General features: G+C 40.7%; 47 protein-coding genes, 4 tRNA genes and 1 rRNA gene (1 of these 52 running past the window's edge). 40 read left to right on the top strand and 12 right to left on the bottom strand.

What is annotated here, in order from left to right; all coding sequences use genetic code 11:
* The 9 genes from DFO73_RS04325 to dnaA form a co-directional block, all read right to left on the bottom strand.
* Window positions 1-65, bottom strand: a 16S ribosomal RNA gene (locus tag DFO73_RS04325); the annotation flags it as partial.
* A 319-nt stretch (window positions 66-384) separates the two neighbouring features.
* Window positions 385-1,470 (bottom strand): HD-GYP domain-containing protein, encoded by a 1,086-nt coding sequence (locus DFO73_RS04330; RefSeq protein ID WP_258309236.1) that lies wholly within the window; start codon window positions 1,468-1,470, stop codon window positions 385-387.
* A 92-nt stretch (window positions 1,471-1,562) separates the two neighbouring features.
* Window positions 1,563-4,085: a DNA gyrase subunit A gene (gene gyrA / locus DFO73_RS04335; protein WP_110063566.1), complete on the bottom strand. Its 2,523-nt coding sequence runs from the start codon at window positions 4,083-4,085 to the stop codon at window positions 1,563-1,565.
* A gap of 284 nt (window positions 4,086-4,369) precedes the next feature.
* Window positions 4,370-6,292: a DNA topoisomerase (ATP-hydrolyzing) subunit B gene (gene gyrB / locus DFO73_RS04340; RefSeq protein WP_110064000.1), complete on the bottom strand. Its 1,923-nt coding sequence runs from the start codon at window positions 6,290-6,292 to the stop codon at window positions 4,370-4,372.
* Window positions 6,293-6,391: 99 nt separating this feature from the next.
* Window positions 6,392-6,640 carry an extracellular matrix regulator RemB gene (gene remB, locus DFO73_RS04345; protein WP_110063567.1) on the bottom strand — a complete coding sequence of 83 codons (249 nt, stop codon included), beginning with the start codon at window positions 6,638-6,640 and terminating at the stop codon, window positions 6,392-6,394.
* 9 nt (window positions 6,641-6,649) lie between these two features.
* Window positions 6,650-7,768 carry a DNA replication/repair protein RecF gene (recF, locus tag DFO73_RS04350; protein WP_110063568.1) on the bottom strand — a complete coding sequence of 373 codons (1,119 nt, stop codon included), beginning with the start codon at window positions 7,766-7,768 and terminating at the stop codon, window positions 6,650-6,652.
* A gap of 39 nt (window positions 7,769-7,807) precedes the next feature.
* The gene (gene yaaA / locus DFO73_RS04355; RefSeq protein ID WP_110063569.1) at window positions 7,808-8,020 is read right to left on the bottom strand and encodes a S4 domain-containing protein YaaA; all 213 of its coding nucleotides are present in this window, start codon (window positions 8,018-8,020) and stop codon (window positions 7,808-7,810) included.
* A 324-nt stretch (window positions 8,021-8,344) separates the two neighbouring features.
* Complete coding sequence (dnaN, locus tag DFO73_RS04360) at window positions 8,345-9,481, bottom strand: DNA polymerase III subunit beta (RefSeq protein ID WP_110063570.1); 1,137 nt, start codon at window positions 9,479-9,481, stop codon at window positions 8,345-8,347.
* A 178-nt stretch (window positions 9,482-9,659) separates the two neighbouring features.
* Complete coding sequence (gene dnaA / locus DFO73_RS04365; RefSeq protein WP_110063571.1) at window positions 9,660-11,006, bottom strand: chromosomal replication initiator protein DnaA; 1,347 nt, start codon at window positions 11,004-11,006, stop codon at window positions 9,660-9,662.
* 686 nt (window positions 11,007-11,692) lie between these two features.
* Here dnaA and rpmH point away from each other — a divergent pair.
* From rpmH to DFO73_RS04420, 11 genes are all read left to right on the top strand, one after another.
* Window positions 11,693-11,827, top strand: coding sequence for a 50S ribosomal protein L34 (gene rpmH, locus DFO73_RS04370; RefSeq protein WP_110063572.1), 135 nt, complete (start codon window positions 11,693-11,695; stop codon window positions 11,825-11,827).
* Between the two features lie 113 nt (window positions 11,828-11,940).
* Complete coding sequence (gene rnpA / locus DFO73_RS04375) at window positions 11,941-12,309, top strand: ribonuclease P protein component (protein ID WP_110063573.1); 369 nt, start codon at window positions 11,941-11,943, stop codon at window positions 12,307-12,309.
* A gap of 137 nt (window positions 12,310-12,446) precedes the next feature.
* Window positions 12,447-13,232 (top strand): YidC family membrane integrase SpoIIIJ, encoded by a 786-nt coding sequence (gene spoIIIJ / locus DFO73_RS04380; protein WP_110063574.1) that lies wholly within the window; start codon window positions 12,447-12,449, stop codon window positions 13,230-13,232.
* Window positions 13,229-13,855 carry an RNA-binding cell elongation regulator Jag/EloR gene (jag, locus tag DFO73_RS04385; RefSeq protein ID WP_110063575.1) on the top strand — a complete coding sequence of 209 codons (627 nt, stop codon included), beginning with the start codon at window positions 13,229-13,231 and terminating at the stop codon, window positions 13,853-13,855. Before spoIIIJ ends, jag begins: the two co-directional genes overlap by 4 nt.
* Window positions 13,856-14,472: 617 nt before the next feature.
* Entirely contained in the window at window positions 14,473-15,858 is a 1,386-nt protein-coding gene (mnmE, locus tag DFO73_RS04390) for a tRNA uridine-5-carboxymethylaminomethyl(34) synthesis GTPase MnmE (protein WP_110063576.1), read from the top strand.
* 207 nt (window positions 15,859-16,065) lie between these two features.
* The gene (gene mnmG / locus DFO73_RS04395; RefSeq protein WP_110063577.1) at window positions 16,066-17,955 is read left to right on the top strand and encodes a tRNA uridine-5-carboxymethylaminomethyl(34) synthesis enzyme MnmG; all 1,890 of its coding nucleotides are present in this window, start codon (window positions 16,066-16,068) and stop codon (window positions 17,953-17,955) included.
* Window positions 17,956-18,167: 212 nt separating this feature from the next.
* The gene (rsmG, locus tag DFO73_RS04400; RefSeq protein ID WP_110063578.1) at window positions 18,168-18,884 is read left to right on the top strand and encodes a 16S rRNA (guanine(527)-N(7))-methyltransferase RsmG; all 717 of its coding nucleotides are present in this window, start codon (window positions 18,168-18,170) and stop codon (window positions 18,882-18,884) included.
* Between the two features lie 141 nt (window positions 18,885-19,025).
* A complete protein-coding gene (noc, locus tag DFO73_RS04405; protein WP_110063579.1) occupies window positions 19,026-19,907 on the top strand; it encodes a nucleoid occlusion protein in 882 nt (293 codons plus the stop codon).
* A 515-nt stretch (window positions 19,908-20,422) separates the two neighbouring features.
* On the top strand, window positions 20,423-21,184 hold the full coding sequence (locus DFO73_RS04410) for a ParA family protein (protein ID WP_110063580.1): 762 nt from the start codon (window positions 20,423-20,425) through the stop codon (window positions 21,182-21,184).
* Window positions 21,177-22,022, top strand: coding sequence for a ParB/RepB/Spo0J family partition protein (locus tag DFO73_RS04415; RefSeq protein WP_110063581.1), 846 nt, complete (start codon window positions 21,177-21,179; stop codon window positions 22,020-22,022). Before DFO73_RS04410 ends, DFO73_RS04415 begins: the two co-directional genes overlap by 8 nt.
* Before the next feature lie 128 nt (window positions 22,023-22,150).
* Window positions 22,151-22,864, top strand: coding sequence for a DUF554 domain-containing protein (locus tag DFO73_RS04420; RefSeq protein WP_110063582.1), 714 nt, complete (start codon window positions 22,151-22,153; stop codon window positions 22,862-22,864).
* A gap of 361 nt (window positions 22,865-23,225) precedes the next feature.
* Here the strand turns inward: DFO73_RS04420 and yyaC are convergent, their stop codons facing one another.
* Window positions 23,226-23,855: a spore protease YyaC gene (gene yyaC / locus DFO73_RS04425; RefSeq protein ID WP_110063583.1), complete on the bottom strand. Its 630-nt coding sequence runs from the start codon at window positions 23,853-23,855 to the stop codon at window positions 23,226-23,228.
* Between the two features lie 362 nt (window positions 23,856-24,217).
* On the opposite strand from yyaC, the gene DFO73_RS04430 reads away from it, so the two are divergent.
* The 29 genes from DFO73_RS04430 to DFO73_RS04570 all read left to right on the top strand — a co-directional run bounded on the left by DFO73_RS04430 (window position 24,218) and on the right by DFO73_RS04570 (window position 53,164).
* On the top strand, window positions 24,218-25,120 hold the full coding sequence (locus DFO73_RS04430) for a mechanosensitive ion channel family protein (protein ID WP_110063584.1): 903 nt from the start codon (window positions 24,218-24,220) through the stop codon (window positions 25,118-25,120).
* Between the two features lie 2 nt (window positions 25,121-25,122).
* Window positions 25,123-25,320 carry a DUF951 domain-containing protein gene (locus DFO73_RS04435; RefSeq protein ID WP_110063585.1) on the top strand — a complete coding sequence of 66 codons (198 nt, stop codon included), beginning with the start codon at window positions 25,123-25,125 and terminating at the stop codon, window positions 25,318-25,320.
* Between the two features lie 33 nt (window positions 25,321-25,353).
* Window positions 25,354-27,357, top strand: coding sequence for a molybdopterin-dependent oxidoreductase (locus DFO73_RS04440; RefSeq protein WP_110063586.1), 2,004 nt, complete (start codon window positions 25,354-25,356; stop codon window positions 27,355-27,357).
* Window positions 27,358-27,602: 245 nt separating this feature from the next.
* Window positions 27,603-28,703 carry a redox-regulated ATPase YchF gene (gene ychF / locus DFO73_RS04445; RefSeq protein ID WP_110063587.1) on the top strand — a complete coding sequence of 367 codons (1,101 nt, stop codon included), beginning with the start codon at window positions 27,603-27,605 and terminating at the stop codon, window positions 28,701-28,703.
* A gap of 618 nt (window positions 28,704-29,321) precedes the next feature.
* Window positions 29,322-29,609 (top strand): 30S ribosomal protein S6, encoded by a 288-nt coding sequence (gene rpsF / locus DFO73_RS04450; protein WP_009332474.1) that lies wholly within the window; start codon window positions 29,322-29,324, stop codon window positions 29,607-29,609.
* Between the two features lie 37 nt (window positions 29,610-29,646).
* Window positions 29,647-30,156: a single-stranded DNA-binding protein gene (gene ssb, locus DFO73_RS04455; RefSeq protein ID WP_110063588.1), complete on the top strand. Its 510-nt coding sequence runs from the start codon at window positions 29,647-29,649 to the stop codon at window positions 30,154-30,156.
* Between the two features lie 59 nt (window positions 30,157-30,215).
* Window positions 30,216-30,455, top strand: coding sequence for a 30S ribosomal protein S18 (rpsR, locus tag DFO73_RS04460; protein WP_110063589.1), 240 nt, complete (start codon window positions 30,216-30,218; stop codon window positions 30,453-30,455).
* 295 nt (window positions 30,456-30,750) lie between these two features.
* Window positions 30,751-31,689 carry a YybS family protein gene (locus tag DFO73_RS04465; protein WP_110063590.1) on the top strand — a complete coding sequence of 313 codons (939 nt, stop codon included), beginning with the start codon at window positions 30,751-30,753 and terminating at the stop codon, window positions 31,687-31,689.
* A 31-nt stretch (window positions 31,690-31,720) separates the two neighbouring features.
* Window positions 31,721-33,694 carry a DHH family phosphoesterase gene (locus tag DFO73_RS04470; RefSeq protein ID WP_110063591.1) on the top strand — a complete coding sequence of 658 codons (1,974 nt, stop codon included), beginning with the start codon at window positions 31,721-31,723 and terminating at the stop codon, window positions 33,692-33,694.
* On the top strand, window positions 33,691-34,140 hold the full coding sequence (gene rplI, locus DFO73_RS04475) for a 50S ribosomal protein L9 (protein WP_110063592.1): 450 nt from the start codon (window positions 33,691-33,693) through the stop codon (window positions 34,138-34,140). The genes DFO73_RS04470 and rplI overlap by 4 nt, the downstream gene beginning before the upstream one ends.
* A 425-nt stretch (window positions 34,141-34,565) precedes the next feature.
* Window positions 34,566-35,930: a replicative DNA helicase gene (gene dnaB / locus DFO73_RS04480; RefSeq protein ID WP_110063593.1), complete on the top strand. Its 1,365-nt coding sequence runs from the start codon at window positions 34,566-34,568 to the stop codon at window positions 35,928-35,930.
* A 217-nt stretch (window positions 35,931-36,147) separates the two neighbouring features.
* A complete protein-coding gene (locus tag DFO73_RS04485; RefSeq protein WP_110063594.1) occupies window positions 36,148-37,440 on the top strand; it encodes an adenylosuccinate synthase in 1,293 nt (430 codons plus the stop codon).
* 551 nt (window positions 37,441-37,991) lie between these two features.
* Window positions 37,992-38,064 (top strand) — tRNA-Lys (locus tag DFO73_RS04490).
* A gap of 17 nt (window positions 38,065-38,081) precedes the next feature.
* Window positions 38,082-38,153, top strand: a tRNA-Glu gene (locus DFO73_RS04495).
* Between the two features lie 62 nt (window positions 38,154-38,215).
* Window positions 38,216-38,292: transfer RNA gene (locus tag DFO73_RS04500), tRNA-Asp, on the top strand.
* Window positions 38,293-38,604: 312 nt separating this feature from the next.
* Window positions 38,605-38,677: transfer RNA gene (locus DFO73_RS04505), tRNA-Phe, on the top strand.
* A 398-nt stretch (window positions 38,678-39,075) separates the two neighbouring features.
* Window positions 39,076-40,551 (top strand): M23 family metallopeptidase, encoded by a 1,476-nt coding sequence (locus tag DFO73_RS04510; RefSeq protein ID WP_110063595.1) that lies wholly within the window; start codon window positions 39,076-39,078, stop codon window positions 40,549-40,551.
* Between the two features lie 239 nt (window positions 40,552-40,790).
* Window positions 40,791-41,501: a response regulator YycF gene (yycF, locus tag DFO73_RS04515; RefSeq protein WP_110063596.1), complete on the top strand. Its 711-nt coding sequence runs from the start codon at window positions 40,791-40,793 to the stop codon at window positions 41,499-41,501.
* Between the two features lie 8 nt (window positions 41,502-41,509).
* Window positions 41,510-43,339, top strand: coding sequence for a cell wall metabolism sensor histidine kinase WalK (walK, locus tag DFO73_RS04520; protein WP_110063597.1), 1,830 nt, complete (start codon window positions 41,510-41,512; stop codon window positions 43,337-43,339).
* Complete coding sequence (locus DFO73_RS04525) at window positions 43,336-44,649, top strand: YycH family regulatory protein (protein WP_110063598.1); 1,314 nt, start codon at window positions 43,336-43,338, stop codon at window positions 44,647-44,649. Before walK ends, DFO73_RS04525 begins: the two co-directional genes overlap by 4 nt.
* On the top strand, window positions 44,636-45,448 hold the full coding sequence (locus tag DFO73_RS04530) for a two-component system regulatory protein YycI (protein WP_110063599.1): 813 nt from the start codon (window positions 44,636-44,638) through the stop codon (window positions 45,446-45,448). Before DFO73_RS04525 ends, DFO73_RS04530 begins: the two co-directional genes overlap by 14 nt.
* A gap of 6 nt (window positions 45,449-45,454) precedes the next feature.
* Window positions 45,455-46,249: an MBL fold metallo-hydrolase gene (locus DFO73_RS04535; protein ID WP_110063600.1), complete on the top strand. Its 795-nt coding sequence runs from the start codon at window positions 45,455-45,457 to the stop codon at window positions 46,247-46,249.
* A gap of 265 nt (window positions 46,250-46,514) precedes the next feature.
* Complete coding sequence (locus tag DFO73_RS04540; protein WP_110063601.1) at window positions 46,515-47,741, top strand: S1C family serine protease; 1,227 nt, start codon at window positions 46,515-46,517, stop codon at window positions 47,739-47,741.
* A gap of 162 nt (window positions 47,742-47,903) precedes the next feature.
* A complete protein-coding gene (locus DFO73_RS04545) occupies window positions 47,904-48,065 on the top strand; it encodes a CxxH/CxxC protein (protein ID WP_110063602.1) in 162 nt (53 codons plus the stop codon).
* 80 nt (window positions 48,066-48,145) lie between these two features.
* Window positions 48,146-48,625 (top strand): 23S rRNA (pseudouridine(1915)-N(3))-methyltransferase RlmH, encoded by a 480-nt coding sequence (gene rlmH / locus DFO73_RS04550; RefSeq protein ID WP_110063603.1) that lies wholly within the window; start codon window positions 48,146-48,148, stop codon window positions 48,623-48,625.
* 472 nt (window positions 48,626-49,097) lie between these two features.
* Entirely contained in the window at window positions 49,098-49,577 is a 480-nt protein-coding gene (locus DFO73_RS04555) for a hypothetical protein (protein WP_110063604.1), read from the top strand.
* A 27-nt stretch (window positions 49,578-49,604) separates the two neighbouring features.
* The gene (locus DFO73_RS04560) at window positions 49,605-51,305 is read left to right on the top strand and encodes a GMC family oxidoreductase N-terminal domain-containing protein (protein ID WP_110063605.1); all 1,701 of its coding nucleotides are present in this window, start codon (window positions 49,605-49,607) and stop codon (window positions 51,303-51,305) included.
* A 65-nt stretch (window positions 51,306-51,370) separates the two neighbouring features.
* Window positions 51,371-51,898, top strand: a complete 528-nt coding sequence (locus tag DFO73_RS04565; RefSeq protein ID WP_110063606.1) for a DUF3231 family protein — start codon at window positions 51,371-51,373, stop codon at window positions 51,896-51,898.
* 621 nt (window positions 51,899-52,519) lie between these two features.
* Window positions 52,520-53,164 (top strand): hypothetical protein, encoded by a 645-nt coding sequence (locus DFO73_RS04570; RefSeq protein ID WP_110063607.1) that lies wholly within the window; start codon window positions 52,520-52,522, stop codon window positions 53,162-53,164.
* 81 nt (window positions 53,165-53,245) lie between these two features.
* Here DFO73_RS04570 and DFO73_RS04575 read toward each other — a convergent pair whose 3' ends face one another.
* Both DFO73_RS04575 and DFO73_RS04580 read right to left on the bottom strand, forming a co-directional pair.
* Window positions 53,246-56,953, bottom strand: coding sequence for a polysaccharide deacetylase family protein (locus tag DFO73_RS04575; protein ID WP_110063608.1), 3,708 nt, complete (start codon window positions 56,951-56,953; stop codon window positions 53,246-53,248).
* Between the two features lie 360 nt (window positions 56,954-57,313).
* Window positions 57,314-57,671 carry the 3' portion of a DUF421 domain-containing protein gene (locus DFO73_RS04580; protein ID WP_110063609.1) on the bottom strand. The gene runs 347 nt beyond the window's last position, so only the last 358 of its 705 coding nucleotides appear in the window; the start codon falls outside the window, past its right edge — the gene reads right to left on this strand; its stop codon occupies window positions 57,314-57,316.

A 57,671-nucleotide genomic window follows, 5' to 3' on the forward strand; every position in this document is an offset into this window, starting at 1 on the left:
TCGACTTGCATGTATTAGGCACGCCGCCAGCGTTCGTCCTGAGCCAGGATCAAACTCTCCATATAAGAGTTGATTAAGCTCATAAGTTGTCTTTTCAAAAAAGACTAAAGAATTAACGTTGACGTTTTTGTTCGTTCAGTTTTCAAAGATCAATCCGTCGCTTAGGCGACTTTATTAATATATCATTTCTAATTATCAATGTCAACAAGTTTTTTTAAGACCTTCTTGATGAAATTGTTCATCTCTTGCTGACTTGAATTAGTATATCAGCCCGGCATATTAATTGCAAGTGTTTTTTTAAAGAAAGTTGTCTAATCAGGATTTAATGATAAGTAAGCGCTTTAAACAAACAAATCTAATAAAAATAGACCGCAAATAAACGGTCTATTTCAAAACTTCATCTATAAATAGCTGACGATTTTTTTCTAAATGAACAATCTCGCCAGTGCCTTCTATCTTAACTAAGGGCCTTGTCGGCGATTTATCTTCTATAAAGAGGATTTCTGCATTCTGTCCATCTGAGAGTTTAACCCGGCTGCCAATGGAAAAAGTCATTATACCGGATCCCAAAGCTTGAATGGATTGGATATCATACTTCCCGAAGCTGTCCTGAATAAGCATTTCAAGCACTTTGAAGGGAGATTGCTTTCGCCGGTAAAGCCTCTGGGAGGTCATAGCATGGAAGGCATCTGCTACGGCAATCACCTTTCCTGTTTGGTTGATTTTACTGCTTTGTTCACCAAATGGATATCCGCTGCCATCAAGCCGTTCATGGTGCTGGAAAATGCCAATCTTCGTACTCTCCCTCAAAAGAGAAATATTTTGGACCATTTTAAAACTAAGGGTGGAATGCCTTTTTATGTCTTCAAATTCTTCAGGGCTTAGTGGGGTATTCTTTTGCAGAATAACCGGATTTATTTTTGCCATGCCTGCATCAGCAAGGCAGCCCCCAAGAGCTAATTGTACAACTTCCCCTTTGTTAAAATTTAATTTTTTCCCTATAAATGCACTTATGATTCCAACTGCCACTGAATGCTGAAACATATAGTCTTCATTAGTCGACAAATGGTGCAAGGAGAAAATTCCGGAAGGATTCCTCTCCATTTTGTCAATGAGCGGTATCATTATGTTTCTGATTTTTGCTATATCTATTGGCAGCCCTGACTGCCAGGCGAGAAATTCTTTTTTATAACTTTGAACACCTATTAAAAAGGTATCTAAAAAAACGGAGTCATTTACTTTTGTTTCCTGAGCATTCTGGACATCCTCTAGCATTTCAGCAGGAATGAAAGGCAACCCATTAACTAATGTTTTTTCAACTACAGCCTCTTCAATTAGGAATACTTTTAAAATATCAATCAGACCTTTAGTTAGGACGGTCTTTTGGCCAATAATGGGGCGATTGGTCATGCTAAAAACATCTTCTGATAAAATACAGCCCTCTTGCAGTTCCTGAATATGTACTCGCACCGTTTCCACACTCCAAATGTAATGAGTCTTTTATACCATTTTACATTATTTGGACAAAAAAAAGGAACACAAATAATGTGTTCCTTAAAAAATTACTCCGCGTCATCCCCATTAACTTCTTCTTCAGAAAGGGTTTCAGCATTTTCAAGAGGCTTCGTTAGTTCTTCCTCATCTTTTTCTTCCTCTTTTTCAACTTTTGCTACAGTAGATACCGCTTCATCAGCATCTTCATTTATGCGAATTAATCTCACACCTTGCGTGTTTCTGCCCATTGTGGAAATATCGCTTACAGCCATGCGGATTAATACACCGCCTGTTGTGATAAGCATAACGTCTTCTTCTCCTGTGACAGCTTTCATAGAAACAAGGCTTCCGTTCTTATCGGTAATGTTGCAAGTCTTGATTCCTTTTCCGCCTCTTCCCTGGACACGGTATTCTTCCGCAGGAGTACGTTTTCCATAGCCATTTTTTGTTACAATCAGGATTTGAGTGTCGTCTTCCAGCACTTCCATTCCAACTACTTCGTCATCCCCGCTTAAACTAATTCCTTTTACCCCGGTAGCTGTTCTGCCCATTGAACGGACGTCATCTTCAGGGAATCGGATCAGCATGCCATGGCTTGTGCCAATTATGATTTCTTTGCTGCCATCAGTTAAACGCACTGAAATCAGTTCATCATCCTCACGCAGATTTAAAGCAATTAAGCCGTTGTTGCGGATATTGGCAAAGGAGGATAGCGGTGAACGCTTGGATATACCTTTTTTAGTGGTAAAGAATAGGAACCAGTCATCGACAAATTCTTCAACCGGAATAATCGCGTTAACCCATTCATCTTTATCAACACCAAGAAGGTTAATAATCGGAATTCCTTTAGCCGTACGGCTGAATTCAGGAATTTCATATCCTTTAGCACGATATACTTTTCCTTTATTCGTGAAGAAAAGAATTGTATCATGCGTAGAGGTTGTGATGAGATGCTCAACAAAGTCATCCTCATTCGTACCCATTCCCTGGATTCCGCGTCCGCCTCGTCTTTGTGCACGGTAGGTGGATACAGGGAGACGCTTGATATAACCTTTGTGAGTTAAAGTAAGGACAATATTCTCACGCGGAATTAAATCTTCATCTTCGATTTGCTCGATGCCGCCAGCAACGATTTCAGTACGGCGTTTATCGTTAAAGCGCTCTTTGATTTCGGTTAATTCTTCACGGATAATTTCCAACACTTTTTCTTCATCAGCCAAAATAGCCTTTAATTCGGCAATTAGCGCTACAAGGCCTGAATATTCGTCTTCAATCTTTTCGCGCTCCAAACCTGTCAGACGCTGCAAGCGCATATCAAGAATAGCCTGAGCCTGTTTCTCAGAAAGATTGAATTGTGTCATTAAGCCTTCGCGTGCAATATCAGTAGTCTGGGAACTGCGGATAAGATTAATAACCTCATCAAGATGGTCGAGCGCAATCCTCAATCCTTCCAAGATATGCGCACGAGCTTCCGCCTTTTTAAGTTCAAACTCAGTTCTGCGGCGAATAACTACCTTTTGGTGGTCCAGATAATATTGAAGGCACTGTTTTAAATTAAGCACCTTGGGCTGGCCATCTACAAGAGCAAGCAAGTTAATTCCAAAACTAGTCTGCAAGGCTGTTTGTTTATAAAGATTGTTCAGCAAAACATTGGCATTTGCATCTTTGCGGACTTCAATGACGATTCGCATTCCGTTTCGATCAGATTCATCACGCAGATCCGTAATGCCGTCAATACGCTTATCGCGGACAAGTTCTGCTATTTTTTCAATCAGTTTAGCTTTATTCACCTGGTAAGGAAGTTCATTAACAATGATAACTTCTTTCCCATTTGACTTTTCCTCAATTTCCACTTTAGCTCTTAATGTAATAGAGCCACGTCCGGTTTCGTAAGCTTTGCGGATTCCGCTTCGGCCCAGAATTAATCCGGCAGTAGGAAAGTCAGGGCCTGGAATAATTTCCATCAGCTCTTGAACCGACAAATCCGGCTCTTCGCTGATTGCAAGAACTCCATCAATGACTTCTCCAAGCTGATGGGGAGGAATATTGGTAGCCATACCCACGGCGATTCCAGATGTTCCGTTTACCAGCAGGTTAGGGAAACGCGAAGGAAGAACGATAGGTTCCTTTTCTGCGCCATCGTAGTTATCCTGATAGTCAATCGTATCTTTATTGATATCCCTTAAAAGCTCCATCGAAATTTTGGACATACGGGCCTCTGTATAACGCATTGCAGCTGCAGCATCTCCATCAACAGAACCAAAGTTGCCGTGACCATCAACAAGCATATAGCGATAGTTGAAATCCTGAGCCATACGCACCATGGTGTCATAAACAGCAGAGTCACCATGCGGATGGTACTTACCAATAACTTCCCCAACAATACGGGCGGATTTTTTATATGGTTTATCGGAATGCATTCCTAAGTCATGCATGGCATAAAGGATTCTTCGGTGTACCGGCTTTAAACCATCCCTCACATCTGGAAGGGCACGGGAGACAATTACGCTCATGGCATAATCCAGGAAAGATGAACGCATTTCCTGGCTAATATTAATTTCTTTTACTTGAGAATTAGGTGTATCGGCCATTTAAAGGAACCTCCTTTAAAGAAACTAGGGATGTTCAGACATCCTTTTGTTACTTATCATTTAGGTGTAGCTAGGTTTAACCTGCAAGAGCAAGCCCGATTGCTGCAGCTCCTGCAATTCTTGCATTTTTTTTAAAAGGTGTATCAGATAAAACCAAAAATAAAAGAATAGACCTATTATGTAAAAGCAGGATAGAGAGCCCCTATCCTGAAAGAAAGTGGAGACACCTAAAAGCGGTGCCCCTGCCATGAAATTTCCTGGTGCCAGAAAGTTTCCTTTTACAATTAAATATCCAGATTCTTTACATACACCGCATTTTCTTCGATAAAATTGCGGCGCGGTTCTACTTTATCACCCATAAGGATTTCAAACGTTTCGTCAGCTTCAATGGCATCTTCAAGGTTTACCTGGAGAAGTGTTCTCGTTTCTGGATTCATTGTCGTTTCCCACAGCTGGCCAGGATTCATTTCTCCAAGACCCTTATAGCGCTGGATTCCAGGCTTTGGCTGGCTCGACAGTTCTCCAAGAGTCTTTTCCAGTTCACGCTCATTATAAGCATATTCAATGCGTTTGCCCTGCTGTATCTTGTAAAGCGGCGGCTGGGCAATGTAAATGTAGCCCGCTTCAATAATTTGTCTCATATAACGGTAAAAGAATGTTAATAATAATGTGCGAATATGTGCTCCATCAACATCTGCATCAGTCATGATTACAATCTTATGATAACGTGCTTTAGAGATATCAAAATCTTCTCCAATGCCCGTTCCAATAGCAGTTATGATGGCACGGACTTCATTATTGGATAGAATTTTATCCAAACGGGCCTTTTCTACGTTCAAAATCTTACCTCTTAGAGGAAGGATCGCCTGGAAATGGCGGTCACGTCCCTGCTTGGCTGAACCACCCGCTGAGTCACCCTCAACCACATATATTTCGCTTATGGATGGGTCCTTAGACGAACAGTCTGCAAGTTTCCCCGGAAGGCTGGAAACTTCAAGGGCGCTCTTCCTTCTCGTAAGCTCCCTCGCTTTTTTGGCAGCCAGTCTTGCTCTCGCAGCCATAAGACCCTTTTCAACAATCTTCCTTGCTACCGTTGGATTCTCCAGCATGAATTTTTCAAGAGCTTCAGAGAAAATAGTGTCCGTCGCAGCACGTACTTCAGAGTTCCCAAGCTTGGTTTTGGTCTGACCTTCGAACTGGGGATCCGGATGTTTAACGGATACGATCGCCGTTAAACCTTCACGAACGTCTTCACCCGAAAGGTTCGCATCGCTTTCTTTAAAGACACCGTTTTTTCTGGCGTAATCATTTATGACTCTTGTTAATGCCGTTTTAAAGCCCGATTCATGCGTACCGCCTTCATACGTATGAATATTATTGGCAAAAGAGTAAATATTGCTTGTGAAGCCATCGTTATACTGAATCGATACTTCAACCGTAATGCCTTCACGTTCTCCCTCAATATAGATAGGCTCATCATGGAGAACTTCTTTCGTTCTATTCAAATGTTCAACGTACGATTTAATTCCGCCCTCGTACATATATTCATTTTTCTTATTTTCCTGACGTTTATCTTCAATCGTGATAGTTAATCCTCTATTCAAGAAAGCCAATTCACGGATGCGGTTCGCCAGAGTTTCATAATCATATTCAAGCGTTTCAGTAAAAATTTCACTGTCAGGCTTAAAGTGGATGGTTGTTCCGGTATGGTCTGCTTCTCCAATTACTTCGAGGTCAGCACTTGGAACTCCCCGTTCAAATTTTTGATAATATTTTTTGCCATCACGATGGACAAACACTTCCAATTCGGTTGAGAGAGCATTTACAACGGAAGCACCAACACCATGCAAGCCTCCGGAAACCTTATATCCTCCGCCTCCGAATTTTCCGCCGGCATGAAGAACGGTCATAATAACCTCAACTGCCGGGCGGCCCATTTTCTCATGTATTCCAACCGGTATACCGCGGCCATTGTCGACTACAGTAATACTATTATCCTTTTCGATAATTACATTGATCTCTGAACAATATCCGGCAAGCGCTTCATCAATACTGTTATCGACTATTTCCCAAACGAGATGGTGAAGTCCTTTGGCACTTGTTGAACCGATATACATTCCCGGACGCTTTCGAACCGCTTCCAGACCTTCCAGAACCTGTATCTGATTCTCATCATAGGATTGTTCCTGCACTGCCTTTTGCTCCATTGCCACATCGGTCACCTACACTTTCCATTTGCATTCCAAATTCGCTAATCTATAAAAAAGCTTGGCTGTACTTTGAGATGCACCAAACTATAATTTTTTTTAAAATTCCTGAACACTTAATTTATGCGATCTTTTTTTTAACGTAACGGAAGCCAGCGGGGAGAAATAGATTTTTTCAGTCGTGACCACCACAGATTTGTAAGATCCCTTTGCGAGGTTAATAACTGAATCATCCTGGCGCTCTAAACATTCTTCTGCATATTCGGAAGACATGGCGCTTTCTTTATCAATTATAGCTACAATATCTCTTGCTCGGACTAGCACATCTTCACCTACATGGATGTACATGCGATCACCTCACTGAATCTTATTGATCCTTCCTGCTTCAACACTGAAGGCTGCTGCCTCTTTCAGTGTCTGGTGGTCTATTCCATCAACACTTGTCGTTGTGACAAACGTTTGTACCTTCCCTTGAATGGTATTCAATAAGTGGGATTGGCGGTAATCATCCAGTTCTGAGAGGACATCATCTAGCAGGAGAATAGGATACTCTCCTATTTCAGAATGGATCAGTTCGATTTCGGCGAGCTTAACGGATAGGGCTGTCGTCCTTTGCTGGCCTTGGGAACCAAATGTTTGCACATCCCGCCCATTTACGTGAAAAATAAGGTCATCCCGGTGGGGGCCAAACATGGTGACCCCTCGGTCGATTTCCCTGTTTTTCACTTTTGTAAATTTTTCTTCGTATACTTTAACCATTTTCGACAAATCTTGTTCTTCTGATACCTCTGCAGAGGGCTTGTACTCAATTTTCAAGGTCTCCAGTCCTCTTGAAATACCTTCATGGATCGGCTGTGCCCAATTTTCAAGCAATCTAAGAAATTCAAAGCGCTTGGAAACAATCTTCGCAGCCATATCTATAAATTGTTCTGTCAAAATTTCAAGCATAGTATGGTCAGTCTGCTTTTTTATCTGCAGCATCTTCAAGTAGTGATTTCGCTGCTGAAGAATTTTTTGATACTGGCTAATATCATGCAAATAGACAGGTGAAACCTGCCCAATCTCCATATCAATAAAACGACGCCTTACTTGAGGGCTCCCTTTCACAAGATGGAGGTCTTCAGGCGCGAACATAACAACATTCATATTGCCGACATACTGGCTTAATTTCTGCTGCTCTATATGATTGCATTTAGCTTTTTTGCCTTTTTTGCTTATCACTAATTGCATTGGCAGGGATCCATGGCTCTTTTGAACCCTTCCTTCTATTTTAGCATAATCTTGATCCCAGCGAATAAGATCTTTGTCATTTGATGTCCTGTGAGACTTCGCCATTGCCAGTACATAGATTGATTCCATGACATTTGTCTTCCCTTGGGCATTTTCTCCCAAAATAACGTTCACTTTATTCTCAAAATTAACTTCCAGCACTTCGTAATTCCGGTAATTTTTTAAAAGCAATTGCTCTATATACATAGACGCTACATCCTTTTAGGGTATCGCTAAAAACGCCAGCTAAATGATCATAAATTCACCGACATCAGGAATTTCCACTTTATCTCCTGTTCTTAGCTTTCTTCCCCGTCTTTGATCCTGTTCCCCATTTACAAAAACTTCGTATTCACTTAAAAACCATTTAGCCATTCCGCCAGTTTGAATCACATCTGCGGCTTTCAGGAATTGGCCCAGTGTAATATATTCCGTATCGATTTGAACTTCCGTCATCATATTCACTCTTTCCCATTGTCAGACTTTATGTGCTATGCGGAGAATTCTTTTTTACCATGCACCAAGCACAACAATTTCTAGAATGTTATCTAATATTCTATTTTACTAAATAAATCGCAGATACACAAAGAAAACCCGCTATAGCCTTTAATATTCATTATTCCCTGGCAGTTTGCCGATATTCGGGCTAGTTTGGCCAGTGTTTCACTTATACGATCCGACAGTTTCATGGAACTTACCTAATACTAACCAATACCTATATAGATCATTTCTTGTATAAAAAAAGTAAGCCGCCGGCAATGGCCGGCAGCTCATTATTAGTCTTTAATACGTTCTTACTGGCAGGATCAATTGAAGGATGGAGTCGTCATTTAACGGTTTTATTATGAAAGGCCTCATAGCGCCAGTAAAGCTTACCGTAATTTCTGTGCCTTCAAGGGCTTTTAGAGCATCCATCATGAACTTTGCACTAAAGGATATCTTTAGTTCTTCGCCTTCAATTGATTTACTTTGTACCTCTTCGACAACCTTTCCGATTTCCGGCGTATTGGATGAAATTTCGATCACTCCGCCTTCAATGGTGGAAAGCTTGACTACATTGTTCCTTCCTTCTTTCGCCAGTAATGAGGCACGGTCAATCGCCTGCAGGAATTCCTTCGTAGTAACAACCACATCTGTCTTGCTGTCCGATGGGATTAGCCTTGATGTATCTGGGTAATTTCCTTCAAGCAGTCTTGAGAAAAACAGCAAATGTTCTGCTTTAAACAATACCTGGTTTTCGGTAATGACAATATCAATCAGATCATTATTATCATCAAGGATCTTGCTCAACTCGCTTAAGCTTTTTCCGGGAATGACAACATTATAATTTTCATTGGCATTTGTTTCGATCTGGGCTTTTCTTAATGCCAGCCTGTGGCTATCTGTTGCAATACAGGTTAAGGTGCCATTTTCCACCTTCCAGTTTACACCTGTCAAGATAGGGCGTGTTTCTGAGGTGGACACTGCGAAAACAGTCTGGCGAATCATGGCCTTTAATAGGTCCGTCGGAATTTTAAAAACATTTTCTTCCTCAATTTGAGGTAAGTGAGGGTACTCCTCAGCATCCAATCCATTTAAATTAAACTCGGACTTGCCTGAACGGATTACAGTCTGAAGGTGGTTTTCGACATGGATTTCAACACTGTCAGTAGGAAGTTTTTTAACAATCTCACTAAAAAATCTTGCTTGCAGCACGATTGAACCTGGCTGTTTGATTTCAACAATCTCATTTCCAGCTTCCTCTTTTGGAATAAAAGATTCGATTGAAATATCGGAATCGCTTCCTGTTAGTGCTACCCCTTCTTCTGAAGCAACGATTTTAATTCCAGTTAAGATTGGAATCGTTGTTCTGCTTGTTACAGCTTTCATGACATCCTGGACGCTTTGAACCAAACGATCCCTTTGGATTACAAATCTCATTTTTTTAAATCCTCCAAGCATATTTTAATGGCCTAATGAATATATATATTTTTTATAAAAAAATAATAGAAGTACTAGTAGGGCCTGTTAACATGTGGATAACTGCATTTTTCGAAAGGAAACACAGCCTATCCACATGTGGACAGACTGTGTGTAAGTTAGGTTCAGTTATGCACAGTTAAACCTTGAGCAATTCATTTATTTCTTTAACCTGTTTCTCAAATTGAGAATCTGACTGAAGCAATTTTGAAATTTTCTCATGGGCATGAATGACGGTTGTATGGTCCCTTCCGCCAAATTCCTCCCCAATTTTAGGCAGGGAAAAATCGGTTAATTCCCGAGATAAGTACATAGCAATTTGCCGCGGAAAAGCAACTGACTTTGTCCTTTTCTTCGCTTTAAAGTCCTCAAGCTTCACATTAAAATGTTCGCCCACTACCCTTTGGATTTCATGAATTGTGATTACCTTTGGCTTGGAGCTTGGAATGATATCCTTTAAAGCCTCTGCTGCAAGATCAGCATTTATATCTTTATTTATTAAAGAGGAATAGGCCACTACACGAATAAGGGCACCCTCTAATTCACGTATATTTGAATCAATCTGATTGGCAATGTACAGCATGACTTCATTTGGAATGTCGAGTCCTTCTGCTTTTGCTTTTTTTCGTAAAATTGCAATACGCGTTTCCAGATCGGGCGGAGTAATATCAGTGATAAGTCCCCATTCAAACCTGGAGCGAAGACGGTCCTCAAGCGTCGGAATTTCTTTGGGCGGCCGGTCACTTGAGATAATGATTTGCTTGCTTTCTTCATGCAATGTATTAAATGTATGGAAAAATTCTTCCTGGGTCTGTTCTTTTCCAGCTAAAAACTGAATATCATCGATAAGAAGAACATCCACATTTCGATATTTATTGCGGAAGTCTCCCGCTTTGTTATCTCGGATTGAGTTAATGAATTCGTTAGTAAACTTCTCGGAAGATAAGTAAACCACTTTAGCAGATGGGTTATGATCTAATACATAATGGCCGATTGCGTGCATGAGGTGAGTTTTTCCCAGTCCAACTCCCCCATAAATAAATAATGGATTATACGCCTTTGCGGGTGCTTCTGCTACTGCAAGTGAAGCTGCATGTGCGAAGCGGTTACCCGACCCAATAACAAAAGTATCAAATGTATATTTGGGATTAAGCATCGTTAATGGCAATTCAGTCTGGTCTTCCTCTGACCTTTTCTTTTTTGGCGGAAGTGGAAGATCCACCTCTTCTTCACTCTGATTTTGCGGAATGATAAATTTTACTCCTAACTCTTCACCAGTAATGTCATAAAGAATTCCGGAGATCAGTTGGGAATAGCGCTCTTCCAGCCAATCACGGGCAAACTCGTTGGGCGCTTTAACCACTAAAGTATCGCCTTGAAGGGAATGGGCTTTTGTTGATTTTAGCCATGTATCAAAGCTCGGTTTGCTGATTTTCTTTTCGATATTGGCAAGAGCGTTATTCCAAAGATCCGCAATGTTTTCCAATAGATATCCCTCCTTTGCCGTTAGTTTCGTGCAACAAAAACTATAGGTTATACAAGTTGTACAACCCTTGAGTTAATAAATATACGAAACTGTTAATGTGGAAAATTATATAATAAGGAAGTAAAGTGGAATTTCGACAGTATCCACTGTCTGTGGACAAACTTTTACAAACCCCTTGGATAACCTGTCCACATGTTATCCACAATCTGTGGATAATGAAGATATGCACTATGATTTATTAAGTGTGAAAACACAATAATGATAACAGATAATCCTAATGGTTGCAATGCTTTTTATACCTTTATCCACAAGTCCCCTATCATGTGCATAATAATTGTCCACAACCTCTGTTTGTGTGAAAAACTTGTCAATATGTGATGTGGATAATGAAAAATCTGTCGAAAAATTATCCACAGACGGATTTTTTTAGTGGTTTTAAGAGAAAAACGTGGAAAAAATGAATTTTAGGATGACATTCAAGCGAAAAGAAGGTAAACTTTCTGAGTGGGTTTATTCCGAACTGCAAAAGAGAAAGAGGACAGGCAGAATGGAAGCCTGGCTAACAAAAAGACTTTTTGCCATAGATGGCAGAGAGATTAACGATGCATAGTTGACAATTTTCTAGTTTCATCTATATAATTAGAAAGACTGTCTTTAACAGCAATTCCTCAGGGAGGTGTCATATAATGAAAAGAACTTATCAACCGAACAAGCGTAAGAAAAGCAAAGTTCACGGTTTCCGCAGCCGCATGAGCACTCCGAACGGACGTAATGTCCTTGCTCGCCGCCGCCGTAAAGGAAGAAAAGTATTATCTGCTTAGGCCACTGAAACGTCAGTGGTCTTTTTTTCCATGTATAGATAAATGTTAGCCTATGGGCTGAAAGCGGAACTCTACTGCCAATGTCCAAATGCTTTTCCAAGTGGGTGATGACGATGAAAAAAGAATTTCGTGTAAAAAAGAATAAAGAATTTCAAGAGGCCTTTAAGAAGGGTAAGTCATTCGCCAACCGTCAATTTGTCGTTTATATGCTGAGAAAAGAGGATCAGGACCATTTTCGCATAGGGCTATCTGTTAGCAAAAAAATTGGCAATGCCGTAATGAGAAACCAGATCAAAAGGTATATCCGACAAGCTTTTTTAGAGCTGGAGGTAGAAATAAAACCACAGTATGATCTGATTGTAATTGCCAGGAAGCCAGTTGCGGATATGGATTTCCATGAAGTGAAAAAAAGCCTTACCCATGTTTTGAAGATTGCAAGGGTTTTGAATAAACCGAGACTTGGAAATACTAAAAATCAATAGTCTTTATCTATCTTTATTATGAAGCACTTCATTATAAAAGATGATAAAATAAGATACATATGAGCGTGTCTCTATTTTGGGGACAAGCAAATGCAATATATTTAAATTATTTAGGAGCAATAAGGAGGAAAAAACGGTTGAAGAAACGAATATTCCTATTAATCGGTTTGGTTTTTGTTATGGCGCTTTTGTCAGGCTGTACTGAGATCAACCAGCCGATTACGTCTGAAAGCGAAGGCTTTTGGAACGAGTATATTGTCTACCCGCTTTCGCTATTTATCATTAAAGTAGCAGAAATTGCAGGCGGCAGCTACGGACTATCGATTATTATTGTTACGATCATTATTCGCCTGGTTATCTTGCCATTAATGATCAAGCAAACGAAAAGTTCGAAGGCGATGCAGGCGATTCAGCCAGAAATGCAGAAACTGCGTGAAAAATACAGTTCAAAAGACCAGAAAACCCAGCAGAAGCTACAGCAGGAAACGATGGCATTATTTCAAAAGCACGGGGTTAACCCTCTTGCAGGATGTTTTCCATTAGTCGTTCAAATGCCGATTCTAATTGGTTTCTATCATGCGATTACACGTACTCGTGAAATCGCAAACCATAATTTCCTATGGTTTGATCTTGGTTCTCCAGATCCAATTTATTTATTGCCAGTAATTGCAGGTATTACAACATTCATTCAGCAAAAAATGATGATGGCCGGCACTCAGCATACAGGGCAAATGGCAGCACAGATGAAGATGATGCTTTATCTTATGCCGATCATGATTGTCATTTTTGCTATTAATTTCCCAGCTGCTCTCTCTCTTTACTGGGTAGTGGGTAATATCTTTATGATCATACAAACTTATTTTATTAAAGGTCCGGACCTGAAAGCTGCGGCGGCCGGAAATGCAGGAGGAGCCAAAAAGTGAAACAAGTAACTGCTACAGGACAGACCGTCAAGGAAGCAGTAGAGTCAGCTTTAGCTCAATTAAATACAACTGAAGACCGCGCAGAGATAACAATAGTTGATGAAGGTAAAAAAGGCGTTTTCGGGATTTTCGGTTCCCGTCCGGCAGTGGTGAAAGCTGTTAAGAAACTCGATCCGATTGAAGAAGCAGAGAAGTTCCTCATGGATGTCAGTGAGAAAATGGGAATGTCGGTTGAAATTGAAACATTAAAGGACGGAAAAAATGTTCAATTTATCCTATCCGGTGAAAAAATTGCTCTTTTAATCGGAAAAAGAGGACAAACACTTAATTCACTTCAGTATTTGACCCAGCTTGTCATCAACCGCTTTTCTGGCCAGTATCTGAATGTAGTGCTGGATGCGGAGGATTACCGGAAGAGACGCCAGGATACACTGATTCAATTAGCTGAAAGGCTTGCTCAAAAAGCTTTGAAGACGGGAAAGGAAATTGCGTTGGAACCTATGCCTTCCTATGAAAGGAAAGTTATCCATACCGCTCTCGTTCATAATAAGAATATAAAAACGTATTCTGATGGCAACGATCCACATCGCCATATTGTCATAGCCCCGGCTAGAACCAGATAGGCGGAAGGCGATTTTAAAAACCCAATCCATTAACGGATTGGGTTTTTTTATGTCTGGATTTAGTTCCAAGTGCTTTTTTTATATAATCAACTCCTCCGTAAAATATTAATTCTCAATTGGTTTTATTGTTATTCACATGTGGATAAGTTAAAATAGAGCATATTAAATATGAGGCGTGTGGATAATTGTTTCTTTATCAAAAAGAATATGTCTGTGGACAAGCGTAAAATGAACCGTTTGAGATGCTTTTCTAACAAATAGGCATGTGATATTCTATTAATTTGGGGAATCGATATAATAATCATTTTTATATAGATTGAAGAAAGTTAAGGGAAGGCTGTTTTCGTAAATTTTGTTGCTTTTTGACGGCAAACTTAGTTTATCTAACTGAGTTGATTGCAGCGGAGGGCACTTGAACCTCGAAAATGCATTCTCATTTTCTTCGTGCGGTGTTTATTCGAGGAAGCTGATTCAGTGTCATGCGAGAAGAGAGGGAAGTGGGAGACCCCACAGGCGAAGCCGGGGAGGCTCGCATCGCTCCCCGCGTAAAGCAAGTGCCCGCAGCGGAAATCAACGGGCTATGAGAAAAGAGCCTAAGGAAAAGAGAGGTGAAGAGAGTGGAATTTGATACAATAGCGGCCATTTCTACGCCGATGGGTGAGGGTGCTATAGCCATTGTCCGGCTCAGCGGCGACCAGGCATTTGATATTGCGGATCGTTTGTTCAGAGGGGTAGGAGGAAAGCGTCTGAAGGATGTAGCCTCCCATACCATTCATTACGGCCATATCATTGATCCGAAAACAGGTGAGGTAGCTGAGGAAGTAATGGTTTCAGCGATGAAGGGACCGAAAACATTTACGAAAGAAGATGTTATTGAAATAAACTGCCATGGCGGTTTGGTTTCGGTCAATCGTGTATTGCAGCTATTATTAAATAATGGAGCACGCCTGGCAGAGCCGGGGGAATTTACAAAACGAGCGTTTTTGAACGGACGAATTGATTTGTCGCAGGCAGAAGCTGTTATGGATTTAATCCGGGCCAAAACGGATCGGGCCATGAATGTGGCGCTCGGGCAGATGGAAGGGCGGCTTTCAAAGCTCATTCAAAAGCTCCGTCAGGAAATTCTGGAGATCCTTGCCCATGTGGAAGTGAATATTGACTATCCTGAATACGATGATGTAGAGGAAATGACCCATCATATGCTGTTGCAAAAATCCTCTTATGTAAGGAAGGAGATTGAGAAGCTTCTGCGTACATCCCAGCAGGGAAAAATTTTGCGTGAGGGACTTTCAACAGTTATCGTAGGACGTCCTAACGTTGGAAAATCCTCTCTGCTAAATAGCCTTGTCCATGAGAATAAGGCAATTGTAACGGATATACCGGGAACAACACGCGACGTAATTGAGGAATACGTTAATGTAAGAGGCGTTCCACTGAGATTGCTGGATACTGCCGGGATCCGAGAGACTGAAGATATTGTTGAACGAATTGGAGTCGAAAAATCCAGACAGGTACTAAAGGAAGCTGACCTTATTTTGCTGGTACTTAATTATTCGGATGAATTGACGGCTGAGGATGAAAATATATTTAAAGCGGTCGAAGGTATGGATGCCATTGTCATTGTCAATAAAATGGACCTGGAACAAAAAATCGATATGGACCGCGTTCATGAACTTTCAAAAAACCATAAACTGGTTACGACCTCTTTACTAGAGGATAAAGGGGTAGACGATTTGGAAGAGGCAATTGCTTCCCTTTTCTTTGAAGGTTCAATTGAAGCTGGCGATATAACCTATGTATCAAACACCCGCCATATTGCCCTTTTAAATCAGGCTTTAAATGCCATTGACGATGCCATACAGGGTGTTGAAATGGGGACGCCAATAGACATCGTACAAATCGATTTAACAAGAACCTGGGAGCTGCTTGGCGAAATTATTGGCGACAGTGTCCATGAAAGCTTGATTGACCAATTATTCTCGCAGTTTTGTTTAGGAAAATAGATAATTTTTAGACAGAAAAATGTCACTATTAACCGGTAAGAAAGTAAAAATTTAAATTTTGATAATTGTTTAGCTACAGCGCCTACCCCTCTGGTGTCGAAGGGGAAGCACCAAGGAGAGCATCCTTGATATGCTTCGCAGGAACTGCGGATTTTGGTTGTTCCGAAGGCGCTTGCGCTTTTCTAATTGCAGTAAAGGAGGCCGCTCATGACATATGAAGCTGGAAGTTATGATGTCATAGTAGTCGGAGCCGGACATGCAGGTGTAGAAGCAGGCCTTGCTTCCGCCCGTCTTGGCGCTAAGACATTAATGATTACGATAAATTTAGATATGGTAGCCTTTATGCCCTGCAATCCCTCTGTAGGAGGACCTGCAAAAGGGATTGTTGTGAGGGAAATTGATGCGCTTGGCGGAGAAATGGGCAAGAATATCGATAAAACCCATATTCAGATGCGAATGCTTAATACCGGAAAAGGGCCAGCAGTCCGTGCATTGAGAGCCCAGGCAGATAAATTCACGTATCAGCACGAGATGAAAAAGACATTGGAAAATGAACCAAACCTGACGCTGATTCAGGGGATGGTTGAGCGGCTAATTGTAGAAGAAGGAGAATGCAAAGGCGTTATTACCCAGACAGGTGCCGTGTACTCTTCCAAAACAGTTGTCATTACGACGGGAACATTCCTTAGAGGAGAAATTATCCTAGGGGAACTTAAGTACTCCAGCGGCCCTAATAACCAGCAGCCATCCATAAAGCTTTCAGAGCATTTACAGGAGCTTGGGTTTGATTTGGTGCGTTTTAAAACAGGTACCCCTCCTCGTGTAAACAGCCATACCATTGATTACAGCAAGACGGAAATACAGCCTGGCGATGATGTGCCAAGAGCTTTCTCTTATGAAACAACAAAGTATATTACTGACCAGCTGCCATGCTGGCTGACTTATACAAATGAAGAAACGCATACGCTGATTGACAATAATCTTCATCGTTCGCCAATGTATTCCGGAATGATTAAAGGAACAGGACCTCGTTATTGCCCATCCATTGAAGATAAGGTCGTCCGTTTTAATGATAAGCCCCGCCACCAGATTTTTTTGGAGCCTGAGGGACGGAATACACAGGAAGTTTATGTGCAAGGCCTTTCAACAAGTTTGCCTGAGGATGTTCAGCAGAAGATTCTAAGAACCATTCCTGGATTGGAAAATGTCCAGATGATGCGTGCAGGCTATGCTATTGAATATGATGCCATTGTGCCGACCCAGTTATGGCCGACTCTTGAAACAAAGAACGTAAAAAATCTTTATACGGCTGGCCAAATTAACGGAACATCCGGTTATGAAGAAGCTGCCGGACAGGGTCTGATGGCCGGCATGAATGCGGGTTTGAAGTCTCTTGACAAAGAAGAAGTCATCTTAAGCCGCTCAGATGCTTATATTGGCGTACTGATTGATGATTTAGTAACAAAAGGGACAAATGAGCCATATCGTCTACTAACTTCAAGAGCAGAATACCGGTTGCTTCTTCGCCATGATAATGCCGATTTACGCTTAACAGAGCTTGGGCACAGGGTTGGGCTAATCCGCGAAGAACGCTATGAAAAATTCCTGGTGAAAAAACAGGCCATTGAAGAAGAGAAAAAGCGTCTTCAGAGCATTATTATTAAACCAACCAGTGAAGTACAGGAACTGATCAAGAATCAGGGCGGCAGTGAGCTGAAAGATGGCATTCGTGCATCTGATTTGTTGAAGCGGCCGGAAATGACTTATGAACATATCCAAAAGCTAGTTCCGGCTGAGGGAACACTCGATCCGGATGTAACTGAACAGGTCGAAATTCAAATCAAGTATGAAGGCTATATTGAAAAATCTCTTCAGCAGGTAGATCGCCTGAAGAAGATGGAAAATAAGAAAATCCCTGAAAACATTGATTATGATGCCATAAACGGACTAGCATCCGAAGCGAAACAAAAGCTGAAAGAAGTTAGGCCGCTATCGATCGCACAGGCATCAAGAATTTCCGGTGTTAACCCTGCGGATATCTCCATTTTGCTTGTCTATCTTGAACAAGGAAGAATTGCAAGGATATCAGCGGATTAAGGAAAGCGGAGGCACCTTGCCCACGAAGGAACGCAGACTAAGAACGCCACGTCCTGTGGCAACGTCTGCATAACCCACATCCTGTGGGCCTCAAGCACAAGATGAGCCTCTCGGGGATAGGCGCGGGAGCTAGACAGTTATCGAAGTCCAAAGTTACACTTTTGAATCCAATAATTAATCCGATCATGTCTTACAGCGGAAAGGATTTGCTAATGAATATAGAACAATTTACAGAAATGCTTGCGGCGAAAGGGATTGTCCTTTCGTCCAGGCAATTAAATCAATATGAAACATACTATTCCACATTAGTAGAGTGGAACGAAAAAATGAATTTAACAGCTATTACAGACAAAGAAGATGTTTATTTAAAGCATTTTTATGATTCAATTACAGCGGCATTTTATTTTAATTTTAACCAGCCGCTGAACGTCTGTGATGTCGGAGCGGGTGCTGGTTTTCCAAGCATTCCGATAAAAATTGCATTTCCGGAAATACATATTACGATTGTCGATTCGCTGAATAAACGCATTGGATTTCTTGAGCACTTGGCAAAGGCATTAGAATTGGAAGACGTCCGTTTTATTCACGATCGTGCGGAAACCTTTGGCCAAAACAAGGAATACCGGGAGTCCTTTGATGTTGTAACAGCAAGGGCTGTTGCCAGGCTGTCCGTATTGAGCGAGCTTTGTTTGCCGCTGGCTAAAACTGGAGGCATGTTTATTGCCATGAAAGGTGCAAGTGCCAAAGAAGAGCTGGATGCCGGCAAAAAAGCGATAACAGTCTTAGGAGGAAAACTTGTTGACTCTCATACCTTCACATTGCCCGAAGAAGAAAGTGAGCGCAACATTTTGATCATTAAAAAGGAAAAAAGCACACCCAAAAAGTACCCAAGAAAGCCGGGTACACCCAATAAAACACCAATTGAGTAGGGTGCGCATTTCAGCAATGTATGACATAATGGTATAGATTAATATGTCTTTTACTAAATATTATATTGTTACAGTTCGGCAGGAAATGTCATTATTATAGAGAATATGTAATAGGGAGTTTCGTAAAGGTGGTGCAGGGTGATGAAGCATTCTTTCTCACGCTTTTTTGGCCTAGGCGAAAAGGGAGAACAAGTTACAGCGGAAAAACCAGCAGAAGAACAATTGGATATTGAAGACTTAAGCGAAAAAGAAGAAGTTAAGAAAATACCTATTGACCAAATCGTTCCCAACCGTTTCCAGCCAAGAACGGTGTTTGATGATGAAAAAATAGAAGAGCTTTCTCGAACCATCCATACGCATGGAATTATCCAGCCGATTGTCGTACGGGAATTTGAAAACGGCCAGTTTGAGATTATTGCAGGTGAACGCAGATATCGGGCCATGAAAAAGCTTGGCTGGGAAGAAGCTCCGGCAATCGTAAAGAATTTAAGTGATACAGAGACCGCATCGGTGGCATTAATCGAGAATCTTCAAAGGGAAGAGTTATCCCCAATTGAAGAAGCTGTTGCGTACGGAAAGCTATTGGAACTGCATAATTTGACACAGGAAGCATTGGCGCAGCGCCTTGGAAAGGGCCAATCAACCGTTGCGAATAAGCTTCGGCTGTTAAAATTGCCGCAGCCTGTCCAGGATGCATTATTAAGCAAATCGATTACAGAACGGCATGCCCGTTCGCTCATCCCATTAAAAGACCCTGAGAAGCAGGTTGCATTGCTGCAGGAGATTGTCGAAAAAAATCTTAACGTCAAGCAGACAGAAGATCGGGTTGTAAGGATCCTTGAACAGAAAAATCCGAAGCCGAAACCAAAGCGGAAGGCTTTCAGCAAGGATATGAGAATAGCGGTCAATACAATCCGCCAATCTCTTTCCATGGTTTCTGATAGCGGCATCAATCTCGATTCTGAAGAAGAAGAATTTGATGAATTTTATCAAATAACAATCAAAATTCCTAAAAAGAAATAAAGATTAACGCGAGAAATCAAGCAGGCCCCTGCTCCGATTCTCGCGTTTTTTTTGCAGGTCCCATTTAAGCCCCTATTGTCCTTGGCAAAGGTAATACTCTAATTCCAAAAGACTGTTAGAATCTTCTTATTTTTAACAAAAAAATAATTCTATCTTCTTTTTCGTGATAAAATAGACTACGTGATTAAGGGATTTAAATAAATATAACCATATTAGAAATTTGATGTGATAAAGCTAATTTTGATTTAGCACCGTGTTGATTGGGGCGGAAGGTAAGAGATCCTCAAAAAATGCTATCGCATTTCCTTCGTGTGATGTTTATTCGAGGATGCTAATTCAATGTCCTGCGGGAAAAGCGAGTTAAAGGGAGGCCCCGCTGGCGCGTCATGCGCCGATGAGGCCCCCGGACCGCCCGCGGCCGCTGATTGTCTGTAGCAGAATTCAATACGCTGGTTTAACAGAGTCTAAAATAATATAAATATATTGTTATTTTAAAGATGAAAGCAGGTGACACCGTGGGTAAGATTATAGCTGTTGCGAACCAAAAAGGCGGAGTAGGCAAGACCACTACTTCAGTCAATTTGGGTGCATGCTTGGCATACATAGGAAAGAGAGTCTTATTAGTAGATATTGATCCCCAGGGAAATGCAACGAGCGGGATTGGCATTGAAAAAGCTGATGTGGATCAATGCATATATGATGTACTTGTTGACGATGTGGAAGCATCCAAGGTAATAAAGCCAACATCGGTTGAGAATTTATATGCGATTCCCGCTACGATCCAGCTGGCAGGTGCGGAAATCGAGTTGGTTCCTACCATATCAAGAGAAGTAAGGTTGAAAAGGGCTTTAGAAGAGGTAAAAGCAAATTTTGATTATATCATTATCGATTGTCCTCCCTCTCTGGGACTTTTGACAATTAACTCGCTGACAGCATCCGATGCGGTCATTATACCGGTTCAATGTGAATATTATGCGCTTGAAGGTTTGAGCCAGCTTTTGAATACCGTTCGCCTTGTTCAGAAGCATTTGAATCATGATTTGAAGATTGAAGGCGTTTTGCTGACGATGCTTGATGCCCGTACGAATTTGGGCATACAAGTTATAGAAGAGGTTAAGAAGTATTTCCAGGATAAAGTATATAAAGCCATCATTCCCCGCAATGTGCGATTAAGTGAGGCTCCGAGCCATGGTGAACCTATTATTACTTATGATCCGAAGTCACGCGGAGCTGAAGTATATTTAGAATTGGCAAAGGAAGTGGTTTCAAATGGCTAAAGGTTTAGGTAAAGGTCTGAATGCTTTTTTTAATAATATTGAAACCGAGAAAGAAGAAACGGTTAAAGAAGTTAATATTAAAGAGCTCCGCCCAAATCCTTATCAGCCCCGAAAAGTATTTGAAAAGGAAGCAATCGAAGAACTCAAGCAATCTATTATCGAGCACGGAATACTGCAGCCGATTATCGTCCGAAAAAGCATAAAGGGCTATGAAATTGTTGTCGGCGAGCGGCGCTATCGGGCAGCAAAGGAAGCAAACCTGGAAACCGTTCCAGTTGTGATTAAAGATTTAAATGAACAGCAAATGATGGAGCTGGCTGTCCTTGAGAATCTGCAGCGTGAGGATTTAACCCCTATTGAAGAAGCTGCAGCCTACCAGCTGTTGATGGATAAATTGAAGGTTACACAAGAAGAACTTGCCAAACGCCTTGGAAAAAGCAGGCCGCACATTGCGAATCACATCCGTCTGCTATCTCTTCCGCCTAAAATACAGGAGCTGATATCAGATGGAAAAATTTCGATGGGCCACGGCAGAGCATTGCTGGGTTTAAGAAAGAAAGAAAAATTACCAGCACTCGTTGAAAAAACGATTAAAGATGGATTGAATGTCCGCCAGCTGGAGCAGCTGATTCAGCAGCTGAATGATGTTTCACGTGAAACGAAAAAGCCGAAAGTTCAAAAGGATATTTTTATAAAGGAACGTGAATCCTCTCTTAGAGAAAGATTCGGAACGACTGTCCATATCAAGCAATCTAAAAACAAAGGAAAGATTGAAATTGAATTTTTCTCTAAAGAAGACTTGGAGCGAATTATAGAACTTTTGGATACCCATTCTTAAGCCATCTTCAGGATGGTTTATTTTTTTAACAGGATTCTAAAAAAATGATTGTAAAAGTGAACCTTCCGTGATACTGTAAATAAAATAATTATTCGCATCACGAAATAATAATAGATAAGGTGAAAAGAATGTTTCTGCTTGGTACGCTTGTTAATGGGTTGTTAATTATTATTGGAACCTTTTTAGGAAAATTACTTCATCGCATTCCCGAAAATATGAAAGGGACAGTTATGCATGCCATAGGCCTTGCTGTCATCGTGCTTGGCCTCCAGATGGGCTTTAAGAGCGAGAATTTTCTCGTAGTCATATTAAGCCTTGTTTTCGGAACCGTGGTTGGTGAATATTTTGCCTTGGAAGATAAATTGAATAGGCTTGGCGGCTGGCTTGAAAGCAAGATTGGCTCCAAGGGTGAAGGCAGTATTTCGCAAGGCTTTGTTACAGCAACACTGATTTTTGTCATTGGCGCCATGGCCATTATTGGCGCACTGGATAGCGGGATAAGAGGCGATCATTCTGTTCTTTATACAAAGTCCATTATTGACGGATTTACGGCATTGATTCTCACGACTACCCTGGGAATTGGCGTTTTGTTCTCAGCTTTTCCGGTCATGATTTATGAGGGATTGATTGCCCTTTTTGCTACACAAATTGATCGATTTGTCCCCCAGCTGCTGATGGACAGTTTTATTAAAGAAATGACCGCTACAGGAGGAATAATGATTTTTGCTATTGGTCTGAATTTAACCGGATTGACGAAAATCCGGGTAGCAAACCTGCTGCCAGGGATTTTGGTAACGGGGGTAATTGTTTCAGTAATCTACTTTTATGGGCTTTATTATTAGGCTCTGAAATTTAGGTTTTGATTTCCGCTGCAGGCTCTCAGCGAACAGCGGGCCTCCGGGAGCTTTCTCAAGCATTAAGCCTGCGGGGTTTCCCTTTGACTCCCGCATGACATTGAATTAGCACCTTCGGATAAACATCGCACAAAGGAAATGCGATAGCATTTTCAAGGATCTCGCGCCTTCCGCTCCCGTTAAAGTGCTAAACCAACAATTAGCTCTAACACAGGGATCGGAATGTGTCCGGAAGAGCTTCCGAAGAGCTTGCCCAATTCCTATCAGACCGTGAAGCCAGAAAAGGAAAGAGAATAATTCACCAAAAAAGCCATGAGAGTCTGTTGCTCCCATGGCTTTAATTCAATCCTTATGGTGTTTGTTCACGGTTAAGTTCCCATTTAAATGCCGGCCAGGCTGGTGCAGTTTGATGTGTTAGGCTGGCTTCATAAATGCCATTGGCAATTGTTTTGGCCATTTTCAGCACAAGGTTAAGCCTCGTATTCTGAAGGACAAAGAACTCCATAAAGCCGCTTACGTTCACAATACCGGTTATATGCATATGCCCTACTTCCGGAAGTTCCTTGTTAACGCCGGCTCCAGGCTTAACGGGCCCTTCTCCGATTTGGATGACTCCTACACTTTTTAATCGGCCTAAGCATGCATCAATTCCAATAATATAGGGATTAAAATGCTTCTTCTTGATTTCGTTCAGCTTCTCTTCCAGGTTTACAGCATGAATGGGATCTTCGAGTGTCCCGTAGACATGAAAGGAAGAAATGGATTTTTCCTCAAGGAGGGTGCCGACAAGCGGACCTAATGAATCACCTGTAGAACGGTCTGTGCCGATACAGACAAAAACGATGGGACGGCAATTGGCGCCTGAGGGCAATATATTTTTTAGCTCGGCAGCCAATTTAGCAGCAGAGTTTGTTTCCTCGTGCGATATTCTGGCAGAAGCCCCGCCCTTTTTATCAAACAAATTTGGTTTGAAATTCATATAGGTCCCACTCCCTCTTTATTCCTTGCCATGCCGGTTCAAAGTGATGAGGATTATGTTAATGGCGGCTCTTAGTAATAAAACGTTTTTATCAGTATACGGAAAATTTTTGTAATCTATACATACCTATAATATTTAATCATTAAACAATGGCTTTATAAGTCGCTGCTTTTATGTAAAAACTAAAAACTGTAAAGTAAAGTGGAAAATTGATAAAATAATTTTGTTTTAAATTGGTTCGCACTGTATGGAAAGTTCAAGTATAATTCATACAAGCCAGTGAAGCAGGCTATTTATGGGAGGCAGTAACTTGAAATTATTGTTTTCTTAATTACTTTCACTAAAATGAAGCAGGTGAAACCATGAGTTATATTGAAAAACTGTTTAACAGTATGATAGATAAGCTTTCAAATGAGGAAACGTGGATAACAATCGGGGAAAGCTTTCTTAAAATCATTGCGATTTTAATCCTTACCAGTATTCTGATTAGGATTGGCAAACTGGCAATACGGAATATTTTTAAAGTCAGAACACCTTCGAGGCTAAGGATCTCCGAGCGCCGTGAAGCTACACTTCTGAAGCTGTTGGAGAATATGCTCACATATGTTGTATTCTTTGTAGCAGCAATCATGATCTTGTCCGTACTGACCATTGATGTAAAAGCCCTTTTGGCCGGTGCTGGAATTGTTGGATTGGCTGTGGGGTTTGGCGCACAAAGCCTTGTTAAGGACATCATTACCGGATTCTTTATTATTTTTGAAGATCAGTTTTCGGTTGGGGATTATATTCGGGTAGATCAGTTTGAAGGAACTGTTGAAGAAATTGGCCTTCGAACGACGAAAATTAAAAACTGGACCGGCGAGGTTCATATTCTTCCGAATGGAAGCATCATGCAGGTGACCAATTTTTCTTTGAATAACAGCATTGCATTTGTAGATGTCAGCATTGCTTATGAAGGAGATATTAATAAAGCGGAAAAAGTGCTTCAGGATTTATTTGAGAAGATGCCTGAGAAATATGAAGATATGGTTAAGCCGCCTGAAATTCTAGGGGTCCAAAACCTCGCTGCTTCTGATGTTGTTCTTAGAGTTGTATCAGAAACTTTGCCGATGAGGCATTTTTATATCGCACGCCAATTACGAAAAGAAATTAAGCTTTGTTTAGATGAGCATGGCATTGAAATTCCGTTCCCGCGTCTTGTTATGTATACACGGAATGAAGAAGGGCCTGCCCAGGATAAACCAAAATTGAATTCGGAGGGGTAAGAATGGAACAAAAGGAATTTAATTTGCATGATGTTGTCGAGATGAAGAAGCCTCATCCGTGCGGGGCAAACCGCTGGAAGATCATCAGAATGGGAGCAGATATCAGAATTAAATGTGAAGGCTGCGGACACAGCGTCATGATCCCAAGAAGAGAATTTTCCCGCAAAATGAAGAAAATTCTCGTGAGGAATGTGGAATAAATAGATAAATAGAAAATCTGGGAGATGAGGTTCTTGGCAAAGGAATTCAAGTCAGCCTGTCCTCTAAACTGCTGGGACAGCTGCGGTTTTCATGTAACTGTTGAAGACGGAAAGGTTACAAAAGTTGATGGTGATAAAAGCCATCCGATTACAAAGGGGAAAATTTGCGGCCGCGGCAGAATGCTTGAGAGCAGAACCAATTCACCGGAACGCCTGCTTAGCCCCTTAAAAAGGATTGATGGCGAGTTTAAGCAAATTTCATGGGAACAGGCTTTACATGATATTTCCCTGAAAATGAAGGAGTTAAAAGATACGGTTGGCACAGCTTCCGTTTTGCATAGCCATGATTACGCTAATGGCGGATTGCTGACGAACCTGGATCAGCGGTTTTTTAACTGCTACGGCGGTGTAACCGAATTAACGGGCTCTATTTGCTGGGGAGCCGGGATTGAAGCACAGAGCTGGGATTTTGGAGATGCTTATAGCCATGGCCCTGATGATATTTTAAACAGCAAACATATCATCGTATGGGGCAGAAATGTGGCCCGGACCAATATGCATTTATTTCAAATGCTCCAGGAAGCAAAGCGAAATGGGGCCAAACTGTATGTGATCGATCCAATCTATAATGCCACTGCCAAAATAGCGGATAAATATTTCTCTGTGAAGCCGGGAATGGATGGGCTGCTTGCCGCCGGTATTATGAAGGAGATACTGCGGCTCGGCTTGCAGGATCAGAGTTTCATAGACAATCATTCAGTAGGGTTTGAAGACTTGGCTGAGCTTCTAAATACTATAACGCTGGATGATATTGCTGAAAAAACGGAAGTGCCTGCTGCAGTGATGACGGAGCTTGCGGCTGTGTATGGGGATCGTCCAGTATCCACGTTTTTCGGTTTGGGTATGCAGCGCTACGAAAACGGAGGCAATACGATCAGGCTGATGGATGCTTTGATTGCTGTGAGCGGCAATATCGGCATTCCCGGCGGCGGAGCAAACTATGCCAATAGGCAGGTAGGGCAGAGTTTTGATACAGCGTCACTTGCCCTTCCCCACCGCAAAGCTTCTTCAAGGCAGTTCACGATGATGAGGCAGGCAGAGGGGATTTTAACAGCCAAAGATCCTGAAATAAACATGATCTTCGTAACCTGCGGAAATCCATTAACCCAGGTTCCTGATTCTTCAAGGGTTCGAGAGGCTTTTGCATCTGTGGATACGGTTGTTGTGATGGAGCAGTTTATGACAGATACGGCAAAAATGGCTGATTATGTGCTGCCGGTTGCCACTGTTTTTGAACAGGAAGATATCTATTATTCTTCGATGTATCACCACTATGTAAACTATGGGCCTAAGCTGGTTGAACCGCCAGGAGAAGCCAAGCCTGATTTATGGGTTTGGACAGAGCTGGCCAAGCGCCTTGGGTTTGGGGCTGACTTTGATTTTACAAGAGAAGAATTTATCAATATGGGGCTTCAATCGCTCAAAGAGCATGGACTCACACTTGAAAGCCTACGGGACTCATACCATAAGGAGCTGCCGGTTAATACAGTGCCTTGGGCAGACCGCCAGTTTAAAACACCGAGCGGAAAGTATGAATTTACCTCATCAGCTGCCTTTCAAAAGGGTTTCGAAAGCAAGCTGACCCTTGCCCTTCCTAAAGAAACAAAATGGACAGACAAGGATCTGGCGAAGAAATATCCTTATACGTTATTGACGATACATCCTCTTCGCTCCAACCACTCTCAGCACTATCATTTGCTAAAGCCTGAACCAAAAGCAAAGGTGGAAATTTCGGAAAATATCGCCGTGAAGCTCGGGCTTGAAGAAAATGATTTTGTCAAAGTGTGGAATGACCGGGGTGAAATGAAAGGCTATGTCCATATTATGAAAATAGCCCACCCGGATACGATTAATATTGACGAAGGCATCTGGAAAAAATTCGGCGGCCCTGTCAATAACCTCACATCAAGCCGTGAATCCGACAACGGCCTCGGCAGCACGCTGTATGACTGCCTTGTTAATATTGAAAAAGTATAACATTGGGTGCCTGGCACCTCCATCTGCGGTTTCCAGGACTAAGAGGCCATAAGCCTTTTTCCTCCAGAAGGAAAAATCATCTTCTGCAGGAATCTCTTTATGCTTGTCGTCCCTGAACAGCCGCCTCGGCATTTCTTGCTGCCTTTACTTTTCCCGGGCAAATATCTATAATTGTTAAAGGCTTGTTTAAATTGATATGAATCGGATTTTTATAGATGATGATTTTAAAATGAGGAGTGACTTGGATGGCTTTAACAGCTGGTATTGTAGGTTTGCCGAATGTCGGGAAATCTACTTTGTTTAATGCAATTACCCAGGCAGGAGCGGAGTCCGCAAACTACCCGTTCTGTACGATTGACCCAAATGTAGGGATTGTCGAGGTGCCTGATCACCGATTGACTAAATTAACCGAATTGGTTCAGCCTAAGAAAACTGTACCAACCGCTTTTGAGTTCACTGATATTGCTGGTATCGTTAAAGGTGCAAGCAAAGGGGAAGGCTTGGGAAACAAATTCCTTTCACATATTCGCGAAGTGGATGCCATTTGCCAGGTTGTCCGCTGCTTTGCTGATGATAATATTACACACGTTTCTGGTAAAGTGGACCCGATTGATGATATTGAAACAATCAATCTGGAACTGATTTTGGCTGACCTTGAATCTGTTGATAAGCGAATTGGACGCGTGAGCAAATTGGCTAAGCAAAAAGATAAAGATTCCGTGTTTGAGCTTGAAATTCTTGAAAAGTTAAAAGAAGCATTCGAATCAGATATGCCTGCACGTACAGTAGAGTTCACGGAAGAACAGATGAAGATTGTAAAAGGCTTGCACTTGCTTACAATCAAACCTGTTCTTTACGTGGCGAACGTTAGTGAAGATGATGTTACAGATCCTTCTTCAAACCAGTATGTGCAGCAGGTAAGAGAATTTGCCGAAAAGGATAATGCAGAAGTTATTGTCATTTGTGCAAAAATTGAATCTGAAATTGCAGAGCTTGAAGGAGAAGAAAAAGAAATGTTCCTTCAGGAGCTTGGCATTGAAGAATCGGGCCTTGACCAGCTGATCAGAGCTGCTTACAACCTTCTTGGACTGGCTACTTATTTTACTGCCGGCGTTCAGGAAGTCCGTGCCTGGACATTCCGCAAAGGCATGAAAGCTCCTCAATGTGCGGGAGTTATTCACTCTGATTTTGAAAAAGGGTTCATCCGTGCTGAAACGGTTGCTTATGATGACTTACTTGCAGCTGGAAGCATGATGGCTGCCAAAGAAGCCGGGAAAGTACGTCTTGAAGGTAAAGAGTACATTGTAAAAGATGGAGATGTTATGCACTTCCGTTTTAACGTTTAATAGATTGAACTGATCAAGAACTCCTTTTTAGGGGTTCTTTTTATTTTTTACTATCCAGGTAGTACAAAGTTGATGCAGCGCCAAGTGACCGATATATTAAAAAAGTGACCGATAAAATGTAAACTTGACCGATATTTTTTAAAAGTGACCGATAAAAATGAAATTTGACCGATAAACATGCGAAAGTGACCGTTATATCCGCTGTGGGCAAAAAATGAACCACCAAAACAGCAAACCAGCTGCCGAAAAGTCAATCATAAAGTTTATGAAGGACAAAAAAATGTAAATGATCCAACAAAAGTCAGTCGACAAGATCTTGAAGGACAAAAGCCAGTCAAAAAGTCACTAAAAAGGAAAACAATATCCGGTTCAAATGAAAATAAGGGACCCTTATCCGGTATACCTTTCAAATAGTCTAATTTGCAGAAAAAACACCCTTATTCGCAGAGAGATTAAAGGACTTTTCATTCCCGAGTGGAGAGAAAAACCTATTCTATGATTAACTCTAGCAGTTATTGCTTTTACATAATTAATGTGCTATAATTTCAACTTGTGAGTAATGAATATATTGCTCCTTGCCCTTTTAAGGGCCGTTTAGACCAAAAGGAGGTGAAAGTGATGAGAAAGTACGAAGTTATGTACATCATCCGCCCAAACATTGAAGATGAGGCTAAGAAGGCTCTTGTTGAGCGTTTTAACACAATCTTAACTGATAATGGTGCGGAAGTATCTGAATCAAAAGATTGGGGTAAGCGTCGCCTTGCATACGAAATCAATGATTTCCGTGATGGCTACTACCAATTAATGAACGTTAATGCTGAAGCAAAAGCAGTTGACGAGTTCACTCGTTTAGCTAAAATCAGCGAAGACATCATCCGTTATATCGTAGTTAAAGACGAAAAATAATAGATAAAGCAATTTTTACCGAGAGGAGTTGATTCTGATGATGAACCGTGTTGTTCTTGTCGGGCGTTTGACAAAGGATCCTGATTTACGGTATACCCCGAATGGAGTACCTGTAGCTTCATTCACTCTTGCAGTGAATCGTGCTTTTACGAATCAGCAAGGTGAGCGGGAGGCAGATTTCATCAACTGTGTGGTGTGGAGAAAGCCTGCTGAAAACGTAGCGAATTTCCTTAAAAAAGGAAGCCTCGCAGGCGTGGACGGCCGAATCCAGACTCGCAGCTATGAAGGCCAGGACGGAAAGCGCGTTTATGTGACAGAAGTCCAAGCTGAGAGTGTGCAATTCCTTGAGCCGAAGAACAGTTCTGGCGGCAGAGGCGAAAATACAAATTACGGCGGTCCTAGAGATCAGGATTTCCCATTTGGAAATAACAACAATCAGAATCAACGCCAGGATAATCGTAATCAGGGCGGCTATACTCGTGTGGACCAGGATCCATTTGCAAATGACGGACAAATCGACATTTCCGATGACGATCTTCCATTCTAATAGTGCCCGATTATCGAACGGATAAATAAAAAATAAAAAGCTAAAGGAGGTAAATGACCATGGCTGGAGGACGCAGAGGCGGACGTGCAAAACGTCGTAAGGTTTGCTATTTCACTGCAAACGGAATCACTCACATCGACTATAAAGAAGTCGATCTTCTTAAAAAATTCATCTCTGAACGCGGCAAGATTTTACCACGTCGTGTAACAGGTACTAACGCTAAATACCAACGTAAATTAACGATTGCTATTAAGCGTGCGCGCCAAATGGCTTTATTGCCATACGTATCAGGTGAATAACAATCACTGAAAAGACGCCGGTTTTCCGGTGTCTTTTTTATTAGTTTTAAAAGGTATTATATCCAGAATCAGATTGCCATCTTTCTTCTGAATGTTTAATTCCCCTTTCTTTTTGATTAAAATATGGCAGGACAGGCCTTTAATCCTGCTCGTCAAACAACAAGGTTGAACCTGTCTGTAATACTAGCTACAATAGATTTTATGAGTTGTCATTTATGGAGCTGCTTCAAAAAGCCGGGAAAAATAAACAAGCCCTTTTCCTCCTTTTTGGACACGCAGTTTAAGGGGTGTAAGAATGAGTAATGTACATAAATTAACGGAAGGCGCTGTGCTTTTAGCTGCATTCGCTGTCCTTCTTCTGATTTCCTTGTATGTGCCGATTCTCGGTACAGTAGCTATTTTCTTTTTGGCGCTTCCATTTATAATGTTTGCGGCTAAAAACAATCGGATGAGCGCAATTGTTTTTCTAACTGGAGGCGTGCTGCTTTCCTTGATTATTGGTTCCATTATGGCTATTCCACTTGCATTGACATTTGGTTTGACAGGAACGGTGATCGGTGATTTTATCAGGGAGAAAAAAGGAAGGGCATCTTCTTTTATTGCAGGAACGCTTGTATTTCTTGCTAGTTTATTGCTGCAGTATGCAGCGGCTGTGGCTTTATTTAATGTCAATTTTATTGAAGAGGGCATTGGGTTAATGGAAGAGTCCATCTCAATGTCTAAAGGTATGCTAGAAGGTATGGGCCAAAATGTCGATGAGACGGTCGTGGATCAGTTTACTGCTGGGTTGCAAATGATTGAAACCTTAACGCCCAGCTTATTTGTAATGACGGCTGTCATTTCCGTTTTCCTCATTCAATTGGTTTCATTTCCAATTGCAAAAAGGTTCGGAATTAATGTTGAAGGCTGGAAGCCCTTTAGGGAAATGAACCTGCCCAAAAGCATCTTGTGGTACTATCTAATTACGATTGTAGCATCGTTTATTTTTAATCCTGCTGAGGGAAGCTACTGGTTCCTGGCACTTGTAAATATTGCGTTTATTTTACAGCTGTTTATGATTATTCAAGGACTTGCCTTTATTTTTTTCTTCAGCCATTTAAAAGGGTTTCCCAAAGCAGTGCCAATCATAGCTACGGTCTTTACATTTCTTATACCATTTCTCCTTTATATTGTGAGGATATTAGGTATAATTGACTTAGGATTCGATTTAAGGCACAGATTAGGAAAAAAGTGATGAATAACACTACTGTTTAGGAGCTGAAAACATGCCTTCGTATTTAGAAAAGCGGTCCATACGCTATCCGATATTTGGATTGATGGGCATAACAGTGGTGCTTCTCGGGATAGTGGCGTACTACAATTGGCTTTTTGCACTAGTAGGGCTGTTTCTGGCCATCCTTCCTTTCTACTACCTTTTTCAGCTTGACCAAAAACAAAGGAAGGAAACGGAAGAATATATCTCTACCTTATCCTACCGGGTAAAAAAAGTCGGCGAAGAAGCTCTTATGGAAATGCCGATTGGGATTATGCTTATCAATGATGATTATTATATTGAATGGACAAATCCCTTTTTAGCATCATGCTTCGATGAAGATACCCTAGTTGGAAGATCGCTTTATGACGTCGCGGATTCGCTTGTTCCACTTATTAAACAAGAGGTAGAAACAGAGATCATTACACTTCACGACCGTAAGTTCCGGGTGATCCATAAACCTGATGAACGCCTTTTATACTTCTTTGATGTAACGGAACAGACCGAAATTGAAAAAATGTATCAGGAAGAAAGAACAGTCATTGCTTTTATTTTCCTGGATAATTATGATGAGTTAACTCAAGGCATGGATGATCAGACAAAAAGCAGCCTCAACAGCCTTGTTACCCAGATTTTAAATAAGTGGGCGCAGGATAATGGTGTTTTCTTAAAAAGGGTTTCGTCTGAAAGGTTCATTGCTGTCTTTAATGAGCATATACTGCAGCTCCTTGAAAAAGGAAAATTCACCATCCTTGATGCCGTTAGGGAAACAACATCCAAACAAAATGTTCCACTCACCTTAAGTGTTGGTGTCGGAACTGGCGTTTCCTCGCTTCCTGAGCTTGGTTCTCTTGCCCAGTCCAGCCTGGATCTGGCTCTGGGCCGAGGCGGCGACCAGGTAGCTATTAAGCAGACGAATGGAAAGGTTAAATTCTTTGGCGGAAAAACCAATCCGGTGGAGAAACGGACCAGAGTCCGTGCCCGAGTTATTTCGCATGCTTTAAAGGAGCTTATCTCCGAGAGTGACAAAGTGATTATTATGGGCCATAAGAGTCCTGATATGGATGCCATTGGAGCAGCCATCGGAATACAAAAAGTAGCGCGCATGAATCAGCGTGAAGGCTACGTCGTTATAAATTTCAATGAACTGGATACAGGTGTCAGAAGGATGATGAAGGAAATTGAAAAGAATGAAGAGCTCTTTTCGAAATTCATTACCCCTGAACAGGCATTGGAAATGGCAACAGACGACACCTTGCTTGTGGTCGTCGATACCCACAAGCCATCCATGGTGATTGAAGAAAAATTGCTTCATAAAATTGAGCATGTTGTTGTAATTGACCATCACCGCAGGGCAGAAGAATTTATTCATAATCCACTTCTTGTCTATATGGAGCCATATGCTTCTTCAACGGCGGAGCTTGTGACAGAACTTCTGGAATACCAGCCAAAAAACGGCAAAATTGAAATGCTGGAGGCGACAGCGCTGTTGGCTGGAATTATTGTCGATACCAAGAGCTTTTCATTAAGAACAGGCTCCAGAACGTTTGATGCGGCCTCCTATCTGCGCGGGCAGGGTGCGGATACAGTACTTGTCCAAAAGTTTTTAAAAGAGGATGTAGACACATATATCAAGCGTGCAAAACTGATTGAAACCGTTCAATTTTACCGGGATGGAATTGCCATTGCCAAAGGGCAGCCTGACCAGATTTTTGATCAGGTGCTGATTGCACAGACGGCTGATACACTTCTGACAATGGATGGTGTCGTAGCTTCCTTTGTCATTTCAAACCGCTCCGAGAACATGATTGGTGTGAGTGCGCGTTCCCTCGGGGATATCAATGTTCAGGTTATCATGGAAAACCTGGAAGGGGGAGGGCACTTAACAAACGCTGCCACCCAGCTTCATGATGCGACGCTTGATGATGTCGAAACCCGATTAAAAATGGCTATAGATGAATATTTCGAAGGGAGAAAAAAGGAATGAAAGTTATCTTTTTAAAAGACGTTAAAGGCAAAGGCAAAAAAGGCGAAGTTAAAAATGTAGCAGACGGCTATGCACATAACTTTTTGATAAAACAAGGGCTGGCTGTTGAAGCCAACCAGGCGAATGTAAGCAGTCTGAATGCCCAAAAGAAAAAAGAAGAAAAGCTTGCTGCAGAAGAGCTTGCCGATGCGAAAAAATTAAAGGAAACACTGGAGAAGCTTACAGTTGAATTTTCTACTAAAGCTGGTGAAGGCGGACGTCTATTCGGCTCCATCACAAGCAAGCAAATTGCCGAAGAACTTCAAAAAACGCATAAAATCAAAATTGACAAGCGAAAAATTGAAATGGATGACGCTATCCGTTCTTTAGGCTATACAAAGGTTCCAGTTAAGCTTCATACTGAAGTGATGGCTACATTGAATGTCCATGTAAAAGAGGCAAACTAATAATAGAAGGCAGCCCTTTTTAAACATACACTAATTTTGGAAGTAGATTTTGCGAATAAACATGTTAAAATAAAAGGGTTGATTAAAAATGTGATCAGTTTCTGCTGGTCACATTTTTTAAAGGAATTATAATTTTATTTAGAGGGCAAGCCTTTATATTTTATATAAAAATAACTTCAATTCCAGATATAGAAGAGCTATTTGGGCGTTTATGCTTTTTAGAAAGGTACTATCTAGCTTCATTAGGAATGCTTCGTCAGCATTCTAACCGCATGACCAAAAGCGATAGCTTTTGGGAGGAGCACCTAGGGGCTCGAAGCCAAAAGGAAGCGGGTCATTCAGACATTGCCACAGGACGTGGCGGTTTTTAGTCTGCTTCCCTTTCTGAATGTGCTCACGCTTTTAATTTAAGGAGGTTTGACTAGATGAGTGATTTATTTGCAGATCGGCTCCCGCCTCAAAATATAGAAGCGGAACAGGCAGTGCTTGGGGCAATCTTTCTTGAACCCTCCTCTCTTACGTTAGCATCAGAGATATTGATACCTGAGGACTTCTATCGGGCGGCTCACCAAAAGATTTACAATGTGATGCTCAAGCTGAGCGACCAGGGAAAAGCGGTCGATTTAGTGACTGTAACAGAAGAACTTAGTGCAGCAAAGCTTCTGGAGGATACTGGTGGAGTCAGTTATTTAAGTGAACTGGCTGGATCTGTTCCAACAGCAGCGAATATTGAGTACTATGCCAAGATCGTCGAAGAAAAAGCATTGCTTCGCCGTTTGATCAGGACCGCTACCGGGATCGCCCAGGATGGCTATACCCGTGAAGATGAAGTTGAAGTTCTCTTAGGAGAAGCCGAGAAAAATATTATGGAGGTAGCGCAGAGGAAAAATGCAGGTGCCTTTCATAATATTAAAGATGTTCTTGTCCGAACCTACGATAATATTGAGGAAATGCATAATCGCAAAGGCGATATTACAGGGATTGCAACAGGATTTACCGAGCTGGATAGAATGACAGCAGGATTTCAGCGAAACGATCTTATTATCGTCGGTGCTCGTCCGTCCGTGGGTAAAACCGCCTTTGCTTTGAATATTGCCCAGAACGTTGCTACAAAAACTGGAGAAAACGTAGCTATTTTCAGTTTGGAGATGGGGGCAGAACAGCTGGTTATGCGTATCCTTTGTGCGGAGGGAAATATTGATGCGCAAAGGCTTCGTACAGGCTCCCTGACAGATGAGGATTGGGGAAAACTTACGATGGCAATGGGGAGCCTATCTAACGCAGGGATTTTTATTGATGATACCCCTGGGGTGCGAATCACAGATATCCGTTCAAAATGCCGCCGTTTAAAGCAGGAGCATGGGCTTGGTATGATTCTTATTGACTACTTGCAATTAATCCTGGGAAGCGGGCGTTCCGGAGAAAACCGCCAGCAGGAAGTATCAGAAATCTCCCGTTCCTTAAAGCAATTGGCACGTGAGCTGCAGGTTCCGGTTATTGCTCTTTCCCAGCTTTCACGTGGAGTGGAACAGCGCCAGGATAAAAGGCCAATGATGTCTGATATCCGTGAATCCGGAAGTATTGAGCAGGATGCCGATATTGTGGCTTTCCTATATCGTGATGACTACTATGATAAAGAATCAGAGGACAAAAATATTATCGAAATTATTATCGCTAAACAGCGTAACGGCCCTGTTGGCACTGTCCAGCTGGCGTTTGTGAAAGAGTATAATAAATTCGTAAACTTGGAGAAACGTTTTGATGATTCATTTGCTCCGCCTGGTGCATAAATAACGAAAAGGGCTTGCAGTGACTGCTTGCCCTTTTTATAAATTCATATTTTCATATTTTTACGAACATATTTTTATATTTTTATTAAAAATGTTCGTGTTTTATTGACTATAACATTTTGCCTTGTTAAACTAAAGTGGTTGAAAAAAGTAATTTTGTTAAAAACTATTTTAAATAGAAATTATAAAAACCATGGGATTCCCGGAGGTGCTTTTTATGTCATCAGTAGTTGTAGTTGGTACGCAGTGGGGAGATGAAGGGAAAGGAAAAATCACTGACTTCCTTTCTGAAAATGCTGAAGTAATCGCCCGTTATCAAGGCGGAAACAATGCGGGGCATACAATTAAGTTTAACGGAGAAACATACAAGCTGCATTTAATTCCATCTGGAATTTTCTATAGCGATAAGATTTGCGTCATTGGAAATGGGATGGTTGTAGATCCGAAAGCGCTCGTAAAAGAATTAGCTTATCTTCATGATAAAGGTGTTACAACTGATAACTTGCGCATCAGCAACCGCGCACATGTTATTCTGCCTTACCACCTAAAGCTGGATGAGGTAGAAGAAGAGCGCAAAGGCGCCAACAAGATCGGTACAACGAAAAAAGGAATTGGCCCTGCTTATATGGATAAAGCAGCCCGTAATGGAATCCGAATCGCAGATCTTCTTGACCGCGAAGTTTTTGAAGAAAAACTTGCCCGCAATCTTGAAGAGAAAAATCGCCTTCTTGAGCGTTTTTATGAAACAGAAGGATTCAAAATTGAAGATATCCTCAATGAATATTATGAATATGGCCAGCAAATCAAACATTATGTTTGCGACACATCCGTAGTTCTGAACAATGCATTGGACGAAGGCCGCCGCGTGCTGTTTGAAGGAGCACAAGGGGTTATGCTTGATATCGACCAGGGTACATACCCGTTCGTTACCTCATCTAACCCAGTAGCTGGAGGCGTAACAATCGGTTCAGGAGTAGGCCCTACAAAAATTAAGCATGTTGTTGGTGTTTCCAAGGCTTATACAACACGTGTAGGAGACGGTCCTTTCCCGACTGAGCTTGATAACGAGATCGGCAATCAGATTCGTGAAGTAGGCCGTGAATACGGTACAACCACAGGACGTGCCCGCCGTGTTGGCTGGTTTGACAGCGTTGTGGTTCGCCATGCCCGCCGTGTCAGCGGAATTACAGATTTATCTCTTAACTCCATCGATGTATTAACAGGCATCGAAACCTTGAAAATCTGTGTAGCTTACCGCCATAATGGTCAAGTGATTGAAGAGTTTCCTGCAAGCTTAAAAGTATTGGCTGAATGTGAGCCTGTTTACGAAGAACTTCCAGGCTGGACAGAAGACATTACTGGCTGCAAATCATTAGACGAGCTTCCTGTTAATGCCCGCCATTATCTGGAGCGTGTGGCTCAGCTAACAGGAATCCCATTATCCATCTTCTCTGTAGGACCGGATCGCACACAAACAAACGTTGTCCGCAGCCCTTGGAGACAGAACTAAGATTTGATTGGAAAGCCCTAATGTGAGTTAGGGCTTTTTTTGTTTGACCTTCTTCAAAAGAATGAACCTAGGATCATAAAAGAACAATTAAATTGTGAATTTAAGGAGTAGAAATCTGATTTAGGGGAATAGAACGTAATAATTGAGGAACAAAGTCCACTTTGTTTGTTAATAGAAGCAGAAACAGAGTATTAATGTTTTGGTATTGATGAATTTCCTTTAAAAAATAGAATTTAAGGCTGTGAAAGCTCATTGTTGGGTTTGCACCCTGTTGATTGGAGCGGAAATCAACAGGCAGTTTAAAAGAGATTAATTTTATAAGAAATTTTTATAAAAAAGTTATTGCGCTTTTATAAATCTCTATGATATTATAAAAAGCGTCGTCACAGAGACGATCTAGTGCGAGCCATTAGCTCAGTCGGTAGAGGATTTTAAAATTTGCACCATCGAAGCGATCCGTCCTCGAATAGCAAACTTTTAAAATCTGCGATAAAGAACGCAGGGCTTTGGAGCACACCTGCAAACAAAGTTTAGGCAAGAATATTAGCTTTGAGCCATTAGCTCAGTCGGTAGAGCATCTGACTTTTAATCAGAGGGTCGAAGGTTCGAGTCCTTCATGGCTCATCATTTTTCTTTAATATGGCCCCTTGGTCAAGCGGTTAAGACACCGCCCTTTCACGGCGGTAACACGGGTTCGAATCCCGTAGGGGTCATGGCAAATAACCGTCAGCAAAAGGCTGGCAAGCCCAGCTAACTTGCTGGCGGTTATTATATTGGTCCGGTAGTTCAGTTGGTTAGAATGCCTGCCTGTCACGCAGGAGGTCGCGGGTTCGAGTCCCGTCCGGACCGCCATTTACTTTACATAATTTAGTTAGGCTCAGTAGCTCAGTCGGTAGAGCACGTTTGAATAAGCTTCGTGAAATGCTTCAGCGTACCGATTGAACCACAGCTTGAATAAGCTCCCTGAAATCGGGACGAAGGACGAAACCAAACTTGGTTTAGGTTCATTAACTTAATTTGGCTCAGTAGCTCAGTCGGTAGAGCACGTTTGAATAAGCTTCATGAAATGCTTCAGCGTACCGATTGAACCACAGCTTGAATAGGCTCCCTGAAATCGGGACGAAGGACGAAACCAAACTTGGTTTAGGTCCATTAACTTAATATGGCTCAGTAGCTCAGTCGGTAGAGCAAAGGACTGAAAATCCTTGTGTCGGCGGTTCGATTCCGTCCTGAGCCATCCCAAAAAAGGAGTATGAAATCATTCATACTCCTTTTTGTTACATTTTTGTAATATAACTAGTTTTCTACTATTTATCCAGTGTAAAAGTTAAGCATCTCTTCTTTTTTTCTTCTCTTCTCTTTTGTAACTTCTAAAAACCTTTATATATAGGGATTTTATCCTGCTGTTCTTTCCTTTTTTTCGACAAAAAGCATTTGTTTTCTACCCATTAATACCCATTAAAAGTAACAAAATGTCAGTTATTATACATTTTTGTTACATTACAGAGTCTATTAATCTATTTGATACTCTATATGGTAAAGTAAATATTGTGAAAAAATTTAGGTAAATAAATTAGTAGTTACATAGCACTAAATGAAAGTGTGTTTGTTACCGTAGTCTAGGGGGATGTAACAATGTTTAATTGGGTGAAGAATTTAACTTCAGCTACTGAATATACAGCTAAGAGCTTTAGAAATATAATGAAAAGGACTGCTGCAACAGGGTTTGCTGCAGCGGCTTTAACGCTTGCTGGCGGTGTTTCAGTATTGGCAAATGATGATAAGCTAATGACTGTTTACTATGTCTATATGGACGATCAGTATATCGGAACTGTCTCAGACAAAGAAGTAATAGAGAACATGGTTGATACGAAAATAAAAGAGCTTGAAGGCTCTTATAAAGGTTTACAATTATCGCTTGGTTCAAAACTGTCTTTTATTCCTGAACAAGTATTTGAGTCCAATTCTGAGGTTAATAACTCAGAGGCTATGAACGAAATAAAAGATGAGATTGAAATTCAGGCTGAAGCAGCTGCATTGGTTATTGGCGGCACGACTGTGGCTTATGTTGAAAATTCAGAGCAGGCAGAAGCTGCACTAACTAAACTTAAGGCTTCCTATGTACCAGAGAAAGAATTAAAGGCTCTGGAAGAAAGAAAAGCTTCCGCTAGTACTCCTTTACCACAGCTTAAAGAAAATGAAACTCGTGTTTTAGACGTTCGATTTAATGAAAATATTTCAGTTTCACAAACAAAAGTTAAACCAGACATGATTATTAGTGCCGAAGAAGCAGCAAAACTTCTTCAAAAAGGCACTTTAGAAGAAAAGAAATACCTTGTTAAAGCGGGAGATGCTCTAAGCAGCATAGCAAGTGCCCACAATCTTGATATTAAGCAGCTAATAGAGTTAAACAGCGGACTAAAGGGAGATTCGGTCCTAAAAGTTGGACAAGAATTGAATGTTACCGTCCTTAAGCCATATGTAAAGGTTATTGTTGAAAAAGAAGTTTTCAAAAAGGAAAAAATTTCATTTGAGAAAGAAGTAATTGAGGATAGCAGCCTCCCTAAGGGCGATACTAAGGTGAAGCAGGAAGGAAAAAATGGTGTCCGTGCTGCAACATATTTGATTTCTGAAGAAAATGGACAAACCATTAAAAAAGAGGTATCTGAAGAAAAAGTTCTTGAAGAGCCAGTTAAGCATATTGTCATTAAGGGAACAAAAGTAATTCCGTCCAGAGGTGAAGGAAGCTTTGCGTATCCTGCAGTAGGCGGTTATATTTCCAGTAAGGTAGGATACCGCTGGGGTAAAATGCATAAAGGAATTGATATTGCACGACCTAGCAACCGGACCATCAAAGCAGCCGATAATGGTGTTATCGTATCTGCCGGCTGGGATGGCGGATACGGAAATAAAATTGTGATCGACCATAAAAATGGCTTCCGTACCGTATACGCTCATTTGGATTCAATTAGTGTAAGTGCTGGCCAGACAGTTTCAAAAGGATCAAAGATCGGTGTAATGGGCATGACTGGAGATTCCACAGGCGTTCATCTGCATTTTGAGTTATATAAAAATGGAAAGATGCAAGATCCACTAAAATATATTAAGTAAATAAATGATGCTAAAAGTCTCTAGTTTTAATGCTAGAGGCTTTTATAGTTAAGAATAATATTTTACAGCCCTCATTTTGCAAGCTGTAATGAATTGTTCTGTCCAGGAGAAAAGCCATCTTTTTCAAATAGATGAATTCCCACTTATAAAGTGGTAAAGTAAAGTAGAGAACATATGATTTCAATTGAATTCTACTGCTCCAAAAATAAATAAATTAAGCAAGAAAAAAGGAGATAGGTATGGATAAAAAAATTCTAGTTGTAGACGATGAGAAACCAATTGCAGATATTCTGCAATTCAATTTAAAAAAGGAAGGCTATGAGGTTGTTTGCGCATATGACGGCAATGACGCCTTGGACAAGGTAGAGGAAATCAAACCGGATTTAATTCTTCTTGATATCATGCTTCCGCAGAGAGATGGCATTGAAGTGTGCCGTGAAGTGCGCAAAAAGTATGATATGCCGATCATCATGCTGACTGCAAAGGATTCTGAAATTGATAAGGTTTTGGGTCTTGAACTGGGGGCAGATGATTATGTGACAAAGCCTTTCAGCACAAGAGAGTTAATTGCCCGGGTGAAAGCCAATTTAAGGCGCCATCAGCAAATTGCTTCAAAGTCTGAAGAAGAGGAAGAATCAAATGAAATTGAAGTAGGATCACTTATTATCCATCCGGATGCTTATGTGGTTTCCAAACGCGGTGAGACGATTGAATTAACACATCGTGAATTTGAGCTTCTTCACTATCTGGCAAAACATATTGGACAAGTCATGACAAGGGAGCACTTGCTTCAGACTGTTTGGGGCTATGATTATTATGGCGATGTCCGTACAGTTGACGTGACGGTAAGGAGATTGCGTGAAAAGATCGAGGATAATCCTAGCCACCCGACATGGATTGTAACAAGAAGAGGAGTCGGTTATTACTTGCGGAATCCTGAACAGGAGTAAGAGGATTAATGGAAAAGGTTGGTTTTTTTCGATCCATTCACCTAAAGTTTGTAATTATATATGTCCTTCTTATCCTGGTAGCCATGCAAATTATCGGCGTTTATTTTGTAAGGCAGCTGGAATCGACTTTAAAGGATAACTTTAAAGATACCATTCAGGAACGGGTTAATCTGCTTGCTTATTACCTGGAAGAACAGATGACCAAGGAAAGGCTTCCGGATGAGGATGGCCCTACGTTGGAGGAAGACGTCCACAGGTTATTAAGGGATTATTATTCTACTGATATTACCGAGGTCCGTGTCATTGAAGGAGACACGTTTAAAATATTGGGAACTTCCGATCCGGATAACCAGGGTGTAGTGGGACAGAGATCTACTGATAATTTAATCAAAATGGCCATGGTAACCAAACAGCAGGTACCTGAGGATTATGTTGACCCCTTTGGCAATCGAATATGGGTGCTAGTAACACCTATTAAAAACAATGGGGATGTTATCGGAGCCATTTATCTTGTTGCAAAAATAGAGAACATCTATGACCAGATGAGGCAGATTAATAATATCTTTTCAACCGGTACAGCAATCGCGCTGGCCATTACAGCAGTATTGGGCATTCTTTTAGCCCAGACCATAACACGCCCTATCTCAGATATGAGAAAACAAGCCCTTGCCATGGCGAAGGGAAACTTCTCCCGTAAGGTTAAGGTTTATGGTTATGATGAAATTGGCCAATTGGCCATTACTTTTAACAGCTTAACAAAGAAGCTGCAGGAAGCCCAGGCGACCACAGAGGGAGAACGGCGCAAGCTCTCCTCCGTCCTCTCCTATATGACAGATGGGGTGATTGCAACTGACCGCAAAGGGCGCGTGATCTTAATCAATGAGCCTGCTGCAAAAATGCTGAATGTTTCACGTGAAACGGTGCTGTCTTCTTCTATTGATTCCTTACTGGGACTAGAAGAAGAATACACATTTGAGGAGCTCCTTAATGAACGTGATTCTGTGATTTTGGATTACAGCAGTAAAACGAATACCCTGATTTTACGCGCAAATTTTTCAGTAATTCAAAAAGAAACTGGTTTTGTAAATGGATTAATTACCGTTCTACATGACATTACCGAGCAGGAGAAAATTGATATGGAACGCCGTGAGTTTGTGGCCAATGTCTCGCATGAACTTAGGACCCCGCTCACTACGATGAGAAGTTATTTGGAGGCACTTGCGGAAGGAGCTTGGAAGGACGAAGAAATTGCTCCCAACTTCCTGGATGTCACTCAAAATGAAACGGAGCGCATGATCCGCCTTGTGAATGACTTGCTTCAGCTTTCAAAAATGGATAGCAAGGATTATAATCTGACAAAGGAATGGATCGATTTCATCTTTTTCTACAACAGGATTATTGACCGTTTTGAAATGACCAAACAGCAGAATGTAACGTTTGAGAGAAGGCTCCCTGATCATTCAGCTTTTGTTGAAATTGATGAGGACAAGCTGACGCAAGTATTGGACAATATCATATCGAATGCCCTTAAATACTCTCCTGAAGGCGGAAAAGTAACCTTTAACATTGAAGAAAAAGATGAATTTATAATTGTCAGTGTTTCAGATCAGGGTGTAGGCATTCCGAAAGAAAACATTGATAAGATTTTTGAGCGTTTTTATCGTGTGGATAAAGCGAGAACTAGAAAGCTTGGCGGAACGGGCCTTGGACTTGCAATTGCCAAAGAAATGGTGGAAGCGCATGGCGGAGAAATTTGGGCAACCAGTACGGAAGGAAAAGGAACAACGATTTCATTTAGCCTTCCTTACGTTCGAACGGAAGAGGATGATTGGGAATGACATATGAAAATATTAAAACCATCATACTAACAATCCTGGTTGCGACGAGTGCGCTGCTAACCTGGAACCTATGGACTTATCAGCCTAACTACGAAACAATGGAGAAAACAAATACGGTACAGGAAGTAGCGATTGCTGCTAAAAAAGATGTAAGTAAAATTGTCAGGCCGGACACTCTTTTATTTCACCTTGGCAGCAATCAACATTATGGAACGGTCAATCCAAGCGAAATAGAAAAAACAATTAAAGAAATCAGCAGATGGAATTTTACTGATTTTGAAAATATCACTGCTCAAGTGAATGGGATCCCCTCTTTTGTTCATAATGAGGGAAAAGCAGTCATTGTTTACCCTGATTCTATTCCGATAGAATTATATAAAACGGTCATCAAAGTGGATGATAAGGATCTCACTAATTTTCAATTTGATCGAATTGTCATTGATGTTAAAGAACATCATAAGGAAGATGGGATCGTCTATTTTGTTTCCGTAGACAGCCAGCAGGTCTTTAGAAGCCATGTGCCTGCATCTTTTATCCAGAGTTTTAAAAACGAATTCTTTAAGTACAGTCCGGAGTACAAAGAGTATATTTCATATGAAGCTTCAAATTCAAGGACCCTGTTCTTGCCAGCACATGACACAAAAATGGCAAGGTATCAGTATTTGTCAAAAGAGCTTGACTCGGAAAAATATAAAAATGCTTTATTCAGTGACCCAAGTGTGGTTCAGAAAAACTATCAGCCGTCAGAAGAAGAATATAATGATAATGTTAGCTTGCTTCGAGTGAATTTTGATAAAAATACGCTTCGATATGTAAAACTGGCTGCCGGCAATAATCCAACCATTCAGTCTACAGATCTTTTAAAAAAGAGCATTGATTTTATAAACGAACATGCTGGATGGACGGATAATTACCTATTTGCCGAAATGAATGAACTTAACCATCGGGTAACATTCCGTCTTTATGATTCTTCGGGGTATCCGGTTTTCAGCGAAGATCCGAAGATTTCTGAGATTCGCCAAGTTTGGGGACAAAATGAGGAATATTTGCGAAGCAACTTTCAACTTGGCTTACGTACAGAATCCACTGAAGTATCTTTAAGTTCAGGGGATTCAATCATCAAGTACTTGAAAAAGCTTGAAGGATTTGATTCCAAAAGCTTGGAGGATGTTGCATTGGGGTACAAGATGATCAAAGATTCCCAAACCATGTTTGTTCGATTAGAGCCTTCCTGGTTTTATCGCTATGAAGGGGAATGGAAAAGTATTTCACTTGATGAAACAGGAGGTATGAATAATGGATTGGAGTAAGATAAAAACAATCTTTATTTTAACCTTCCTGGTTTTGGATATTTATTTGATGTATGAGTTTTTTAAACTGAAGGATGCAAGCCAGTATGAGCCTATGGCCCAAGCCTCTGTTGAAAAGCGGCTCAAGACGGATGAAATTGAATTTGATGTGGATCTTCCAAAAAACAATCCAAAAGACAGGTACTTAAGCGCTAAGCCGATGGTCTTTGATATCGAAGAAATGGAAGAAGCGAAAAAATCGAAGCTGAAAGGACAGGACATTACGGTTACTGAAGGAACAGTCCTGAATTCAGTCCTTGATGAACCTTATAAAATCAGCGAGAAATTTAATCCTTCTGAATTGAATTCATTTATTAAAAACAAAGTTTTATATGGAGACCAATATCGTTTTTGGGAAAAGAGCAAAAACAGCAATACACTGACTTACTATCAGCAATTTGAAGATAAAATGTTTTATATGAATTTAAATGGTGAGCTAACTTTCTATTTGAATGAGGAAAATGAAATTGTATCTTATAAGCAGACAATGCTGGAAGAAATTGAAGAAATGCAGGAAAGCGAGAAAGTGATTCAGCCAATAAAGGCGATTGAGACACTTTCTGAAAACGGCTCGCTGCAGCCAAAATCCAAGATTACCAATGTGGAGCTCGGATATTTTACTCTTGTGCATTCAAGCTCATCTCTAGTATTAACTCCTGCTTGGCGATTCGTCATTAATGGAGAGGAAAACTTATTTGTCCATGCCTTCGAGGGGCAGATTATTCAGCTAACCAACGAAGAGAAAAAAATAGTGGAGTGAGAGAATATGTCTTTGCAATTCAGCGTTCTCGCGAGCGGCAGTACTGGGAATGCGATCTTTGTCGAGACGGAGGAACATTCCTTTTTGGTTGATGCCGGCTTAAGCGGGAAGCAAATGGAAGCCCTATTTCAACAGATTGACAGGGATATGGGGAAGCTTTCAGGGATTTTAGTGACACACGAGCACAGTGACCATATAAAAGGTGTAGGCATTCTTGCAAGAAAGTATAATTTGCCTATATATGCAAATGAAAAAACCTGGCAGGCGATGGACGGTTTAATTGGACAAGTGCCTGTTGACCAAAAGTTTCATTTTGATATGGAAACCGTTAAGACGTTCGGTTCTCTTGATATTGAATCCTTTGGCGTTTCCCACGATGCGGCTGATCCCATGTTTTATGTGTTTCATCAGGATGGGAAAAAACTTGTGCTAATTACCGATACAGGGTATGTCAGTGATCGTATGAAGGGCCTTATTTCGAATGCTGAGGCTTATGTGTTTGAAAGCAACCATGATATCCAGATGCTTCGTATGTGCCGCTATCCGTGGAATATTAAAAGAAGAATCCTTAGCGATGTGGGACATGTATCGAACGAAGATGCTGCCCTTGCTATGAGTGAAGTGGCTGGAGATCGCACAAAAAGCATTTATCTAGCTCATTTAAGTCTCGATAATAATATTAAGGATCTGGCGAGAATGTCGGTTACACAGACGCTTGAGAGCCGAGGCATCATTGTAGGTGAGCAGTTTGATCTTTTTGATACAGATCCCAAAGTACCAACCATTTTAACGGCAGTTTAATAAAAGTAAAAAAGGAATGCGCAAGATCTTTAGTATCTGTTGCGCCTTCCTTTTTTATTTGGCGTTTTTTAAAAATTTTAAACAAAAGTATGAACAAAGTCGTAAGATTGCTTGAGTCCGTGCCTTTTGATTAGATTTTTAAAATCGAGAGAGTATAATATTGGGTATAAAGGAAGAATAAATTTTAGCATTCATATCTTATCGGCTTTTTCCAGCTGCGGGAAGCTGGCGTTTCTGTAATTTATAAAGAAAGGATTGGTACGGCTTGGGCTATTACGATCAAGACCATCAGAACCGTTATAAAAGGCAAAAAGGCAATAGAGGCGGATATTTTCTGGCCAGCCTTATAGGCATTATATTAGGGGCAATTCTTGTCATTGTCGCGGTACCTAAACTATCCGATTATAACGTACTCCCTTATACGGTTGAACCCGATGAGGAGTTACAGGAAGAAGCGGACGGCAACAATGGAAATGCCAATGTTCAAAATGTCTCGCTAGATGTGGTTACCGATGTGACCAAGGCTGTCGATAAAGCTGGTGACGCCGTTGTGAGCATTACCAACATTCAGACAGCCGGATTTTGGTCAAACGAAAATAATGGCGGCGGACAACCTGCTGGAACAGGTTCAGGGGTCATTTATAAAAAAGAAGGAAATACAGCTTTCATTGTCACGAATCACCATGTCGTAGAAGGAGCTCAAGAACTTGAAGTAAGTTTACCGGATGGCGCAAAGATTCCGGCAAGGCTGGTTGGGAGCGATATATGGACTGACCTGGCTGTATTGGAAGTGGATGCAAAGGAAATTAAAACAGTAGCTGAATTTGGGGATTCGGATACTCTCAAGCCAGGGGAACCTGTTATAGCCATAGGGAATCCTCTTGGCCAATTCTCTGGCTCCGTTACACAGGGAATTATCTCTGGGGTAGAACGAGCGGTGCCAGTTGATATTGACCAAAACGGCACAGTTGATTGGCAGGCAGAGGTTCTCCAGACAGATGCTGCCATCAACCCAGGAAACAGTGGCGGAGCATTAGTTAATATCAGCGGCCAGTTAATTGGAATTAATTCCATGAAAATTGCACAGAATGCAGTTGAGGGAATTGGCTTAGCAATCCCAATTAACTATGCACGCCCTGTAATTGATGACCTCGAGAAATTTGGCGAGGTAAGGCGGCCATATATGGGGATTCAGTTAACTTCCGTAAATGATATTCCTGGCTACTATCAGCAGGAAGCATTGAAACTGCCTAAAGATGTTAAAACAGGAGTTGCCATTACGCAAGTAGAGCCTAACTCTCCAGCTGCACAGGCCGGATTGAAAGAGATGGATGTCATTGTTGAGATGGATGGAGAAGAAATAAAAGATATTATCGAACTGCGCCAGCATCTCTATACGAAAAAAGCAGTTGGAGAACAAATGAAGATTAAGTTTTACCGTGAGGGTAAATTGCAGGAAACAACCATTAAACTGAGCGGCGAAACATTTTAATGGATACGGGAAAGAATAAACGGGGAAGCGATTACGCTTTCCTGTTTTTTATTGTTTTGTTAAGATGGGGTGTGGATAAGTTGTAAACGCAGTCAGAATAATAATTATCCACAGGGACAATAAAAAAAGTAAGGCTCCGGCCTGAAAGGAGAGCTTAAAAAAATGATTTATTGTTGTGAAGAACATGTTGATCTTGCTATAGATATAGTGGTTGATGAGTACGAAACATTCCCGCAATTAACAAAAATTGATGAGGAAAAAAAGTTATCAACAACCTGTGAATATTGTCAAAATAACGCTATATATGTTGTAGCGAACGAATGATCTCATACAAGATGTGGATGAAAAATGTGGACATGTGGATAACTCATGTGGATATCTTGTTTGTAAAGTGAGGACGAGCTGTGAATATCTCAATTATTACAGTAGGAAAGCTTAAAGAAAAATACTTAAAGCAAGGGATTGACGAATATTTAAAAAGGCTGTCGGTATATGCAAAAATGGAAATGATCGAGGTTTCGGACGAAAAAGCTCCTGAAGAACTGAGTGAAACGGAAATGATTCAGGTCAAGCAAAAAGAAGGTGAACGGATTCTCTCTAAGATCCATCCTGACGCTCATGTTATCGCACTAGCTATTGAGGGCAAAATGAAATCATCAGAGGAACTCGCCGACACACTTGATAAACTGGCTACATACGGAAAAAGCAAAGTTGCTTTTGTCATCGGCGGCTCCCTCGGCCTCAGCCAGGAAGTCCTCCAGCGCGCGGACGAAAAGCTCTCTTTTTCAAAAATGACCTTTCCCCATCAGCTCATGAAGTTAATTCTTTTAGAGCAGATTTACCGGGCATTCCGGATAAATCGGGGTGAACCGTACCATAAGTAAATGAGGTTTTTATTCGCAAGTAATTTTACAGCAGAACTTAAGTTAAAGGATGTTAGAAATTAATTTACATTGTGTCGTAGAGCCACTCACCTGAGCAGAGGTAAAGGAAATATCCCTTACCTCTTTTTGTATTTAAAAATATTATAGTAAGGGAAAGAAATTTAGGGAGGCTCTATGTGACATTGGATTAGGTTCAATTGGAGCACTTGTAGCGACCGATGTATTTGGATTTGATCCCCTACTGAAGAATTGTTTTTACTAATGCTTTTAGAGAGACTATTCCTAAATTGTCTTGATTTAATTTATTCTAAACTTCCAATTGCCCAAATAAAGATAGAGAAGATGAAGATTTTTAGTTTTTAAGGGGGAGCGCAAAATAAAACCATTAACCAGTGGAATTCAGGATGCTCATATAAGGATAACCATTCAAGCTGTAGTGGATTCCATTCTTCAATGTTCTGTAATGGGTGGAATGATCTATGAGTATGTCATAGTTGTATTGGATCAAACTCTTCCTTCTGCAATGAATCAAGGAGGAAATATCCCTTTTTCAAAATCAACAGCTAACTTATTAGACATGGCTGCTTTCCAACTTTTGTGGACAGGGAAAACGAAGTGTTTCTACGATACTTGTACATTTCCTAGGAAAGGAATCTTTGCCAATCTTAAACGTAGTGACCGGCTAATGGCGATCGACTTGTTAGAAAGATTGGAAATTCCCTTGGTGAGCTTACCAGAACCTTTTACAAAAAATCCAGGTTTGACGCAAAGTATGAAGAATACTCTAACCCAGCTAACGTTATTTGGCTATTATTCCGAATGGACAGGATATGGATCAACTCGTTTAGATCGACCTGACTTTAGGTGCATAGAGTATTTTCCAATTGGTTGGATTCAAACAAATTATCCAGGACCAGCTTTTGGATACCGAAATATGCGTGGTTTTTATTAGATGATCTAAATAGAGGGGGAAATCAGCATGTCTAATCCAGATGTTATTGTTATTGGTGCAGGAGGTGGTGGGGCTGTTATTGCAAAAGAGCTTGGGGAAAAGGGTTTAAAGGTTTTGATAATAGAAGCAGGTCCATGGTACGGAAATAAAAAGTGGCCAAATCCGAATTCCCAATCTGGCGCAAAAGAAAGTTTTGATATAAATGACTTAGATATTCACCTTTATAGACGATTGTTAAACAAGTGTGAAGATAATATGAATAATTTGGTTACAGGTAGGTTTCGATGGGGACCAGCAAATAGAAGCCGCGCACCATGGGTTCGATTAACAACACAAAAGCAACTAATATGGCAAAGTGCCGGTGTAGGAGGGTCTACACAACATTATACAGCTAATTCTCCTCGTGCTTATCCGTCAGCAATTGATCATTTATGGCCAATCTCCTATCGTGAACTCATTCCTTATTATGAAAAGGTAGAAGACACATTACCGGTTAGCTTTGCACCAACAACCACAAAGGAAGAAATTTTTTATTATGGAGCAAAAAGAGCGGGCTGGCAGCTAAATCCTACCCTTAATGTGACTGCTCCATGCATCCGGCCTCAGCCTAACGCAATCTTACCAGTAAATAAAAACCTTACTAATTTAAATGTTTCACTTGAGCAATTATCGTGGATGGCAGGATGCACACTCTGTGGACACTGTATAAACGGCTGCCCGCATGGACCTTCCGTAGATAAGGTTGCAAAACGGTCAACAACGGTTAGTTACATACCATTGGCTTTGAGTACTGGGAATGTCACGATTAGACCAAATACGTTCACAACAAAAATAGTTACAGATTCCAGTCAATTGCGAGAGTTACGTGCCACCGGCGTCCGGATTAGAGATACATGGACTGGAGAAGAGGAAGAACTAAAGGCGAAGGTTATCGTTCTTGCAGGAGGTAGCATAGAAAGTCCGCGGCTTTGGTTAAATTCAAATCTTCCTCAAAATCCTTGGGTCGGGAAAGGTTTGACCAACCATTATATGGACTGGGTTACCGGAATTTTTGATGATAAGGAACTCATTTCTACCATAGGCAAGCGTGATATAAATCCATTTGTTGGACATACATCTGGTGCACGACTCGATTTTCCAGGCTTAGGTTCTTTGCAGTCCGTTGGGATGAGCCCAGGTCTAACAGCCTCTCTTTCCTATGGAATTAGTCAATTTGGCTGGAATATATATCAAACGGAACATCCTAAATGGAGTTTTCATAATCATATTGTTGGAAATAAATTAAGAAACCTGATGATAAGTTATCGGAGATCGTTAAATGTACTAATCATGACAGATGATGAGGTTGATCAAAGAAATGGAGTTAAACTTCATTCTACGATTAGTGATGAACACGGTTCAGTCCCTCTTTTGAGCTATACTCCTACAAAAAAATCCCAAAGAAATAGAAGGGAATTAATTAAAATAGCCAATGATATTTTGTATAAGGCAGGTGCCAAACAAATTATCTCATCTAATTGGCCAGCAGGTATGATGATTCATTTGGAAAGTACGATGAGAATGGGGTTTGTAGTTGATTGTAATTGTGAGGCATATCAGGTAAAAAAATTATTTATCGTTGATAATAGTGTGCATTTTAACAGTTTAGGTGGGGTAAACCCGACTCTTACTACACAGGCATTAGCCACACGTACAGCTGAAAAACTATTTGAAAAATATTTTAACTAGTATTTATTCTAGACGAATGGTCATGATACTACTATAGAAATTAGTATGTCAGGAGGATTTTTCTGATGAAACTATTTGAATTGATTCATGACACATTCGAACCATTTTTAGATGGTGAAAAAAAGCCTTTAAATGTAATGGAAGTAACGAATTTATGGTTTTACTTATTAGGTACTGAAACTACATTGCGTAATGAAGAATTGGGTTACAATCTCAGCGAAGATGAGGAATTAAAAAGAATTATCCTTGATATGAAGGATAATTTGCATATTCCAATAAGGAATGAAATAAGAGACTTTTTAACAAAGGAAGGAGTCCCACTTCCACAAAGCACTCCAGAAAAACCAGTGGGGGATTTTCGGAATTTACCTGAAGGTGCTAAATTAAATGATGAGGAACTTGCAAATTTAATGTCATATAATTTAGCTTCAGGAGTTACATATGCTGCTAGAGGACTCACTGAATCCATTCGGGCAGATGTGGGCCTGTTGTTTTCAAAGATAATAATGAAGAAGACACTTGCAGGGTTACAGGTAAAACAATACTTAGAGCAGAATAAATGGCTACGTATTCCACCTTATTACAAATCATAATAATATTTGTAAGAGGTAGACAGATTTATAATCTTAGGGGTAGTTTTTCTATGTTTTACAAACGAAGATTTCAAACATGAAGTTTAACTTGATTATAAGAAACGGTACTACGTTAATTATTTTGCGTGTAAAAAGTAGTTTTAATTCTAGGATTTATTAAAAAGAAAATGTGGTGCTAACATAACAATTAAGGACAATGGTGTCCGATCAAAAATTTATTCCAGATTAGAAGTTACCGGAAGGCAAAAAGTTGTATTTAAGGCAAAGGAAAAAGGTATTGTCAATTGTTTTAGTAGAGAGTACTCATAGCTTCACAAACCTCATTTTCATAAAATGAAGGGAACCTTATCATAAGTAAATAAGGTTTTCTGATGAGATATCTTATGTTTACAAAAGTATATATTGGAAATGTGGAAAGCAAGTTTAACCGACTTTATCCAGAGTAATGAAAGATGTTTAGTTAGGAGAAGCATAGAAAAAATTTCAGAAGTTCAATGTATAAACAAGGTAAGAGAGGTTGCCAGAGAGCGATATATAGATTTTAAAATATACCCCCATAATACATTGTAGTTCGTTCGAATCCTTTTAATACGATCATACACAAAACTCGAGGGGAATAATATGAACACACTAACCAAGGGAGCCTTTGCCATGGTATTAGCGGGATCTGTTACGTTTTCTGTCACCAGCGCCCTGTTAGTCGAACGATTAACAGAAGAACATGCTTTAGCTGTATTTGGAAATCAAAAAAAAAGGTATGTCATTAGCCAAGCAGAAAAAACAGTGAAAGCTCAAACATCAAAAACGAATGGGAAAGGCGATGAAACAAAGCTTTCTCAAAAGGCTCTTAAAATCAGCAACAAGAATAATATGGAAGCTGCAGCCACTCAACAAAATACGAAAAAAATCAGCAAGAGTACGGCAACAACTACTTCTAAAGTAAAGGAGACAACTACAACTGCTGCTTTAAAAACAACATCTGTGGCAAGCACAAAAGCACCAACAACAAAGGCTACATCCACGCAAACGGAAACAAAAGCACCAACAACAAAGGCTACATCCACGCAAACGGGAACAAAAGCACCAACGATTCATGAGGCTAGCGAAAAAGCACCAATGGCAACGACTAAACCTACACCGGCAGGAACTAATACAAAAGATGCAGCTTCATCAACTATTAACCCTGGACAAGAAGTTTCTCAAGCTGCAAAAGAAAAGGCTGTAAGCGATCAGGATAAAAAAGAAAACAATGGAAAGAAAAGGTAATTTATTCGGGGTCACCAAAAGAAGGTGATCTTTTTTCTTTATATATCAATATTAAAAAGGCCTTCCCCCAAAGGGGATGACCTACATATATTCCTTCGTCTTCACTATAGAAGTTTCCTGAGTTACATTTCCTTTTCTTGTTAGTTTATTCCAGCCAACTGTTACTCCCTTTATTGCAGAGAAAATGGATTTTAACACTACATAAGTCATAAGCTGTTTGTACAAAATTCGCTGCAAAAACAATGAACCCAGTGGTTTAGGACTTTCTTTCTCCAATCGAAAAGCATACAGAGAAGTAAAGAAATCCATTAAGTAAAAAAGAATAAATCCAATGGCTGCTTTTTCATGGTGTGAGGTAAAAAGGGCCAAAATAAATAATATATCTGCAAGAGGCGATATAATTTGAAAAATATATTGGAAAAGCCACATGTTTGGAAGGGCGATAAATCCTAATGAGTTATGGTTTTTATTGAATAAAGCCTCACGATGTTTCCATAAGCATTGTAATGTACCATAAACCCATCGGTAACGCTGTTTTGCCAGACTTTTAATATCTTCCGGCACTTCTGTAAAGGCATAAGCCTTTTCTTCAAATTTAATCTTTTTCCCATTGCGTAAAAGTGTAAGAGTGATATCGGTATCCTCTGCCAGTGTATCCTCTTTAAAGTATCCTGCTTCTTCTACAGCTGTCTTTCTCCATGCACCAATCGCACCTGGTACGACTGTAATGCAATTGAGAGCCGCGAAAGCCCTTCTCTCTAGGTTAAAGCCTGTCACATATTCGATATGCTGCCAGTTTGTAAGGAGATTTCCCTTATTGCCGACCTTTACATTACCTGAAACAGCAGCCACACTTTCCTCTTTAAAATGGTTCACAAGCAATGAAATGGCATTTTCAGCGATAAGAGTATCTGCATCAAGAGCAACCACGATTTCCCCCTTTGCTTCTTTAAAACCTAGATTTACAGCTGAAGATTTTCCTCCATTAGGTTTTTGAATTAATCTGACGAGAGGATCGTTTGCAAAAGTTTCTTGAACTGAAACAGAAGTATTGTCTTTTGATCCATCGTCAACAATCAGTATCTCAAGGGCTGGGTAATCGCTGGTTAAAATAGAATTGATTGTTTTGCAAATTACTTTTTCCTCGTTATAGGCAGCAATGACGACACTGACAAAAGGTGTAAAGGCAGGGTCAATCTGGGTCTCTTTATCCCTTTTTACCTGTTTCCTAGAAAGGAAAACGAGGAAAATCAGCCGCAATATTCCTAAAAGGATAGCTGAGTAAAACAGAAAGCTTACTCCTGAGTTCCAGCCTTGTATGACCTTGAATACAGCCTTGTCATAGACCCAATAGGGGTTATCCTGATCAGCAAGGGGCATAATCTCACTATCACTTTTTCCAATTAGGTCAGCAATAGTTGTAAATGTGTAGCCACGATTCTTTAGTACTTCAATAAGAGTCGGCAGGGCTTCTACTGTGATGGAACGATCACCGCCAGCATCGTGCAGCAAAATCACATTTCCTTCTGGCAGCTGATCCAAAACCCGATTCACAATTTCATTACTAGAAAGTTTTTGCCAATCATTAGAGTCAATGGATTCACCGACCATGGTATAGCCCATATCCTGAGCCCGCATTATTGGCACCTGCTCGCTTCTAGTGCCTAGTTCCGTATCGGCTATATAGGGAGGCCGGAAAAGGGTCATCGAATGGCCTGTGATTCCTTGAACTAAACGCTGAGTGGCATTTAGTTCCATTTTCAAACGAAATGGCGAGATGGATGAAATATCAGGATGTGTAAATGTATGATTGCCGATTTCATGGCCCTCATCATAAATCCTTTTTACAAGTTGAGGATGCATCATAGCATTCTCGCCTACTATAAAGAAGGTCCCTTTAATATTATACCTGTCCAAAATGTCCAATATTTCTGGTGTAAAGGCTGGGTCCGGACCGTCATCAAAGGAAAGGACAACTTCTTTCTTGTTGGATTTTCCATAACGGGCTACCTCAAAAGGCTTTGGAAATTTGACATAGGATTCAGATTGAATCAACCCATTTGAATCTAATTGAATCGTTCTTTTGCCTTTTTCAGGTTGAGAAGCGATTTTTAAAATCTCCCCTTCCCCCGTATGGAGATCTGGCAAAGGACTATCAAAGGGACTCAGGGCACGGGCTGGATTAAGGATTTCCTCTGGTTTATTCAGGAAATTCCAGATAGAGGGATCCTCTGAACCAAGGCGCCAAAGCGCAATTCCTCTTGAGCCGCTATCGATTGCGAGATTCATTTGATTATAAAAAGTAGCAGCATCCAAAAACCACACAGTATGTTTTTTCCCGTTTCGCATGTATCGTAAATAAGGATTGCCAGCTTCCGTACTCCAATTGATTTTGAGGTTCGTTCCACTGCCCAGTTTCATGATATCCCCGAACGTCATGTTAGCTGCAGGCTTCCTGGAGTCCTCTCCCCAGTCGTAACCGTAGGTCCCTAAGCCAGCAATCAATTTTTCGGAAGGAATATCAGGTTGAATCAAGTTCTCCTTGACCCAATCTGTTTGGGCCACAGGACCGGGCTTGCTCATGGAGTAGTGCTGGTCGTAGAGCATAACGATTACACGGTCAGCACTTTTTGCTAAGGAAGCATAATCATAGCTATTGTCCTTCGGCGGGACATCCAATGTGACCATAAGACCATGCGGGTGGAATGCTTTATAAACCTTATCCATAAATTGAGTGTATTGAGCTTTGTCATTTGGGTTTATTGCTTCGAAGTCAATATTAATCCCATCAAATCCATTTGCTCTGACATAAGCCAGCATATCTTTAATAAAACGTTCTTCAGCACCGGGAGTAGTGAATAACCGGTGCAGGACATGGCCATCCCATTTATCATTTATAAAATTATTCACTAATGGCAGAATCTTAATATCATGTTCTTTTGCCTCTTTAACAATAGTGCGGTCAGTGGCGGCCTTCAGGTTTAGATCTTGTGTAACCTGCAGCCACTCAGGCACTAATGTTGTAATGGAATCTTTATTTTTTTTGAAGGATGCCTTGCTGTTCTCGTCCCAATTGACGTAAAAGCCATACACTTCTTGTTTTTTGATGATTTGTGCTTTGTTTAATTGATCTGTGTTATTTTGGCTAAGAGAGGAAGGAGTGGTTTTTTGAATCTGTGAAGCAAGCTCTTCTTCACTAAAATGTTTATTAATCGGCTCGATCCCGCTCTTTGCTGTGCTTTTATTCAATGGAAGCTCAGGAAATTTTGGATTCGTATTTAGGCTTTCTATAAAAAAAGTTAATACTAAAACAATTAATATAGTAAAGCCAACACTCATTCGTTTAATGATGGACCAGCGCCTTTTTGCTGGATCGAGGAAAATATATTCCTGGATTCGCTCTCTTTTTTTCAACCCCAGGTTGTAAAACCAGTGGAAGAAAAAATAGCAGACAAGGCCAAGCAAGCCTCCGAAGGCCCCTGATACAATGGATTCTGAAGATAATATTTTCGTTTTCAGTAATGAAAATAACCAATAATCTTCCAATGAACCAAAATCCATGGAAGGCAAAGCGTGCATGTTTGGAATAAAAACCGTAATCAAGGTTCCAAGGAATAAGGCGACGATATTAAGACGAAAGAAAAGCGAAAAAGCAAGCAATAATGGGATTCTTAAACTATCTAAAGGTAAAAAGGCCAGAAAAAAACCAAGTGTACTCGCAACCGCTCCTGCATTTCCAGTAACAGGTGCAAACAAGGATCTTAAAATCCACCTAAAAACTCGATTCACGTATATACCTCCTCATAGGTGTAGTGTCGAAAAATGTATAACAATATTTCAATAGATTGGTTTTATACAATTAAATTTGTAAATAACCTTAGGATTGTTGTTAAATAGCACTTTCAGGGAACAGATTCTTTCGACAAAAAATGACCATCAACAAAGGCTTAGGTTATCATTTTAAAATTTTGGGGGTAGGTTAAAAAGTTTTTATTATTAATAAATGGTAATTTAGGATACTTAGAGGTAATTATAAAAAGTTATTTAGGAGGTTACGGTGTATTAATATATCTGCCTAGTACTGTAACAACTCCTATCTAATATTGTTACGTTAAGGTCTGAATGATTACCCGTATGATTGATAAAAAATCAATTATATAAAAACACCTTCAGGTTACCTTTGCCATCCATGGTGGCAAGCAGGACATTTTTTATTTCAGTCTGATATAAACCTTCTAAATGGGAGACAAGCCAGCTTTCGTCCTTTTGAATGTTTTTTAATTCTTTTTTATCTACTTTGCCTTCCTTAATAATGGTTCTTGGCATATCGAAGGGTTCTGCATTCATTTGTAAGGAAGCCGGTGTAATGGGTTCATATTTGGGATCTAGAAAAAAGGAAATATTTCCGTTTGCTTCCCATAGCGCCAGCGCCACCTTCTTTACATCATCTACTTTTTTCTCGCGAAATTCTTCTAGCAGCACATCAATAGAAATTCTTGCTTTATTT

The organism is Cytobacillus oceanisediminis (assembly GCF_003182355.1).
GTDB lineage: Bacteria > Bacillota > Bacilli > Bacillales > Cytobacillaceae > Cytobacillus > Cytobacillus oceanisediminis_A.

Bases quoted from the DNA above. Each gene is read 5' to 3' on its own strand.
- rpmH (WP_110063572.1), top strand. From the start codon at position 11,693: ATGAAAAGAACTTATCAACCGAACAAGCGTAAGAAAAGCAAAGTTCAC.
- DFO73_RS04415 (WP_110063581.1), top strand. From the start codon at position 21,177: ATGGCTAAAGGTTTAGGTAAAGGTCTGAATGCTTTTTTTAATAATATT.
- rplI (WP_110063592.1), top strand. From the start codon at position 33,691: ATGAAAGTTATCTTTTTAAAAGACGTTAAAGGCAAAGGCAAAAAAGGC.
- gyrA (WP_110063566.1), bottom strand. From the start codon at position 4,085: ATGGCCGATACACCTAATTCTCAAGTAAAAGAAATTAATATTAGCCAG.
- DFO73_RS04525 (WP_110063598.1), top strand. From the start codon at position 43,336: ATGACATATGAAAATATTAAAACCATCATACTAACAATCCTGGTTGCG.
- walK (WP_110063597.1), top strand. From the start codon at position 41,510: ATGGAAAAGGTTGGTTTTTTTCGATCCATTCACCTAAAGTTTGTAATT.
- ychF (WP_110063587.1), top strand. From the start codon at position 27,603: ATGGCTTTAACAGCTGGTATTGTAGGTTTGCCGAATGTCGGGAAATCT.
- dnaN (WP_110063570.1), bottom strand. From the start codon at position 9,481: ATGAGATTTGTAATCCAAAGGGATCGTTTGGTTCAAAGCGTCCAGGAT.
- DFO73_RS04560 (WP_110063605.1), top strand. From the start codon at position 49,605: ATGTCTAATCCAGATGTTATTGTTATTGGTGCAGGAGGTGGTGGGGCT.
- gyrB (WP_110064000.1), bottom strand. From the start codon at position 6,292: ATGGAGCAAAAGGCAGTGCAGGAACAATCCTATGATGAGAATCAGATA.
- DFO73_RS04535 (WP_110063600.1), top strand. From the start codon at position 45,455: ATGTCTTTGCAATTCAGCGTTCTCGCGAGCGGCAGTACTGGGAATGCG.
- DFO73_RS04570 (WP_110063607.1), top strand. From the start codon at position 52,520: ATGAACACACTAACCAAGGGAGCCTTTGCCATGGTATTAGCGGGATCT.
- dnaB (WP_110063593.1), top strand. From the start codon at position 34,566: ATGAGTGATTTATTTGCAGATCGGCTCCCGCCTCAAAATATAGAAGCG.
- mnmG (WP_110063577.1), top strand. From the start codon at position 16,066: ATGACATATGAAGCTGGAAGTTATGATGTCATAGTAGTCGGAGCCGGA.
- rnpA (WP_110063573.1), top strand. From the start codon at position 11,941: ATGAAAAAAGAATTTCGTGTAAAAAAGAATAAAGAATTTCAAGAGGCC.
- noc (WP_110063579.1), top strand. From the start codon at position 19,026: ATGAAGCATTCTTTCTCACGCTTTTTTGGCCTAGGCGAAAAGGGAGAA.
- DFO73_RS04565 (WP_110063606.1), top strand. From the start codon at position 51,371: ATGAAACTATTTGAATTGATTCATGACACATTCGAACCATTTTTAGAT.
- DFO73_RS04485 (WP_110063594.1), top strand. From the start codon at position 36,148: ATGTCATCAGTAGTTGTAGTTGGTACGCAGTGGGGAGATGAAGGGAAA.
- DFO73_RS04530 (WP_110063599.1), top strand. From the start codon at position 44,636: ATGGATTGGAGTAAGATAAAAACAATCTTTATTTTAACCTTCCTGGTT.
- DFO73_RS04470 (WP_110063591.1), top strand. From the start codon at position 31,721: ATGCCTTCGTATTTAGAAAAGCGGTCCATACGCTATCCGATATTTGGA.
- rsmG (WP_110063578.1), top strand. From the start codon at position 18,168: ATGAATATAGAACAATTTACAGAAATGCTTGCGGCGAAAGGGATTGTC.
- ssb (WP_110063588.1), top strand. From the start codon at position 29,647: ATGATGAACCGTGTTGTTCTTGTCGGGCGTTTGACAAAGGATCCTGAT.
- yyaC (WP_110063583.1), bottom strand. From the start codon at position 23,855: ATGAATTTCAAACCAAATTTGTTTGATAAAAAGGGCGGGGCTTCTGCC.
- yaaA (WP_110063569.1), bottom strand. From the start codon at position 8,020: ATGATGACGGAAGTTCAAATCGATACGGAATATATTACACTGGGCCAA.
- DFO73_RS04510 (WP_110063595.1), top strand. From the start codon at position 39,076: ATGTTTAATTGGGTGAAGAATTTAACTTCAGCTACTGAATATACAGCT.
- DFO73_RS04435 (WP_110063585.1), top strand. From the start codon at position 25,123: ATGGAACAAAAGGAATTTAATTTGCATGATGTTGTCGAGATGAAGAAG.
- rpsF (WP_009332474.1), top strand. From the start codon at position 29,322: ATGAGAAAGTACGAAGTTATGTACATCATCCGCCCAAACATTGAAGAT.
- DFO73_RS04545 (WP_110063602.1), top strand. From the start codon at position 47,904: ATGATTTATTGTTGTGAAGAACATGTTGATCTTGCTATAGATATAGTG.
- recF (WP_110063568.1), bottom strand. From the start codon at position 7,768: ATGTATATAGAGCAATTGCTTTTAAAAAATTACCGGAATTACGAAGTG.
- rpsR (WP_110063589.1), top strand. From the start codon at position 30,216: ATGGCTGGAGGACGCAGAGGCGGACGTGCAAAACGTCGTAAGGTTTGC.
- DFO73_RS04420 (WP_110063582.1), top strand. From the start codon at position 22,151: ATGTTTCTGCTTGGTACGCTTGTTAATGGGTTGTTAATTATTATTGGA.
- yycF (WP_110063596.1), top strand. From the start codon at position 40,791: ATGGATAAAAAAATTCTAGTTGTAGACGATGAGAAACCAATTGCAGAT.
- DFO73_RS04555 (WP_110063604.1), top strand. From the start codon at position 49,098: ATGATCTATGAGTATGTCATAGTTGTATTGGATCAAACTCTTCCTTCT.
- DFO73_RS04430 (WP_110063584.1), top strand. From the start codon at position 24,218: ATGAGTTATATTGAAAAACTGTTTAACAGTATGATAGATAAGCTTTCA.
- DFO73_RS04465 (WP_110063590.1), top strand. From the start codon at position 30,751: ATGAGTAATGTACATAAATTAACGGAAGGCGCTGTGCTTTTAGCTGCA.
- remB (WP_110063567.1), bottom strand. From the start codon at position 6,640: ATGTACATCCATGTAGGTGAAGATGTGCTAGTCCGAGCAAGAGATATT.